Genomic DNA, 57,671 nt, shown 5'->3' on the forward strand with positions numbered 1-57,671 from the left:
ATGCAAAAAGGTAAACGCTCAAATATATTATCATCAACTTATCAAAGAAGTATTACTAAAAAAGGTTTCTTAAGTTTTACTATAGGTACCAATTTAAACAGTAAACGTAAAAATAATTTTGCCTATATACCATTTAACTTAAATTTAGATTCCAATAAAAGCATTTCAGTGACCGATTTATATCAAAATACATATCATACCAAGCAACTTGGTATTTCCTCGCCGATTACTTCAAATATGGGATGGGGATATAATGCTAACCTGATCAAAGCTAAAGCTACAAATTACAATGTACAAGTTAACCGTAACGGTAAAAATAATGATATTGGAGTTTATCTGCAGAAAAATGATACCGAAATAATGAAACAGTTTAATATCAAAGGAGGAATTTTCTCTATTGATAAAAGCTATTATGAGACAAGACCGATTAACGGGGGTCTTGCTTTAATTAAAGTAAATAGTTTAAAGAATGTTGGGGTTTATAATAATAATCTATTAGCTAGCGGGTGATACCGATGATAAAGGTAAAATGCTTGTACCTAACTTAACACCGTATGTTCCTTCCGAAATAAGACTAGACGATGAAAATCTACTTCTTAATACAGAGTTTGAAGAAATTGCTTTGAAAGTTGCTCCAAGAACAAAATCAGCGGTATTATTAGACTTTAATATTAAAATAATTAAAAGCATTGAAATGATAGTATTTGATAGTAATAAACATTTTATTCTATTTGATAGTACGTGAGTATTGAAGGTTTAGATGAAGAAATATTTGTAGGCTATGACGGTAAGATATATATTAAAGATCTTGAATTATTAAACGGTTCTATTTGTGACGAGAATGAGGAGAATAATAAATGCTGTCATTTTAGCGTACCGGTTAATAGAGATTTAAATGACCCTGTAATTGATTTAGGCAAAGCAATATGCAAATGAAGACTTTATTGTTACTCCTGTGTGGACTAAAAACGCTCCGTTGTCATACCGTGGCTTGACCACCACGGTATGACAAATTCTTTTTAAGCAATGTCAAGAAATCAATAATAATATTATTAATCAACATGATTATATCAGGAAATGCTATGGCGTTACTTGCAACATGTAATCCTTCAGTTCCAACCGTAAATTTCGGTAGTTTTAATGTCGGTGCCGTTAGCACAAATTCCGTTACTGCTTCAGTTACTTGTAGTACTTTATTATCACTACTTGTTAGTTATACCATAACTTTTAGTACAGGAGCTGCTAATATTTATAACCCAAGAAATATGATTAATGGGGTACGTAAGCTGAATTATAATTTGTATAAAGATGCCGGTTTTACTCAAATCCTCGGTCACGGTACTAGTAGTACTGTAACATTTACCGATAGCTATACACTAGGTCTTGAACCGGTCACAAAAAACTATACCGTATATGCACGCCTGCCGTCACAACCTCTTGCTGCTGCCGGCACGTTTCAAGACACTATTACCGTAACCCAGCCATGGCTATATAATAAAAAATCTTTAAAATCAAAATTCTTCAGCCTAGGTTCTAACTTTGTTGCTTACATGGATTGACTCCTAGGGTGCTAGACATTGCTGTCCGGTATTATGAAGCTGTATTTTTATTATAATATCAAAAACAATTTAAGTTTTATATTACTATAACTACATTTAGTATTTTTAGTTACTTAATATTTTTAACTTAAATAAAGGTCGAATTTATGAAAAATGAAGCACAACACAATCAACCAACTCCAAAACATGGTCGAATAATATTCCCGCTTTACACAATGGGAAAAGTTTGTGTAGATAAGAAGCTAATAGATGAAGAGTGGAAACTTAACGAATTTGCAACAGGGAAAGGGAGTGATGAGCGTTTTGGAAATGATGTTGCAGGGGAACCGCTACCACTAGATGGGCATATTCTTAATGATGGGCGTACAGATTACAGATTGGGTCAATGCTACTAATCAAGAAATAAGAGCGGAATTAAAAGATCCAACGTTTAACTGGATAAACTATATCATTAGAAAGCGAGAAAAAACTTACAATAGAATGGAATTATACTGCGTCACATAAAACTTGCGGTTATATAGTGCAAATGACAAAAGCAGAGTTTACCTTTGAAAATAGACTAAAAACACTATGATTTAGAAGAAATTTATAGTGAACTTTCTGATAAATTTCCTTACTGGGATCATACATTAGCTCCTTCTAAAATGATTGAAGTAACTTTTCCAGATAGAGAGCCAGGATATTATGTTGCAGAAGTTGATTGGATAGTAGCCGACACACCACGTTTGTTGCATCGTTTATTGTTGAGGTTACACCGATAGGTCTCTTAATACGAATGATGGAGAATGTCTTTAACGTTATTCCCGTATAGATAAGGTCTTGTTGCATGGATCGGGTTTCTTTCTGTTACGCTGTGACTTGATCGTGAGATGACAGAGATGGAATCGATCCTTAAACTTATGTCTACGCGAAAATGCAACTGAGAACCGCGCAACGTTGCCTTACTTCCGCAGGATAAGACTGTTTGTGCCTTAAGAAAGCATAATATTTGTACAAACTATTCTATATAGTAATCAATAGTGATTTGTGTCAAGTCAAAAATCTAAAAAAAAATAAATATTTATATTGAATAAATTATTATTCTCGTGTCTACTTAAGTGAAGATTCTATACACTGAATATGGTGTCATTTTTTCAAAATAAGCATTATAAATAACGCCTACAACCCCATTAGTACCTATAATGAACACGCTTAAAAAAAATAAATTTCAAATCACTATAAACAACAACCATAACAATTTACTTACTCCTTTCGGTAAAGCTATTCTGCGAGATCGATATCTTATGAAAGGTGAGGATTTTCAAGATTTATTTGCAAGAGTTTCTAGTTATTATGCCGAAAATAAACAGCATGCTCAGAAGTTATATGAATATATGAGTAAAATGTGGTTTATGCCAGCAACACCAATCTTAAGTAACGGCGGAACGGATAGGGGACTTCCTATTTCATGCTTCTTGAATGAGACCGATGATAGCTTAGACGATATAGTAAATTTATGGACAGAAAATGTTTGGCTTGCTGCACGCGGTGGCGGGATTGGCAGTTATTGGGGTAATGTTCGTGCTATTAATGAAGGGATTCGTGATAAAGGTCATTCATCCGGTATTATACCGTTTATTAAAGTAATGGATTCTATGACTCTTGCTATTTCGCAAGGTTCTATTAGACGAGGTTCATCGGCTGTATATTTGCCTATTAATCACCCTGAAATTGAAGAATTTATCGATATAAGACGTCCGACAGGTGGGGATGTTAACCGTAAAGCTCTTAATATTCATCACGGTATAGCTATAACCGATGAATTTATGAAAGCAGTTGAAAACAATACGGATTTTGACCTTGTTAGTCCTGCTACCAAAAAAGTCGTAAATAAAGTTAGAGCAAGAGATTTATGGGTTAAGTTATTAACTACTAGAATAGAAACAGGTGAGCCTTACTTGTTATTTATCGATAGTGTTAATAAATCTATCCCTGAGCATCAAAAAAAATTAGGGCTTCAAGTTAAAATGTCTAATCTTTGTAGCGAAATTACATTGCCGACGGGAATTGACCATCTAGGAAAGTCAAGAACTGCTGTTTGCTGCCTTTCCTCTTTAAATTTAGAGTATTACGAAGAGTGGAAAGACGATAAAGAATTTATCCATTCTATTATGTTGTTCCTTGATAATGTTTTAGAAGACTTTATTAATAAAGCACCGGATACTATGGCAAGAGCTAAATATTCGGCTTTACGTGAGCGAAGCGTTGGACTTGGCGTAATGGGCTTCCACTCATTTTTGCAAATGAAAAAAGTACCGATAGAATCGGTTATGGCAAAAGTTTGGAATAAAAAAATATTTGAATATATATCTGCTGAAACTGATAAAGCCTCAATAGAAATCGGTAAAGAAAAAGGAGCATGTCCTGATGCTCTAGATGCAGGCAGTAATGAACGATTTAGTAATAAAACCGCAATAGCACCTACCGCCTCAATTTCGGTAATAGCAGGTAATGCCTCACCAGGAATAGAGCCGTTTGCCGCTAATAGCTTTGTACAAAAGACTTTAACCGGTTCTTTTAACGTGCGTAACAAACATTTAGAAAAGTTATTAGAGGAGAAAGGATTTAATAATGATCAAGTTTGGTCTTCGATTGCAACACATGAAGGATCAGTACAACATTTAACATTTTTATCCGAAGAAGAAAAACAGGTTTTCAAAACCGCTTACGAAATTGATCAGAATTGGCTAATTGAACTGGCAAGCGATCGTACTCCTTACATTACGCAAGCACAATCTTTAAACATCTTTTTACCGGGGAATGTTAGTAAGAAATATTTAAATAATATTCATTTTAAAGCCTGGACAAAAGGGGTAAAAAGTTTATATTACTGTAGATCTACATCAATACAGCGAGCCGATAAGGTCTCGCATGACGTATTAAAGGCCGATTTTAAAGATTTAGAGGAACAAAACGATAAGTTATCAGAAGCCGGTAACTACGAAGAATGCTTAGCTTGTCAGTAAGTATAATATAACTATTCAAAGATATTTTTAGACCCAACAAATGATGTAGCATTTAAAAAATTGTTTAAGGATAAAACAAGGTGACTAGGCTTTCTCAATAATATTATGAGGTTACCTGAAGAGTTAAGGATTATCGACCTTGAATATATTTCAAACGAACAAGTGCCGGATTTATGGCAGAATAAAAGGAGTATAGTAGACGAAAAAGTTCGAGATAACTCCGGCAATATTTATATTGTTGAGATGCAAAACGGCTATGCCAATGCTTTTTTAGCAAGAGTACAAATTTTACAGTTGTATAGCATTTTCTTCGCAATTAAAAAGAGGAAAAGAATATGCTGGTCTAGCTCCTGTAGTAATGGTAGTAATTACTTCTGGATTTCAGGCATTGCCCGAGGAAAAAGAATGTATTAGCTATCATCAAACTATTAATGTCGGCAACGGTAAGCATCAACTGAAATGCTTGTCTTACGTATTTGTTGAATTAGACAAATTTACCAAAGAAGCAGATGAGTTAGAAAGTTTAGAAGATGATTGGTTATATATGATGGCTAAATTCGATAGAGCAAAAGAACCCCCGCAACATACAAAAGATGAAAATAGTACTATCAGTTTATAAAACTATTGGATAATTTAACTGGAGTGAAGCAGAATATGATAATTATATTAAAGCGATGCTGGATACTCAAACGGAAGAGTTAAATCAAAAAAGTAAATATAATGAGGGGAAAGCTGAGGGTATTGCAATTGGAGACACTAGAAGAAATACAGAAATAGCAAAAGAAATGTTAGCGGATAATGAGCCGATAGAGAAAATAATTAAGTATACTAAGCTTTCAAAAGAAGAAATAGAAAAATTAAAAGAAAAAAATTATGTCACTACTTGATGCAAATCCAATTTATAAACCGTTTTCATATCCATGGGCATATGAAGCTTGGCACACTCAACAAAAAATTCATTGGCTACCGGAAGAAGTACCGCTTGCCGACGATGTTAAAGATTGGAAATATAACTTAACTCCAGGGGAAAAACATCTATTAACGCAAATATTTCGTTTTTTTACACAGGCAGATATTGAAGTAAATAATTGCTATATGAAGCATTATTCACGAGTATTTAAACCGACTGAAATATTAATGATGTTATCGGCATTTTCTAATATGGAAACGGTACATATCGCGGCATATTCACATTTACTTGATACGGTAGGTATGCCGGAAGTAGAATATTCAGCATTTCTTAAATATAAGGAAATGAAAGACAAGTATGATTATATGCAGCAATTCGGAGTGGATGCCAAAGAAGATATAGCAACTACACTCGCAGTATTTGGAGCTTTTACTGAAGGATTACAGCTATTTGCTTCTTTTGCGATCATGCTTAATTTCCCTCGTTTTAATAAAATGAAAGGTATGGGACAGATTATTGCTTGGTCAGTGCGTGATGAAACACTTCATACTAACTCAATTATTACTCTGTTTAAGACTTTTGTAAGAGAAAACCCTGAAGTTTGGACAGAAACTTTACGTAAACGTATTTATGCAGCTTGTACGACTATTGTGCATTTTGAAGATGCCTTTATTGAACTTGCTTTTGAAGTTGGCGGTATTGAGGGATTAACGGCATATGAAGTAAGACAATATATTCGTTATATTGCTGACCGTCGTTTAATGCAGCTAGGACTCAAAGATGTATATTTGGTAAATCATAACCCCCTTCCTTGGCTTGATGAAATGCTAAACGGAGTCGAACATACGAACTTTTTTGAAAATAGAGCAACTGAATATTCAAAAGCAGCGACTACCGGTTCATGGGAAGAAGTATTCACTGAGATGGACGCCAAAAGCGGAGGCTAAATAATATACTTAGATAGCACTTGAAAAATTGGCAGCTATGTCTTTGTAAGTCCTAGGATGCTGAACGTTTTGTGTCGAAGTATACACATTAACAACAACAATAACAAAAAATTAAAAAATACCTAATCTTTATTTTTAAAAATTTTTTAAAATAGATTTAGAATACTTAAACATTTCGAGTAATTTTATGGCTGTTATAAATAATAAAAACTATCAAAAAGTTGTAGAAAAAGTTTTATCTTCTTCTAAACTTAATAAAGTACTAAAGAGTGTAATTCAGGACTTATCATCTTCAAAGAGTATAAGCTTAAGAACGATATTACTCGGAGCAAGATTTATTTTAACTAATCCTGTAAATACTTATAATCTTGTTAAGCTTGCTAACTCTTCTAAGATATATCTTGATCCGGAATTTCAAAAATCACTTCTTAAACAATCTCCAATATGGGAATTTTTAAAAAAACATTCGGATGATTTGCCTAAAATAGGTCAAATCTTAGCAAATGCGGGCTTTAGAGAATTTCAAGATAAAAGTGCTTTAGATGCAAAGGGACTCGAAATACTAAAAGAATGTTTTAAAAATGAACAAGTACTTAAAAAACTTCAAGAAATTGCAGTTGAAGTAAAGCAAGAGCTACCAAACTGGAATAAAGTGACTTCTAGAACTTTAGATATGCTGGTTACCGATAAAAACTTCCAAAAATTCTTTAACGAAAAGAGTGAAGATATTACGAAATACATACGTACAGGAGCAACTGAAATACTTCCAAGCGATTATATAAAAACTTTTGATGATATATTACAAAAACCCGAAAAGAAAAATTTATTAAAAATATTTAATGAACATCCTGGGTTTAAACAAGAGCTGGCTAAAAATATAAACAATCCTAATACTCTAAAAAGATTTAATAAGTTATCTCCTGAAAAACAAATAATTATTGAAAATTTCTTAGAAGAAGCAAAAGAACAAGCTAAACCTTTCTTAAAAGAACATTTTGAAACCTACAAAATTGATCTTAAAATTTTAGATATTATTCCTACTTTATTAAATAAAATGCCTGAGACAAAAGAGATTTTTGATACTCTTAATGCTCCAAATCAAGGTGTAATGATATCTCTTGAGAAATCCTTAGAAATGGTAGCTGGTGATGATAAATTAAAAAGTTTTTTTGCTAATAATAAAACAATCTTACCAAATATTGCTTTAGGTATTATTGAAAATACTCCTAGCGTACAAAGCATAACAAAAGAATATAATTTTGATAAACAAATGCTTAGTATTGTAGGCGAAGTTATGTCAAAACCGGAAATTGCTTATGAGATTATTGCAGACTTAAATAAAGGTGATTATATGAGTTTAACCGGTAATATAATCTCCGCCCTTAATGATCCTTCATTTAAATTAAAAGATATATTAGTAGAGCAAAATAAAGGAGGTCTATTTGATAATTTAATTACAGGAGTTTTAGAACAAGATGCAAAAAATAGCCAAACTATAAAACAACAACTTATAAATTATGGTCTGGAAGCGAGTGATGTTACAAAGCTAACGAGCATCATGCCTATATTACTTGATAAATCTGAATCATTAAAAAAGGTTTTTCGAGATTTTATTAAAGGTGATTATACGGGAATGGCAAAAGAGTTAATAGCTTTAACTAAAGATAATCCTGAAATTAAAAAATATTTAAACAATAATAGAGAAATATTTGCAAGTATTTTAGATAAAACTTTAGTAGAAATACCAGGTATAAATAACCTTGATAAGAAAGAATTATATAATGTACTTCCATCAATGTTAAACCATCCTAATGAATTAGTTAAAATTATAGAAGAGGTTGAAAAAAGTAATTATCGTGGGGCTGCTAATGCTATGTATAATCTAGCTCAAAAAACAAATTATTTGGAAGGGCAATTGCCGAATATTATAAAAGCAGGTTTTAGCTATGCTACTGAAAAAGTAAAAGATGTATTTAGTCCATCACAAGATTTTAAAGATAAAACTATAGATGAAATTACTCTTAGAAATAATTTACATAAAATCCAAAATGGAAAATTCAGTTTAGAGGGAGCTATATTAGTAGGTAATTTATCTAATATCGACTTCTCAGGCGTATCATTAAAAAATGCAGATTTAACTAAAGTCACTTCTTTAAAAGATTGTAATTTTAAAAATATTAATTTAGCAGAAGCTAAATTACCTGATAATTTAATGCTACTTACTGATACTTACAATCTTGATAAGGCTATCCCTCCTTTAGTACCTAAACTAATTAAAGAACAACAAGCAAAATTAATTGATAAGGCAATTGATAAAGTATTTTTACAAATACAAGCTGAAGGAAAAAGAAATGTACTTAGTAAAAAAAAATTTGCTCAACAAGTAAAAAGATTATATGAAGAAAATCAAACGATTAAAGACTATATTATAGAAAAACTAAATTCACTACCTATGAATATGGTTACTAACCTAGCTACTCCTAGAACAAATCAATATAAACATATTACAAATCATGTACATTCTCCATTACAAATATTGAACCCTTTATATGAAAATATTACAAATAAACAAAATATTAAGAGTAATTTATTGGCAAATATTTTAAGCGAGAAAATATCACAAAAACTTTTTGATAAAGGTGATAATAGAGGTGAAGATTTTTACATGATGAATCAGATGCTAAAAACTATCGTTTCTGAATATTCTAAAGAAAATCCTGATAATATAAATAATTTTTTAGAGCCAAAAAATCTAGAAAAGTTAGCAAGTAATATTGCCTCTACTTTATATTCTAAATCTAAATATACTGGGGTAGGCACTATCACCGGTGGAATTTATTTACCAAAAGAAATCTTCAATGAACAGTTAAAAGATAACTTTAAAAATGAGTTCAAAAATATTAATAAATTAAATGTTTTAAAAGAAGCAAAAAATATAGTTTCAGATTTAGATAGTAAAGTGCATATAGTAGATAATCACGATAAATCACATGCTTACGCATCATTACCTACAAAAAGTAAACAAATACAAAGATAACTCCATAAATCTTAGATCAAATTGATTTAATTACCATATTATGTAATATAAATTAAAATATTTAAGTAGTGCTTAATTTATTTCTTTTAATCAATTTTAAGATAATTTAATGTTTCTGTAATTAAATATATTTCATTATTTTTATGGCAGTTACAAATTCCATTAAAGATATTAAATTAAAGAATTTTAATAAAACTATTAAAAGGACATTATCTTCTCCTGATGCAGAAAGGCATTGACAAGCTTTATTTATGACCTTGCATCTCCAAAGAAAAAAATATTACCAGTTAGTATAGGAGCATTATTAAAAGGCGCGAAGTTTGCCTTCACTAATCCCGTAAATAGTTATAATCTTGTTAAACTTACAAGCTCCTCTGATATATATCGTAATTCAAAATTTCAAAAATCTGTTCTTGAAAAATCCAAATATAGGATTTTCTAAAAAAGCATGCTGATGATTTACCAAAAATAGGACAAATCTTAGCAAAAGCAGGTTTTAGAGAATTTCAAGAAGGTAGTTTTCTAGATCACAAGGGTCTTACAACATTACAAGAATGTTTTAAAAATGATGCTGTACTTAAAAGCCTTCAAGACATTGCACTTGAGATAAAGCAAGAAGTACCGGACTATAATAAAGTAACTTCTAAAACATTAGGAATGTTATCCACGGATAAAAAATTGCTTAAAATTTTTTAATGAAAAAGGCAACGATATTGCGCATTACATAACTGCAATACTTCCAGGCAACTATATAAAAGCTTTTGATGATATATTACAAAAACCTCAAAGTAATGACACATATGCAAAAGTTATAAAAATATTTAATGAACATCCTGAGTTTAAAAAAGAGCTGGTTGAAAATATAAACAATCCTAATGCTCTAAAAAGGTTTAATAAATTATCTCCTGAAAAATAAATAATTATAGAAGGTTTCTTAATAGCAACTAAAGAACAAGCTAAACCTTTCTTAAAAGAATATTTTAAAAGCTATAAAGTTGATGTAGATACTATTCCTACTTTATTAAATAAAAAGCCTGAAACAACAGAGATTTTTGATACTCTGAATGCAAATCAAGGAGTAATGGTGGCTCGTGAGAAATCTTTAGAAATGGTAGTGGGTGAAGTTATGTCAAAACCGGAAATTGCACATGCTATTATTACAGATATAAATAAAGGCGATGATATGACAGTAACAAGCCGTGTAATTACTGCTTTTAACGAACCTTCATTTAAGTTAAAATATATTAGTAGAGCACAGTAAAGAGGGGTTATTCGATAATTTAATTAAAGGCATTTTAGAGCAAGATGAAAAAAAATAGCCAAACTATAAAACAGCAGCTTGAAAATTATGGACTAGAAACAAAAGATACTACAAAACTGATGAATGTAATGCCTATATTACTTGATAATCCTGAATAATTAAAAAAGGTTTTTGATGGATTTATTAAAATACGGGAATAGCTAAAGAATTGGTAATGTTAACTAAAGATAATCCTGAGATCAAAAAATATTTAAACGATAATAAGGAAATATTTACAGGTATTTTAGATAAAACTTTAAAAGATGTACCAGGTATAAATAAGCTCGATAAGAAAGAATTATATAGTATACTAACACCTATGCTCAATCAACCGGATAAGCTGATTCAAATCTTAGAAAATATTGAAAATAAAAAATATATTAATGTTGCTACTAGTACAGGTAGTTTAGTTTGGAAAGAAGGGCAAGCACTGAATATTATTAAACAAATACTAAATGTTGTTAAAGCGGGAGTTGGTTATTGTAATCAAAAATCTGATAAGAAACCAGAATTAGAAAATAAAGTTCCGGCTGATGTATTAAAAGAAGCACAAAGTATCGTCTCAAATTTAAATAGTAAGATTAATATTGTAGGACTAAGACAAATACACTTTCCATTACTCCTATTTCCAATAATAAAAAGAAAGAAGAAATACGTAGATAAGCTATATAGTTTTAAAAGGGTTTTTTAAAGTTTGAGTAAATTCTTCTTGGTTAGCATATTCCAATGTGATTTTATCTTGTATCTGATTTTTAAACCAAGTAACTTGTCTTTTAGCATACTGACGGGTTCGTATTTGAGCTGCATTTAAAGCCTCATCTAAAGTGAGATGGCCGTTTAAATAAGCTAAAATTTCTTTTACCCCTACAGCTTTCAAATGCGTATAATCTTTAGGAGCAAATTGCTTTTTTATTAAAGCTATTTCGTCAATTGCCCCTTCTTTAAATATCTTATTTAAACGCTCATCACATGTTTTATATAAAAACTTTCGCTCAGGATTTAAGAAAATAATTTTGAAATTAAAATCAGATAAGATTTGTTCTTTTGGCAAAGTTTGAAAAGAAAAGATAGACTTACCGGTTTGCATGAATACTTCATAAGCTCTAATTAAACGCTGAGTATCATTTTGGTTTATTTTAGAAGCAGCAAGCGGGTCAAGCTTCTCTAATTTACCCCATAATTCTATATTGCCTATTTTAACATATAAGTTTCTTACCTGTGCTCGTAAATCTTCTGATATATCAGGAATATTATTATAGCCAAAAACTAAAGAATTAATATATAAACCCGTTCCACCTATTAATATAGGTAGCTTACCCCTGTCGGTTATTTCTTTTATTTTTTCTGTCGCAAGTTTTAGATATTTTATTACCGAGAAATCTTCTGTCATTGATAAGAAGTTATATAAGTGATACAAGATTTCAGTTTTGTAGCTTTTCGGAGGGGAGGCGGTAATAATAGGAATTTCCTTATAAACCTGCATTGAGTCGATATTAATGATTTCGCCGTTATAAGCTTTAGCCAGTTCATGACCTAAATAAGACTTCCCGCTAGCAGTCGGTCCGCATAATATAATTATACTCTTCTGCTTTGAAGAATTGTTTCTGCAAAACTTCGGATCACCTATTAAATATAGGCTGTGCGTACTTGCTCCTCGTTTTACATTCCCATTCTCCAAATCATTTGAGTATATTTCTTTCTTTGTCACTTGTTTAACTAATAAATACGAACTTATATCGTTATTGCGAGAAGGCATTGTCTACAAAATCGTCATTGCAAGCCAGCATTTATGCTGGCGTGGCAAGCTCAGGAGTTTTTTTATATTATCTTATAAGATTGCCGCGTCGTTGCTAACGCAACTCCTCGCAATGACAGAAAAACCTATCCATGTAACAACGTCTCGCAGGAATGACCTCATACCCTTAAACGGTTTCATCAGTATTAATAGTATTTCCTCAAGTCTCAGTATTAGCACCATCTGCTGGTCCACTAAATATTATTGTACCAAGTTTGTTGTCATAACTAATAGTTGGACCACTAAATAAGCCCGCATCACTGTAGTCAATGGTCAGACTATTTAAACCGTTAGATGCGGCTATGTTACTGTTAAGAGGATTATCAGTAGGCTCAAGGTCTTTATGTTTTATTACTAATGGTGCCTCAATGTTAATATTTAATGTATTTGCACCTATTGGCGTTATTGTAACTAATTTAGTATCAACAAATGAGTGATTGATATCTGAGATTTTTCATATTATTTTTCTTTATATTAATTTAATGTAAGAAAAATATATAAAATAATATTTTAGAAAGCAATAATGTTTTAATAATTAATTAATAACCCGTATTTTTCAAGATATTTATTAATTATAGTGATTATTTCCTCTAAACCATTCTTACTATCTGATTCAGCCCTTGCAACTATAATAGATTCGGTATTAGAGCTACGCAAGAGCCACCAACCATGTGCAGTATTTACCCGTACACCGTCTATATCATTAAACTCTATTTTCTCTTCTAATGATTTTGCTTTAATCTCTTTAATAATTTGTAATTTTAACTCTGAAGGAACAAAAATTTTAATTTCCGGTGTACTATAGCTTTTCGGTACATCCTCTATTATCTCATCTAGAGTTTTACTTGATCTACTAAGTAAATCTAAAAATCTAAGAGCTGCATAAATTGCATCGTCAAAACCAAAATATTTATCGGCAAAGAATATATGCCCGCTCATTTCGCCAGCGAGTAAAGCCTTTGTCTCAAGCATTTTGCTTTTAATAAAAGGATGACCTGTTCGCCATATTATAGGATGTCCTCCATATGATTTTATTTTAGCGACTATAAATTGGCTGACTTTTACATCAACTATTATAGTTGCGTTTGGATTTTCCTTTAAAATATCCTCAGCAAAAATGCATAAAATTTGATCACCGAATAATATTTTACCGCTTGAGCTTATAATGCCGATTCTATCACCGTCACCGTCAAAAGCTATACCAAGGTCACAATTTTGTTCTTTAACCACTTTTATTAGCTCCTGCAAATTAGCAGGATTTGTAGGATCAGGATGATGACTTGGAAAATTCCCGTCAATCTTACTATGTATGATTATATTCTTGTTTGAGAGATGCTTTTTAAGTTCTTCAACAATATCGCCGGTTGCTCCATTTCCACAATCCCAAGCTACTTTTAATTTTGGATTAATGTTTATTCCATCTAAAATACGTTTTAGGTATTTAGATTGTATATTATGGATTCCTGCTTTCGCAGAAATGACATAAGGGGATGCTGGTGTGGTATTGGAGTAGTTATCCAAAATCTTAGTCAATAACTCCTGTATCTGATCACCGAAAAAAGGTTTACCCTTTTGTAGTATTTTAAAGCCGTTATCGTCACGAGGATTGTGTGACCCCGTGACCATAATACTACCGGCGGGCGTAAAGTGTTTATCGGCAAAATATAAAACTGGTGTTGGAACTACGCCAATATTTATGATTTCAGCCCCTGCATTAGTTAATCCTAGTTCTAAAGCTTTACAAAGGTTAGGGGAGCTAAGCCGACCGTCTAAACCGACACAGATTTTATCGTTATCTTTCATTATAGTCATCTCGGCAAAACCAAAGCCGATTTTATAAGCTACTTCTTCCGTTAAATCTTTAAGGCTATTGCCTCTTATATCATAAGCCCTAAAAATTTCTTTGTTAATTTGCATAGAAAACTGTTTTGAATATTATTACATTGTCATTCCTACAAAAGAGCCTTGTTGCATGGCTCAGAAAACCTACTCGATGTTATCCCCGCCTACGCGGGAATGACATAAAACAATCCATGCAACAACACCTGCAAGTCGCTCACAATGACGAATTTGCATAGTCTAGAAACTAAAGTTCTCACCTAAATACACTTCCTTAACTTTCTTGCTATTTGCTATTTCCTTAGCACTTCCTTCTAATAATACTTTACCTTCAAAAATAACATAAGCACGGTCGACTATATCTAGAGTATCACGTACGTTATGGTCGGTAATTAATATACCTATATTAAATTCACGTAAATAAGTAATTAGATTTTTGATATCGGAAATAGCAAGCGGGTCAATACCGGCAAGCGGTTCATCAAGCATGATAAATTTAGGCTCTATTGCAAGTGCACGTGCAATCTCAAGCCTACGCCTTTCACCGCCTGATAAGCTAGCAGCGGATAAATCTTTTAAATGAACTATCGAAAACTTCTCTAACAAATTATGGGTTTTTTGTTCAATTACTTCTTTATCATTGTCAGATATCTCAACTACAGCCTTAATATTATCTTCAACCGACAATTCCCGAAATATCGAAGGTTCTTGAAGAAGATAGCCGAGTCCAAGCCTTGCTCGTAAATAAATAGGCAAGTTGGTAATATTTATATCATTTAAAAGTAATTGCCCTGAGTCCAGTTTCATTAAACCGATAATAATGTTAAAGCAAGTTGTTTTACCGGCTCCATTCGGACCGAATAAACCAACTATCTCTCCTTGTTTTATATTCAGAGATATATCAGTTAATATATTCCTTTTTTTGTAGGATTTTGATATATTTTTAACGTGTAAGCTGTCCATCTTTTTTATTTGTTAAGATTTTGTTGTGTGGATTAATTTTCAACGTCATTGCGAAAAAATTACGTAAGTAATTGACGAAGCAATCCAGTTAAAAATATTAATCTTTAGCATTTTTTAAATTATTTTCTGGATTGTCACACTTCTTACAATCGCTTGCAATGACGTACCAACGGTAAATAGCTCTATTTTTTAATAATATCTACATAGTAGATTAGTTTATTAGTTTTTAACACATTATCGTCACGCTGTAATATTACATTACCAAGTAGAATAAGTTGTTTATTATCGCAAAAATATTTAGCACTATCTGCAAGTAATAATTCATTATTTATTTTTCTTTCTACAGTCAATTTAGTAGGGACAACTATATGATCAATAGTTTGCTTTTTATCTATTGTTTTATAAAAAATATATAATTCTTTCGTTCTAAGTATCGCATTATCGAAGTAAACAATAACATTTCCAAGATATGCTGCTTTTTGTTTGGTTCTATCAATAATTAAACTATCAGATGTGATATGTAAATTTGAAATATTTTTATCATTAGCATATATTATGGTACTAATTATAAGAAGTAACACAAGTTTAATAATAGACATCTTTCCAAACTTCGCTTCTAGAGATAATTTAGACGTCGAATCGATACTCGTATCCTCAAGTACTTCTTTGTACGCCGCGGTGCTGCGTTCCATGTCTCCTTTAAATTCCTCTCTATAAGCTGGTTTGCAAGATTTCTAATCCGATAAATCGATGATTGTAGAGACATTGCCTTTAAAAATTATAATATTATTTTCATCTTTTGTATTAAAACTATCCGAAGTAATTGAAGAGTTTTTGTAAAGTAACTTAGCAGGGGAATGACCGGTTATATTCTTATTTACTAAATCAATCCTTGCATCATTAGTGTTAAATATGATCTCATCAAAAAAAAGTTTTACATCGTTTTTTAAATCTAATATGTTTGATTCTTCATCTAAAAAGCCTTCTTTCGCATTGATAATAAGAGTTTGGTCTTGATTTACGTTATAAATAACATTTATTATATCTAGTTTATATTTGTTATTCGACTCCTTTATAGCTCGTTCAGTTTTAATCTTATACGCATTTAAATTTTTATTTACTCCTTCAAAAATTGAATCTTTCAATATAATATTATACTTTAAATCAAAATTTTTATTATCTTTTAAACTTTTTTTTGTAACGTTAATATCGTTTTCTTCATGAATATAACCACTTTTAATTAATATATATCCTATATACAAAATTCCAACTGTTATTAAAAGATATACAGATTTCCAAATTTTTTTCGCCGTTTATAAGAAGAGGGCATAGATTTTAGCTAACCCCTATGCGTAGTAAATCATGAATATGAATAATGCCTATAATAATATTATCATCAACAATCGGTATATTAGTGATATTCTTGGCTTTCATTAAATTTAAAGCCTCTTTTGCAAATATTTCCGATGAGATATGAATAGGGTTTTTGGTCATAATGCTTGATGCTGTTTTTAAGTAGATTTGATCGTTAATATGACGACGTAAATCCCCATCGGTTATAATTCCCACCAAATTTTGGTTTTTATCTGTTACAAGTGTACAACCTAAACGTTTTTTATTCATAATAATTATAGTTTCGGCAAAGGAAGTATCTTCATATACTAAAGGTATTTCATCACCGCTACGCATTAGGTTTTTAATTTTTGTTAAATTAGCGCCGATTGTACCTCCCGGATGATAAATTTTAAAATCATCTTTAGTAAAGCCTCGTTTTTCATGTATAACAGTCATTAAAGCATCACCGAGTGATAGCATGATTAAAGATGATATAGTAGGAGCTCCAATTACAGAAGCTTCTGGGTATTCAGGTACTATTAATAAAAAATCGCTTCTTTTAGCTAAAGTAGAATTCTTATTCATTGTCATTGCAGCAATTTTTATGGAAGAGTTCTTGCAATATTCAATTATATTAAATAGTTCTTTAGTTTCGCCGGAATTAGATAACATAATTACTAGATCATTTCTCGTCACCATACCTAAATCGCCGTGACTTGCTTCTGCCGGATGTAAATAAAAAGCAGGCATACCGGTTGAAGAAAAGCTAGCAGCTATTTTTCTTGCAATATAACCGCTTTTGCCTATGCCGGTTAAGATTATCCGTCCTTTGAAAGATAGTAAAAATTCTATAATTCTGTTAAAGTCTTCAGGGATATTTTCGGATAATTTTTCTAAAGCACTTGCTTCACTAGAAATAACCCTCTTTGCGATGATTCGGTAATTATTTGTGTTGGTCATTTATTTACTCATTGTCATACCGTGGCTTGTCCACGGTATCCAGCAAATTATTAGTATTATGAGCTATTTTTGTGGATACCCGAACCGTCATTACGAGCAGCCGTAGGCTGCACGGCAATCTCATGAAATAATAACAAACTCCTGAGATTGCTTCGTCAATTACTTCGTAATTTCCTCGCAATGACGATTAAGCTTCATATCAATTAAAATACTTACGTTCTGTAATTACTTCAGCAGTTTCAGCATTATTATCTTTATTCCAAGCTCGTTTTTTACTAGAATCACGTCGCTGCTCAGGTTCTAAATTGTCCTTAGTATTATTAACATTAGTTTTTGGCTTTGTATTATTTGAAGATTTATCTTTATCGGCATTTTTAATAGTTAATTTTGCTTTGCCTTTATTATCAAAGCCTATTAGCTTAACTTTTACTATATCACCTTGTTTTAAAACACTGCTAACCGTTTCTATTCTTTCTTCTGACACTTCACTAATATGAACAAAGCCGTCTTTATTACCTAAATAATTAATAAAAGCCCCGGAATCTAAGACTTTCATTACCGTACCGTTAAATATTTCACCGATTTCAGGTTCAACGGCAATAGCTTTAATTTTATCTAAGGCCACTTTTAGCTTATCTCTATCTGAAGCATAAACAGACACCGTACCGTCATCGCTTATATCTATTTTAGCACCGCTAGTTTCACAAATTTCCTTTATTACTTTACCGCCCGGTCCTATAATATCTCTAATTTTATCCTTATCTATTTTTATAGTAGTAGTAGAAGGAGCATTTTTACTTAGTTCGTTATTTGGTTTACTGATCACTTTATTCATTTGCTCCAGTATATGCAAACGACCGAGTCGTGCTTGCTCTAAAGCTACTTTCATTATTTTAAAATCTACTCCAGATATTTTGATATCCATTTGTAATGCAGTAATCCCTTCGCTAGTTCCTGCAACCTTAAAGTCCATATCACCGAAATAATCTTCATCGCCGAGAATATCCGATAATACGGCAAATTTTTTACCTTCCTTAACAAGTCCCATAGCAATACCCGCAACCGGTGCTTTTATCGGTACGCCGGCATACATTAAAGCAAGAGAACTACCGCAAACAGTTGCCATTGAAGAAGAACCGTTAGACTCCGTAGTTTCAGCAACTACTCTAATGGAATAAGGAAATTGTACTTTATTAGGTAATATTGGATTAATAGCACGCCATGCGAGTTTACCGTGTCCGACTTCACGACGACTAGGTGCTTTCATCGGCATTGCTTCATTTACAGAGTAGGGCGGAAAGATATAATTGAGCATAAAACGCTCTTTATACTCACCCTCTAAACTGTCAACTATCTGCTCATCTAAACTAGTACCGAATGTAGCACTAACTAAGCTTTGCGTTTCACCTCTAGTAAATAAAGCTGAACCATGTGCGGAAGGTAGTAAACCTATTTCGCAAGCAATTTGTCTTATATCCGTGGTACTTCTTCCATCGATACGTCTATTTTTTTCTAAAATCTCGTTACGTAATATATCTGATTTAATAGCTTTTAAAGCTGATTCGATTTGATAATTACTATATTTTTTATTTTCTATGTTGCTTACAAAGTGTGTAAGAACTTTTTCAGGTATTAAATCTAAATTAGTGCTACGTTCTTGTTTAGATTTAATTGCAAAAGCTTGTTCAATTTCTTTTACAAATAACTTCTCAATTTCTTTCTTTAATGAAGCGGGATATAAAGCTTGCATTTCAAGTTTTGGTTTTTTAGCTTCTTCTGCTAGTTCTTTAATTATCTTTATTACCGGCTGAAAGCTTTCAAATCCAAATTTTACGGCTTCTAACATTTGTTCTTCAGAGAGTAAATGAGCTTCCGATTCAACCATCATTACTGAATCTGATGTTCCTGCAACTACTAAATCAAGCTGACTTGTTTTTAATAATGCAAGTGTCGGATTTAAAACAAATTCACCATTGATTAAACCTACTTTACTTGCCGCAACTATTTCTAGATAAGGAGCAGGGGATAGGCTAAGTGCAGCCGATGCACCGATAATTGCAAGTATATCTACCGGAGCTTCAGGATCATATGAAAGAACACTGCAAGTTACATACGTTTCATTCATAAAAGCCGGATGAAATAATGGTCTAATCGGTCTATCTATTAAACGAGATACTAAAACTTCTCTATCTGATGCTTTTCCCTCATGTTTAAAAAATCCCCCTGGTATCTTACCGGCAGCATATGCCATTTCTCTATAATTAATTGTTAAAGGAAAAAAACCTATGTCCTCTTTTGCTTTGTTAGCTACTACTGCCGTACATAATAAAACGGAATTACCCATTTTTACCGTAACTGCCCCGTCAGCTTGCCTTGCTATTTTACCTGTACTAAGCTCAAGAACTTGTCCGTTCCATGTAACACTCTTAGTTATTTCGTTAAACATCTATTTATCTCATTTCATAATTTATATTTTATTGTATTTTACCACGTCATTGCGAGGAAAATTACGAAGTAATTCGACGAAGCAATCTCAGGATATTTGACAAGATTGCCACACAACCTACGACTGCTCGCAATGACGATTATCCAACTATTTAATCTTTCTAATTCCTAGCTTACTTATTAAATCTAAATATTTGCTAACATTATTCTTTTTAATATAGTTAAGTAATCTGCGGCGGCGCCCGACTAAAATTAATAATCCGCGTCTTGAAGTATGATCTTTATGGTTAGATTTAAAATGCTCGGTTAAATTATTGATTCTTTCAGTTAAGATAGCACATTGCACTGCACTTGAACCGGTATCATTTTCCGTTATAGCATATTCTTTAATTAATTGTTGTTTACGTTCTGTAGTAATCGACATCGATAATTTCTCCTTAAATATATAGACTTCCAGTTTTAAAAGAAGTCTTGTGTTAAATTAAATACTCGTAAAGAATTAAAGCAACTCTTGTTTAAGCTACCTATTGCAAGCAAAGTGCCTTTATAGCGAACCCATAAAAGATCAACAGACATCTTGCCAAACTCTACTTCTAGAGGTAATTTGTATGTCAATCCGGTACTCGCATCCTCACGTACTAAAGTGTACGCTGTGGTGCTGCGTTCCGTGTTTCCTTTAAATTCCTCTCTATAAGCAAATTTGGCAAGATGTCTAAAGTCTTTTTCATAATTAAATAAACATTTCTGTCCATATTTAATTTGCTGTGCTTGGCTGTCAGTTGCATCAAGAACCAGGATGTCGTCCAGTATTGCTTCTATCTTTATACTTTTTTCCTCTAGGGAATTTTTGGTAATTTCGTCAGGCGATTTAATTCGGATAGCATTTTCTTCTTTAAATATTCCAACCTGAGTACGGCGTAATTCTATCACAAATCCTAAACTTTGCAAGGACAATGCCAAATCTTCTGCTAAAGTCCTTATATAAGTACCTTTTGAACATTCCGTATAGTATGTAGCGGTAGCATTTTTCTCATCAAAATTTAAACATTTTAGATCATAAATAGTTATATTTCGTGGCTTTAATTCTACTTTTTTTCCCTCTCTAGCCAATTTATAAGCTCTTACACCGTTAACTTTAAGAGCTGAAAAAGCCGGCGGTATTTGTGTTACGTTACCGATAAATTTAGAACATACGGCATAAGCTTCTTCTTGAGAAGGGATACAATCTTTTTTTGCTATTACTTTACCGGCATAATCGCCGCTATTGGTTTGCGTTCCGAATTTTACGGTAAAAATATAGGTTTTTCTAGCATCAATTAGCAGATGTATTAGCTTTGTCGCTTCACCTACGGCAAGCGGTAATATTCCTTCCGCTTCTACGTCTAAAGTACCGGCATGTCCTATCTTGGTTTTACCGAGTATTTTTTTTACTATGCTAACAAGTTGAGCAGAACTTATACCTCTTGGTTTATAAATATTTAACCAATAATTACTCATTTTAATTTGATTTTAACTTGACTTAAATTTAGAAAATCTTTAATATATAACTCTAGCCAATAGCAAGATAGGTTAGACCAAATAATGACGATTAACCCCAGTAATATAGAAAATTCTTCCTCTAAAATCAATAACTGTTTTTCCAAACTTACCGATTATATCTGGCCTATAAAACGCCACGAAGTTTCTAAATTTTTATTCATCACTTTATTAATGTTCTGTATTTTATTTATCCAAAATCTAATCAGAGCTTTAAAAGATAGTATTGTTACTACTATGATCGGTGCCGAGATTATCTCGTTTTTGAAGTTTTGGGGAGTGATGCCGTCAGCTTTTTTAATGACTGCTATATATGTAAAGCTTGTTAATAAGATGAAAGCAGAAAATATATTTTATCTTATTATATCAATATTTTTAACATTCTTTGCTCTTTTTGCTTACGTTATTTTTCCAAATCATGAAATGCTGCATTTCAGTCCTATAACCGTTCAAAATTTAACGGCAAGTTTACCTAATTTAAAATGGTTTATATTGCTTTTATCAAAATGGAGTTTTTCGTTATTTTATATAATAGCTGAATTATGGCCAAACGTAGTTTTCGCATTACTTTTTTGGCAGTTTGTTAATAATATTACTACAGTAGAAGAATCTAAAAGATTTTATCCGTTATTCGGTTTACTTAGTCAAACAGGTATTTATTTAGCAGGGCAGTTTTTAGAAAATCTAAGTAATATTAATGATTACGTAACTAATAAATTTGCATTGCAATCGTCTTTTCATACACTTTCTATACAAATTATACTAACTATAGTATTAATTTTAGGAATAATAGCTATTAAAACTTTTTGGTTGCTTAATCATAAAGTACTAGACAAAGAGCATATGGCATTACTCAGGTTTAAAGCAAAGAAAAAATCTATGACTATTGCCGAAAGTTTTCAGATGCTTCTATCGTCAAGACATATTAGATTAATTGCAACTTTGCTTATCTGCTATGGCATTGCCATTAATTTAGTAGAAGGTCCTTGGAAAGCAGCAGCTACTAAAATTTATAAAACTCCAACCGAATATGCAGCTTTTATAGGAAGTTATTTGAGCTATACCGGAGTATTTACTATTTTATTTGTAGTACTTGGTTCAAATATAGTTAGAAGACTTGGCTGGTTTACGGCGGCTGTTATCACCCCTTTAATAGTTTTTATTACCGGTATATTATTTTTTTCCGTTAATAATTTTGAAAGATTTGCCGGCTTAATAATAGCAAATTTTATTCTAACCGATCCTGCTTTAATTGCTATAACAATAGGTGCTATTCAAAATGTGCTTAGTAAATCAAGCAAATATACCTTATTTGATTCAACAAAAGAAATGGCCTATGTTCCTTTAGATCCGGAAATAAAAATAAAAGGCAAAGCTGCTGCCGACGTGATAGGTACAAAACTCGGTAAATCTGGTAGTGCATTTTTACAATCATTGGTATTTATAATATTACCTTCCGCTAGTTATCAATCTATTTCCATCTGTTTAATGATTATATTTATAATTACTTGCTTAACCTGGCTTTGGGCAACTAAAGCACTCAATAAAGAATATAAAAATTCTATTAAATTTTCTCAATAATATTAGTTTTTTCTTGATATTACTAAAATCTCTATATACTATCTTTGACAGTATAACACAAACTGTGAAAAAAGGATATGTTATGTCATTCCCGCGAAAGCGGGAATCCAGAAAAAAGCGAAATAAATCGAGCTTTTAATTTAAAAATCTAGTGTGCTTAGACTTTTTAGTGACTGGATTCCCGCTTTCGCGGGAATGACATAGAGGGTAAAAATCAATGTAACAACATCGGCTTGACTACTCATCACTTACAGTTTATGCTAATTAATTTTTGGTTAAATGAGAGGTTTTATGAGTAAAGACGGTAACCTAAATACAAGTGAATTTGATCCTTTAGCAAATAAGGAATATACAGAAGAACAAAAGCAAACATTAGAACAAGAGCAAAAAGAATTTTTATCTCAAACTACAACCCCAGAACTAGAAGCTGACGATGGTTTTATCGTTACTTCTGCATCTTCTGCTCAATCTACCCCTTCAACTAGTGCTTTATCGGGCAATATCTCTCCTGACAGTCAGACATCAGACCCAATAACCAAGGCTGTAAGAGAAACAATTATACAACCGCAAAAAGATAATTTAATAGAACAAATATTAAAAGACCTGGCAGCCCTTACAGACCATGATTTAGCTGAACAAAAAAGAAAAGAAATAGAAGAAGAAAAAGATAAAGATAAAACATTAAGTACTTTTTTCGGTAATCCTGCTAATAGAGAATTTATTGATAAGGCTTTAGAAAATCCTGAGCTTAAAAAGAAATTAGAATCAATAGAAATAGCCGGCTATAAAAATGTTCATAATACATTTAGTGCCGCTAGTGGATACCCTGGTGGATTTAAACCGGTACAGTGGGAAAATCACGTAAGTGCAAGCGATCTTAGAGCAACAGTAGTTAAAAATGATGCAGGTGATGAACTCTGTACCTTAAATGAAACAACTGTTAAAACTAAGCCTTTTACTTTAGCTAAACAAGACGGTACTCAGGTTCAGATCAGCTCATATAGGGAAATAGATTTTCCTATAAAACTTGATAAAGCCGATGGGTCAATGCATTTATCGATGGTAGCATTAAAAGCTGATGGCACAAAGCCCTCCAAAGATAAAGCCGTATATTTCACTGCCCACTACGAAGAAGGACCAAACGGTAAACCTCAACTTAAAGAAATAAGCTCACCAAAACCTTTAAAATTTGCCGGAACCGGAGATGACGCAATAGCTTATATAGAGCATGGTGGAGAAATTTATACACTTGCGGTAACACGCGGTAAATATAAAGAAATGATGAAGGAGGTAGAACTAAACCAAGGGCAGAGCGTTGATTTATCGCAAGCTGAAGATATTATAATAGGACAGGGACAAAGTAAGGAACAACCGCTAATAACTCCACAGCAAACAACAAGTTCATCGGTTGAACCACCTCAGTATAAACAACAAGTACCGCCAATTACTCCTACTAACCAACCACTGCAACCTGAGACTTCACAAATGCCACAGTCGCAACAAGTAAATCCAAACCTTCTTAATGCAGCTACGGCTTTATCAGGCAGCATGCAAGATTTATTAAATTATGTAAATGCAGGTTTAACAAAAGAAATTGATTTAATTAAAGAAGCAGCCACGGCAATTCTTAATGATAAGAAAAGTGATATTGCTGAAAAGCAGGCTAATATCATTGCTTTAGCTGAAAATACGGTCAATAATAAAAACCTCACACCAGATGCAAAAGTAGCTGGAGTCAATGCAGTATTAGAAACCATAAAAAATGATCAGAATACCCCAGACCTAGAAAAATCAAAAATGCTTGAAGCTACAGTAGCTATCGCTTTAAATTCAGAGAATCTTGAGCCGAAGCAAAAACAGCAGATATTAGAAAAGGCAGTAGATGTCGGTTTAAGTCTTAAAGATGATGCAAGTAGAGCTGCAGCAATTGACGGTATTACGGATGCTGTAATAAAAAGTAACCTTTCTACTGAAGATAAAGGGACAATGTTTATAGCAGTAGGTGATAAGGTTAATGTCTCTGAATTAAGCAATGCGGAAAAACAAAAATTATTAGGTTCTGTATTAAAGAAAGGTGTAGAAGCCCAAGTTCTCAGTCCGGCACAACAACAATTGATGCAGCAGAATTTAGATAAGATTACGGCGGAACAAACTAAAAAAGATACAATAAAAAAAGTAAATGATATTTTGTTTGATCCTCTAAGTAATACTGAATTAAAAACAACAAACATACAAGCCATTATATCTAATGTTTTAGATGGTCCGGCTACAGCAGAAGTCAAAGGCGAAATAATTCAAGAAATTACTAACACAGTTGCAGGAAGCTCGCTTGAAGCTCACGACAAAGCAGCGATTATTAAAGGGATAAGCGAGACTATAGCTACTCATAGTGATACCTCTTTATCCTTACCTAATAAAGCACTTATTATGGCATCAGCGGAAAAAGGTATTGCAGAAAGTCAGGCCAATTTACCTGATAGAGAGCTAATGACTAAAGGGTTAGTAGACGGTATTTATGAAGGCAAAGGAGGTCCTGAAATAACTAAGGCAGTTTCTAGCGGGATCGATAATAGTAATATTAATGACTCTGAGAAAGAGGCACTTAAAAAAGCTAAAGATGCAGCGAGTGAGGCAGCTTTAGATAGAGAAACTCAAAATTTAACTGAAGGGTTAAAAGGACAGAATATAGAAGAACATAAGCCTCACGATGATATATATAACAAAGTTCGGGAAGTAATTAACGCTGTTAATCCTGTTATAGAAGCATTAGAAAAATCTAAAGAACCGGTAGTGTCGGCAGAAGAAAGAATTGTACAAGAAACTTCTAGTATATTAAATAATATATCTAAGCTTGCAGTTGAGAAAGTCAATAATTTTCGTGCTATGCTTTCTCCAAATGGTAACCTTAAAACTCTTGAAGAAAAAAAAGAGGAATCAATAAAAAAAGTAGATGAGCTGGTAAAGGCATTTGGTACTAAATCTTCTACTGAAGAACAGCAAAGTTTCATTAAAGCTAATTTAATTGATGATAAAACTTTATCTAAAGAGATACGTTTACAAACTATAGATAAGTTATTACAAGAACAAAAACGAGCAGAAGCAATTGAAAACCCTAGTGTTAAAACGGAAGATGTAAGGGTAGTATCAGGAAAGTCTAAATTAAAACCTATAAGTAAAGATAAGCCGGATATTGAAAAAGCTAAAATGGTAGTAGGAAGAGATAGAGTTAATATCAAAGGGAATATAAAAATTATGAGAGCATTAATGAATGCAAGAGATAGCATTCAGTCGGAAAATTTAAATAAATCAACACCTATTAAAAGAGAGTCGTCCCCTCCACAACGCTGATCAAGATTTGTATTCTGTATATATCAAGGCAAGCAATGGTATTCCCGCTTCTGCGGGGATAACATAAATGATATCACAACATAATCAGGATGGTAGCTTGCCTTTATGCATTAGTTTTTCTTTCCAGCTAAACATTTTACTAAATTATTAATGGCTTGTTGTTCTTCCGTGCTATTAATTTTCATAAAATTTCTTGAAACTTCAATGCACATACGTTGATGTTGAGTATGTACGGGCTGCGGTTTATTAGCTTCTTCTAAACCTTCAAAGAAATAATCAATATTTCTATCTAAAGCTTCTGCGATTAGTACTAGCCTTCCTACAGAAATTCTATTAATTGCTTTTTCGTATTTTTGTAATTGTTGATGCGTAACATCAATTACTTCAGCCAGTTGTTGACGAGACAACCCCTTAGCGAGTCTTAAAGAATAAATTTTCTTGCCGATAAAACTATCGATTTTTTGTATAATATCGTTTTTTCTACCCATTATCCTCTCCTTGGTTACTAATTATATCTATATTTAAAAATTTTCTTTGAACAAAAATGATATTATCCTATATTATTATAAAACATGTGGTTATTAATAATTTAATACCATTAAACTTATCCAAGTATAAGTAGAAATAATACCATAAATTAATATTACAAGCAACTATAAAATAACATTTTTTAAGTTTTTTGTAATCATTTGGTAAATAATTATTAAAGAATAAAATTATTCCTTATCAAATAAAAATATCATAAAAACTTTAAAATTATTTTTAAAATATGAATACCTTATGTTTTAAAAACTTACTTACTGAAGCATAAATTAACAATTTATAAAAAATAAAATTTTGGTGTGTTATAGAAAAATATAAAATTAATGCAAGGAAAAATTTCATTTCTATATTAATATTTCAAATCAAGGATAAAGTATAGTTTCATTTTAATTATAAATTAATTATTTACAGCGAACTTATTTAAGATTAAATATAAAATTAATAATAACAACTTAGCTTTTATAATGAGAAAAATTTTTAATTGTCTTTACGTAGCCTTATTTAGAACAATAGAAGATGATGGCGTTGAACATTCGGGATATATGTCATTCATGATACTTTTATCTATTTTCCCTTTCCTAGTATTCTTATTAGCTTTAACAAGCTTTTTAGGAGCTTCAGAACTTGGTCAAAATTTTATACAAATTTTTCTAGAGAGTCTTCCGGAACAAGCAACGGAATCAATAGAAAAAAGAATACGCGAATTACTAAGTGCTCCTCCTCAAAGTTTAATGAATCTTGCCATAGTAGGCAGTATTTGGACTGCTTCTTCTTTTGTAGAATGTTTAAGGACTATTTTAAATCGTGTATATCAAATAAAATCTCCACCCCCTTATATAAGAAGAAGATTACTTAGTATTATACAGTTTCTTATAATTAGTGCCTTGATTACCTTTACTATGTTTCTTTTAGTGGTGATTCCAATATTATTTACAAAAATTCCGATAATATTAGAGACCATTGAAAAATATAAGATCATTTTAAATTTTATAAGATATTCTTTAATTTTAATTTTATTATTTTTAGGTGCCTCATCTTTGTATTATATATTACCTAATGTAAAACTAAATTTTATTGATGTATTTCCAGGGGCTTTATTAACTGTGATATTATGGATAATAAGCGGCTATTTGCTTTCAACTTATATAGTCTACTATAATCAATTAAATCTAATGTATGGTTCACTTGGTAGTATAATAGTTACATTAATATTCTTCTATATTATAAATATGATATTTATCTATGGTGCGGAATTTAATTATCTAATGAAAAATTATGAAAATATAGAGTGAAGTGCAGCTTAAAGCACTTCATCAGTATTTAGTTTTACAAAAATAAAATAATTAATTGAAACAATTTTCAGCAGTTTTATATTTAATATTTAATATCAATCTTTATTTTAGTTGTAAAAAACAATTATTGTTTAGTTTTTAGGTTTTGTGAACAAAATACAAATTATTTAAAAAAATCCGGTTTAAATAACATAAAGCTCTCCTGAGATGATGTCGGTAATGGAGTTAAATTATATTGTGGATCGAAAGCATTCCCGTAAATTTTTTCTATTGTTTGGAGCGAACTTGGAGATTTTAAAGCCAACAATATTGACTTTAAAATAGTAAAAATTGCTATATATGGATCGGTTTCGGGGGAAGATAAGCGATGTTCTAAACGTTTGGGAAAAGCATTTGGAGTTCGTACAGCTACGCTTCTATTATTCCCACCGTACGATATATGCGTAGGAGCCATAAATTTTTTATTTATCCGTGAATAATCTAGAGTAGTAGGCATAAAAGCGAGTAGGGTGTCTAACATATAGTGACATAGCCCTTGTGCTGCTAAAATTATATAATAATCATTGAACTCGGAATTAAAATTAATATGAAAATGCATACTATTACCATAATCATCCAAAAACGGCTTAGGCGAAAAATCTATATAACCGTTTAACTGCTGTGCCATTTTTTTTAAAATAGTTTTAACATCTAATATATTTTTTATATATTGTATTAAGTTTACAGAAGGGGGGAGATCTATTTCAAATTGGTTATTGCCTTTTTCTTTTTTTATTTTAGCAATTTTAAATCTAGCTAAGTATTTTCTTGAAAGTATTTCAAATTTAGCTATATCAATATTGTGACTTAAATAAAACTCTATTTCTACGCCGATAATAGGAATTAGGTTATAGTCTTGATGAAATTGTGCTATTATTTTTTCTAGCTGTTTATTTTTTTGTAAACGACCGGATAAAGTATTAATAAAACTATTATAATTAATATGGGATATTTTCATGGAAGGATTAATAAACGGATCAGTTTATTATAAAATTTTTGATAAAACATTCAATAATTCTAGTCATAGATATATAAAAAAAAATAACTCTATAAATGAAACAGAAATAGTTGAAAACAAAAAATCTATTACTACTTATTTTAAAGCACAAGATATTTTAATTTTAAACCAAGTACATGGCAATCAAATTGTTAATGCTGATGAGTCCATAATTGCCGTACCTGAAGCAGATGGCAGCATTACAACTAAGAAAAATTTAGTATTAGCGGTACAATCGGCAGATTGTGTACCGGTATTACTTGCAAGCGGCGACGGTAAAATAATCGGAGCGGCACATGCAGGTTGGAAAGGAAGTATAAATAATATTATTAGTAATATAGTTACTAAAATAACAGAAAAAGGAGCAAAGAATTTAATAGCAGTGATAGGTCCTGCTATAGCTCAAAGTTCATATGAAGTTGATGATGAATATTATAAAGCTTTCTTAAGTAAGGATATTAACAATAAACAGTTTTTTATAAACTCTATAAAAGAAAAGCATTATATGTTTGATTTACCGGCTTTTGTAGAGTTAAAACTTAAAGAAGCAGGCGTCAAAGATATAAAAAATATTGCTGAAGATACTTACACAAATCCATTAAAATATCCAAGTAAAAGACGCTCATATCATTTGCAAGAACCTTATAATCAGAATATATTATCAGCTATCGTAATGAAATAATGGCATTGCTAAATAAATATTGATGGTTTGAAAAAGCTACACCATTGCAAGGAGGCGTTGTTGCATGGACACTGAGTCATAATTGTGAGCAGCCGTAGGCTTGCGTGGCAATCTGGATTGCTTCGTCAATTACTTTATAATTTCCTTGTAATGATAGGAAAACCGGTCTACGCAACAATGTTCGCTCGCAATAACGATATCTATCTTTATTTAGCAATGCAAAAATAACTCTTCATTTATCGGAGTATATTAATGAATCAAGATAAACCTTACTATCAAATAGTTTATGCACCAAACGATATTTTTAAAAAACAAGCAGAATATATAGACATTGTTGATGATAATATTCGTACTATTGTCGATAAAATGCTTCAGAATTTACATATAGAAAGGGCAGTGGGCTTGGGTGCTAATATGGTAGGAATATTAAAGCGTATAGTGGTAGTTGACCTACATGAAAATAATAAATCATCGCCTATAGTTTTTATTAATCCGGACATAACTTATTTTTCAGAAGAAAAACAAACTTTTATTGAGAGTTCTTTATCGTTTCCAGGCATTGAAGCATCTATTACACGATCAAAAGCAATCAAGGTAAAATATCTTGATTATAACGGTAATAAGCAAGAACTAGCAGCAGAAGGCTTTTTAGCAACTGTAATTCAGCATGCAATAGATTATTTAAACGGCAAAACTTTCTTAGATTATTTATCAAAACTTAAGCGTGATACACTACTTAAAAAGATGCTAAAACATGTAAAACTCCATCCTCCACATATTCACGGTAGCGGTTGTAGGCATTAGACATTTTCTCAAACTTCGCTTCTAGAGGTAATTTATACATCAAGCCTAGATTCGTATCCTCACGTACTAGTGTATACGCTGTGGGTTACCAATAGCCACACTTGATAAATCCTTAAAACAAGCAAGTAAAGCCGCTGGGGTCGTAGTATTGTGATCACATCTTCACAAGTCGTAGCCAAGCTACCCAGTCACGTTTGCCTAAATCTTCTTCAAACGATAATAAGTCTTTTACCGTCTGCTTACATATTTCTACGGAAGGGATTATAAGTTCTTATTCTTTTGTAGAATTTAGTAGGCATTGCGTTTTACAAACTTGTTCTAAATGGTAAGTATAAAACATAGCTTCATGCATAGTTTTGCCGCAGGTAATAGCACCGTGATTACGAAGTAACATCACATAATTCTGTTTAAGGTCAGTAACAAGGAGCATTATAATTATGATATGATATTCTGTCGTAAAAATGTAATACCCATTGACTGATCGGTAAAAGCCCGCATTTTAAAGCAGAAACGGCAATAGCTGCAGGAGTATGATAATGAAAAATGGCAGAAATATCAGGGCGTGTTTTATAAATACTACCATGAATAAAGTAACCGGTGTTATTATATTGCTATTCTTCTCCTTCTAAAATTTGTCCGTCTAAACTAACTTTTAAAAGATTCTCTGTAGTTACTTCTTCAAATCTTAGTCCAAAAGGATAAATATAGTAAAAATCGGCATTTTTAGGTCTTGCGGATAGATGCATATAAGTATGATCATCCAGCGATAAATACGCCATTATTCGGTAAGCGGCAGCTAAATTATATTTTATATACATAATTGTTAAAATCTATATTGGTTTTATGTTATTCTTGCGTGATGTTGTTGCGTGAATCAGCTTTCCCGTCTGAGCTACGGAAATTGCATAGCAATTGATGAAGCAATCTCAGAAGTCTGTTATCATTTTATGAGATTGCCACGCAAGTACTACAACTGCTTGCAATGATGGGGTAATATCTACACAACAAGGCCACACAGGAATGACATAGGAGCTGTGCAACAAATCCTCAACGCTATTTAAAAGGAGCGTATACCGCTTCTTCCTTTGTTTCTATAATCGCTTCTTTAGGAGCTTTTATGCATTCTTGTAAGGATTTCTTACCTAAATACGGTACTAGATTATAATTTAATATATAGCATTGTAAATTATCTTTCTTACCGCTAAAGTTAAATTCAATTTTATTGCCTTGCTCTAATAGCTTTTTAACTTCTGTTGTTTGCTGGATAAAATTCTTTTGTTCTAAGTTTAAGTGTTTGATTCTTAGTATATTTTTTACTACGGAAAACGTAGAAACAGCAAGCAGCAGAAGGAATATAAATAACTCTTTATTACTTTGCTTGTGTAAGAAAATACTATTTTTAACATACGAAGCTGCAATCATTCCGATAGCTATAACATAACATCCAAGATATCTAAGTAACGATGCCCCTCTAATTGCCTCTTCATAACTAAAGTTAAAGAAATATAAATATAACCGCCACAAAGCAAAAATTATAAAACACGCAAACGTACTTATCAGGAAAAATTTATATTCTTTCAGCAAATCCGGTTTATATTTACGAATTCCGTACCATGCAGCTATACAAATAGTATATACAACTAAACTTCCTTCTTTTAATAAGAATAACAAGAGAAATTTACCGTAATTTAGTAATAATGATCTATGCTGTTCATTAAAATTTTCAGCAATATATACTAAATTGCTAAAACTATGTTCGCATCTGTCAAAAAAATCATGGGTGTTTTTAAAATAACTCATCCAAATAAAATTACACAAAATAGGTAAAGTAAGTAAAATCAGATACGTAATATAATCACTTGATCTTTTAGGCTTTTTATAAAAAATTGTATAATGAGCTATAAGAATTATCGAAGCAAAACTAGCAAGCCATGTTCCAATTTCTCGGAAAGAGGCAAGTAATATCGTAATAGGTAAAATAAGCAATAATGCTTTTTTCTTGTCTTCCGCAAGGATATAAATTACAAAAATAGCTCCGAACATTAAGCCAATAGTACTATCGTTATATATTGAACGAATTCCGGTCGTATATAATACTACGCCGCAAAGTAAAAGTGAAAACAACATTCCGGTTTGCCACAATTTCTTATTTGCGGCTAAAGGAGCTAGAAATGCTAAATGTAATAAGAAATGAGCAAATAATACGTTACCGTCCGAATAACCTGAAAGTAGCAGCATAAAATAATGATAAACAGCAGCTCCTCTTGGATAATGGGCATGAGTAGTAATAATGGAAGTTAACGAAGACTGATTTTCAAAAACACCGAAATATAACAATTCTTTAGTAAATATTCCCCAATGTGAGAAATCATCATAAGCATGCAGCGATGCATCTCTGGTATAAAGAAAAAACAAAAGAATCAATAAAGTAAATACAATGATTTCAATTATATTTTTTCTAGATTCCTGCTTCCACAGAAATGACATGAAGGAGGTATTATTGCGTAGATCAAGAAATGCGTGCGGTGTCATACCGTGGCTTGACCACGGTATCCAAAAATATAACTTAAAAATACTAAACATTTTTAACTGGATCCCGCGATCAAGTCGCGGGATGACAGGAGCGGAGCCACCCCCCACAACAACGCCTATGAAATGCAAGAATGACATTAAAGCTAAAAATATACCGATGAAATAATATATATATGTTGCAGCCGGTAATAGCTTTAACATAGCAAAACAATATAAAATTGGTACTAATATGCTGATTATTACGGGAATAGCGAAAGTCAATCTTGTTTTGAAATATTTGGCAAAAAAAGATGAAAACCCAAAAATGCTTAATATCGGTATTATGATCATATTAATTTGTAAATAATTTTTTGATCATTGCGTGGACCGGTAAAACCCACTGTGTCACCCCGCGGCTTAACCACGGGGTCCAAAAAACAATAAAAAATACTAATAATTTTAGTATTTTTAACTGGATCCCGTGGTCAAGCAACGGGATGACAGAGGTGAAATTGATTCACACAACAAGGCCACGCGGAAATGATATAGAACGAAAATGTCCGGTACTATAGGTATCCAATACCCGATCGTAACAACGCCTTTATCACCCGTGTTTAATTTTAGCTTGTGCTGCGGCGATTCTTGCTATAGGGATACGGTATGGAGAACAAGAAACATAGTTTAAATTCATTCTATGAAAAAATTCTATAGAGGCAGGGTTCCCTGCATGTTCTCCGCAAGCTCCGAGTTTCAAATTAGCATTACTGCTTTTTCCGCGTTTTATAGCAATTTCAATTAATTCTCCTACTCCTTCTTCATCGAGAGTAGTAAATGGATCGGATTCAAAAATCTTTTCTTCTAAATAATATGGAAGAAAAGAGGCAATATCATCTCTAGAAATTCCATATGTAGTCTGAGTTAAATCATTAGTACCAAAACTAAAATAGTCAACTTCCTTAGCTATTTTCTTACTGCCGAGTGCTGCCCTGGGTAGTTCTATCATAGTACCAAGCGTAAAGGAAAACTTATATCTATAACGTTGCTCTAATTCCTCTATTACCGAATAAATATCCATTTTAAGCTTTTTTATTTCACCTACATTGCTAATTAAAGGGATCATTAATTCTAAGTTACATTTTATATGTTCTTTTTTATGTAGCTCAAAAATAGCTGTAAAAATTGCTTCAATTTGCATTTGGTAAATTTCCGGCGAACATATACCAAGTCTACATCCACGGTGACCGAGCATAGGATTTACTTCATGCATAGCATGAAGACGTTGATTAATTATTGATAAAGGTAGATTTAAGCTATTGGCCAAATTCTTTTTATCTTCTTCGGTGGTAGGTAAAAACTCATGTAACGGCGGATCAAGTAATCTAATATTTACCGGTTTATCTTTCATTACTCTGAATAAAGCTTTAAAATCCTCAGTTTGCAGAGGTAATAATTTCTGCACGGCAAGCTTTCTCCGTTCTATATCAGGAGCAATAATTATGTCTCTTACTAAAGGAATTTTATTTTTATCAAAAAACATATGTTCGCTACGACACAAACCTATACCTTGAGCTCCAAACTTTATAGATACTAAAGCATCGTTAACTGTTTCAGCATTTGCACGAACTTTTAAGCTACTAATCTCGTCTGCCCAATCTAAAATTAATTTTGATTCCTCACTGAAAGTAGGTTGAATTAACGGCATTTCACCTAAGAAGATTTTACCGCTACCTCCGTCAATCGTTATAATATCACCTTGTTTAATAACTATGTCGCCTGCTGTTAATATTTGCTTTTTCTCATCTATAGATAAATTACTTGTACCGCAAACACAAGGCTTCCCCATACCTCTTGCCACAACTGCAGCATGTGAAGTCATTCCCCCTCTAATAGTTAAAATACCTGAAGAAACATGCATTCCGTTAATATCCTCAGGACTAGTATCATGGCGTACTAAAATTACTTTATGATGATGAGATAATTTTTCGGCATCATAAGGTGAGAATACTGCAATACCTGTTGCAGCCCCAGGAGAAGCAGGTAGCCCCTCAGCAATAGAAGTAAGCCCCTTACTGTAATCAATTCTTGTATGTAATAATTGATTTAATGATTCCGGATCGATTCGCATTAAGGCTTGTTCTTTAGAAATAAGCTTTTCTTCTACCATTTGTACGGCAATATTAATAGCAGCGATGGCTGTTCTTTTTGCAGTACGTGTTTGCAAAATATATAGCTTATTATTTTCTATAGTGAATTCTATATCCTGCATATCTAAGTAATGTTCTTCAAGCTTTTGTGCAATTTGTGATAACTCCTTAAACACTTCCGGCATCATTGCTTGCATAGAATTTGAATCATTTGCAATAATAGGCATAGGTGTTCTAGTTCCCGATACTATGTCTTCACCTTGAGCATTTATTAAAAACTCTCCAAAGAGCTTTTTTTCTCCTGTAGAAGGTGATCTAGTAAAAGCAACTCCCGTAGCTGAAGTTTTACCTAAATTACCAAAAACCATTGCTTGGATATTAATAGCCGTACCGAAATCCTCCGAAATATTATTGATTTTTCTATATATAACCGCTCTATTACTCATCCAAGAATGTAGCACCGCTTTAATTGCCGATTCTAACTGTTCATAAGGATCATTAATTAGTTGCTTAGTATACTTAATATGCAACCGTTTGAAATCATCAATAATTTTTTCTAATAATTCTACGGTAATATCGCTATCTTTATGAATATCGGCTTGTATCTTGTGCTTTTCGTAAATTTGTGCAAATAGATCACTAGGTATAGATAATACCGTTGAACCGTACATTTCTAAAAATCTTTTGTAACTATCAAGAGCAAATCGTTTATCACCGCAGGAATCCGCAAGAGCATTACACACTTCGTTATTCATTCCAAGATTAAGGATAGTATCCATCATTCCAGGCATTGAAATCGTAGAGCCCGAACGCACCGATAACAATAAAGGATTGTTTGTACTGCCGAAAATTTTACCGGTCATTATTTCAAGTTCAGTGATAGCTTTTTTTAAGTCGCTTTGAAAGTTTTTAGGAAAGTTATTATTGTGGGTATAAAAGTAATTACATAGCTCTGTAGTTATTGTAAAACCATCAGGAATAGGTAATTTTAGGTTGGACATTTCGGCAAGACCAGCACCTTTGTTACCAAGTATATTTTTCATGCTAGCGTTTCCATCACTACCATTACTGCCAAAATAATAAATTAACTTTTTCATATCATATATCAAAATTTGCTAACAATTTATGGGTTTAGGAGTATTAAATACATATTTATACAGTATGAAAAAAATAGTAGCAACGTTAAATTAAGAATATCTTTAATAAAATAGTTGAAATTTTAAATTTGTTATTATACTTGTTAATTTAATTATATCCTGTGTACAAAAGTCAAATTTTCAAAAAAAAATCTTATTAATTTTTGCTAAAAAATATCTCAAAATAGCAAATCAATTAGAAACCTTCACAGAACCTAATAAGTTAATTAAACTTATTCTAAATGTTATTGACTAATTTAAGAAAATTGACCATAATTCTAAATGGTCGTGCAGTTGCGTGATGATATAGCAAAGCTATAGATCACGAGGAAAGTCCGGACTCTATAGAGGTATGGTGCCGGTTAACCTCCGGCAGAGTATTATTACTTTAGGGACAGTACCACAGAAAATACACCGCCAAGTATGAATACGAAGATCAACTTCAAAAAGCGCTAGGAGTTCACAAGACGAGGAACGGAGCGTATACTTAATACGTGAGTACCGTAGTACTTGTGAAATGACGCAGCCAATTTTTGCAGTTGATCGAGTATTTTTGGTAAGGGTGAAAAGGTACGGTAAGAGCGTACCGGTAAGTTGGTAACAAATTATGCATGGTAAACCCCACCAAGAGCAAGATCAAATAGGCGTTACAGAACTTATCAAGTTCCCGGGTTATCTCTAACCGGCTTGTAATGCGGGTAGATCGCTTGAGGTAAACGGTAACGTTTATCCTAGATAAATAACTGCAATGAATTTATATTCATACAGAATCCGGCTTATAGACCTTATTGTCATCCCGCGACTTGATCGCGGGAGCCTAGAAAACAGCTTAATAAATATTGATAGATCCTGCGATCAAATCGCGGAATGACTAGGACTGTAAAATAATTTAATGAAAAAGTTATATCATAATCCTATTTGTCCTCTTTCAAGACAAGCCCGTGTCTTCTTAAAAGAATTAGATATAGAATTTACTACGATTAAAGAAGATTATTGGCAATTCAATAAAGATTTCTTAAAAATAAATCCTGCCGGAACTTTACCTATTTTAGCAGAATCATACGGCTTATTTGTGGTAGGTATTTATCCTTTTGTTGAATATCTTAATAGCAAATATCCGAATTTTAATTTTTTAGATGAAGATATTGATATTTGTTGCGAAATTAGACGATTATTCTTTTGGTTTAACGATAAATTTTATCGTGAAGTTACTAAGATTATTATCGATGAAAAAGTTATAAGATCAATTGCTAAAATGAGCAGCCCACGAACCGAGTTTTTACGTGTTGCAAAAAATAATTTAAATTATCACTTAGAATATATAACTTCTTTACTAGAAAAAAGAAGTTATCTGGTATCGGATTCACTAACTATGGCCGATATTGCCGCAAGTTGTCACTTATCGGTACTCGATTACTTCGGTGAGATTTATTGGGATAAATGGACGCTTATCAAACATTGGTATTCACTAATTAAATCAAGACCGGCTTTTAGGTTATTACTACAAGATAGAATCCCTGGCTTTACCCCTCCAAACTATTATACAGATTTAGATTTTTGAATAGACTTCTTTGGAAACTCTACTTCTAGAGGTAATTTGTGCGTCAATTCGCTGCTCGCATCCTCTCACGTACTTCTATGTACGCTGCGGTGCTGTACTGCGTGTTTCCTACAAATTCCTCTCTATAAGCGCGTTTTCGAAGAAGTCTAATATATAATTTAATAATTTGATTCTTTCCGTATCATGAGCTTTTAGTATTTTATGAATATTATTAAGAGATTGATTTTTTATGAGTGCAGGCTCATATTCAAGATGCACTCCACTTAAAATAGCTGTTCCGTCGCCGTAAGTACATCTTATTATTGCAGCCTGAGAATCCTCATAACTTGCTATTATTTCAGTATCTTTGGTATTTTCTGCATCAATAAAATATCCACCGCCATTATAAAAAGCATAACAATCCTTAATATTTAAATTAAGTGTTGGATTTATTTTTAGATAAGCAGCTCTTGCTCCTTTATGTGAGTTGTAATAATAAGGAGCAAGCAATGGTCCTCTAACCGTTCCATTGAAAATCTTTAATTCTCTTTTACTTATAACCTCTATATTTGTTCCTTTAGCGAATTCTACATAGTTACCGCTGTAGTAACTGCCTGCACATATCCCAAGAAAATTACCACCGTTTTTAATATAATTCTTTATATTAGCATTTCCTTTGCCTTGCAATTTTTGTACATAGTATAAATCTCTTCCACCGAGTAAAATAAGTAATAAGGTGTTTTGAACCCACTTTTCGTCTATAATTTCTTGTGCAGTAATATAATCTACGTTATACTTTGGAGCATAAAGTCTTAAGGTATGCACGCAATGCTTAATACTTTCTTTTGAAACTCCTAGATCATTATAAATTTTTATTTTCATTTTTATATTCTTGACAAGGACATTATATAATTCTATTTAGTGTAATTACTTAAAAATAAATCATGCGGTAATTTTATGCAACTTAATTCAATCTCACTACCGTTAACCACAAGGCAAGCAATAGAAATAGTTTTAGGAGTGGCATTACTTACTATTTGTTCACAAATAGTAATACCTATAAAGCCTATATTTATTTCATTGCAAACCGTTGCAGTGATATTCATCGGACTTACATATAATAAGACTACCGCACCTTTAACAATATTATCTTTCATAACTCTTGGAGCAATGGGAATCCCTGTGTTCGGAGAATTTTCAAGCGGTTTACGAATATTATTCGGTCCTACCGGAGGATATCTAGCAGGTTTTGTAATTGCCGTATATGTTATGGCTAGCTTAAAAGATAAAATTTTTACTTCTAATCAATGGTTAAATCAGATATCTTTATGTTTGATCGGTAATATAATTATTATGAGTTTAGGCTGGATGTGGCTCTCTACACTCTTAGGAGCAAGCGGTGCATTTTACGGCGGCGTATTACCTTTTATAATACCGGGAATAATTAAATCAGTATTATTAATTGGACTTATCAATGCAGTAAAACCAAAAACCCGATGAACTTCAGTATTGCCTAAAAAAAGTTGATCTAAAGTTTCGATGTCATTCCCGCGAAAGCGGGAATGACATCGAGTAGGTTTTTCGAACCATGCAAAAACACCACATTTGTAGGAATGGCATCAATCTTTAAGTTGACCACAAATATGGTATAACTCTATCATTCATGAAAAAAAATCAATAACAATGCTAATACCGCATTTTCCGGTGCCGACCTGGAAAAATAACATTAAATATGATCTTGAAAATATAACAAGACTTTTAAGAGCCTTAGGTAACTCTCATTTAAGACTTCCTCCCGTCATACATATAGCAGGTACAAACGGTAAAGGTTCAAGTAGTGCTATGCTTAAAAGCATCTTTACGCTTGCCGGTTACAAGGTACATTGCTATACATCTCCTCATTTATTAGAATTTAATGAACGAATTGTAGTAGCAGGTGAGAAAATCTCGGATAATGAATTATGGCAGGTGTGTGAGCAGGTGAGGGTAGCAAGCGAAAAATTTAATATTGAACCTAGCTTCTTTGAAGGTACTACGGCAGCAGCGTTTCTAGCATTTGAGAAAACAAAAGCCGATATATTAATTTTAGAGACGGGACTAGGCGGTCGGTTAGACGCAACAAATATAGTAGAACAACCTTTAATTACTTTAATTACACCTATTTCATATGATCATATGCATATGCTGGGTAATACATTACCCCTAATAGCAGTTGAGAAAGCTGGTATTATGAAGTCTTGCGTTCCTTGCGTTATAAGTATGCAAGTTTTAGAAGTTTATGAAACATTATTTGCCAAGGCTGAAGAGTTAGAAGTACCGAGTTTCTGTTATGAATATGATTTCGGTATTAAAAAGACGGACAACGGATTTATTTATTCATCACGAAATTTTACCTATGAGTTTCCGACTCCTTCGCTACTTGGTGATCATCAATTAATAAATGCTGCAAGCGTTATTGCCTTAATAAGCCTTATTAACAAACAATTTAATATTAATAATGAGGTTATTGCTAAAGGATTACAAAATACTATTTGGCCTGCTAGAATCGAAAAAATAGAACCGAAAAAATATTCTAAATTAATAGGTGATAATGTTCAAATTTGGATAGACGTAGCTCACAATAATAGCGGAGCTCAAGTTTTGGCAAATTGGATGCGTGATAATTTAAAATCATCGATATATTTAATACTCGGTATGACTAAAAATAGGAATATTGAGGAATTTTGCTCTTACTTTAAGGGTTTGACAATTAAAGGTTATGGCGTTAAAGTTTTATCCGAACCACTAAGCCATAGTGCAGAAACAATAAATTTGGAAGGCAGAAAGAGTGGTATTGATTTTAGCGAAAGCGACTCACTCGAAGAAGCGATTAGTGATATAAAGAAGATAAACGGCGATAATAAAGCAAATATTATAATAACCGGATCGCTTTATTTAGCTTCCGATTTTTATAAGTTACTATGATGTCATGCCTGCGTGGATACTAAATCGTCATTGCAAGCAACTGCAAGGAGCGTGGCAATCTCATAAAGTAGGACTCCTGAGATTGCTTCGTCAAAATTTTCAATTTTTCCTCGCAATGACGTATTGATTCTTGCTATAAATATATAAAAACCAACATAGGAGAAAATAACATGACCTATTGCAACAAATCTAATCAAACCTCATATCCTTTTATCTTACCTGATTTACCTTATGAGAAAGAAAGTTTTAAACCACATTTTACTCTCGAGACTCTTGATTATCATCATGGTAAGCATCATAATACTTATGTACAAAATCTAAACAATTTACTCAAAGATAAAGAAGAATTACAAAAAAAAGATTTAGAAGAAATAATAGAATGGTCATCACAAAACTCAAATGCGGCTATTTTTAATAACGCAGCCCAAATATGGAATCATACCTTTTTTTGGCATTCAATAAAGCCGCAGGGCGGAGGTAAGCCAAGCGGTAAAATATTAGAACAAATTAATAAAGATTTCAGTAGTTTTGAAGAGTTTTGCGAACAGTTTAAGCAAGAGGCAGTAGGGCAGTTCGGTAGCGGCTGGGCATGGCTTGTATATCACGATAATAGGTTACAAATTATAAAAACCGCTAATGCCGGTACACCTATAGCAAACGGTATGAAGCCGCTTCTTGCATGTGATGTATGGGAACATGCTTATTATATTGATTATCGTAACAAACGACCTGATTATGTTGACATATTTATTAAGCATATGATTAACTGGAAGTTTGTAGAAGATAATTTAATAAAATAAAACTATGGCTGATATAAAGGTAAGAAAACATCCTATTATTAATAATCTGAAGCAAGAGTCAAAAACTCCTGTAGTTAATGAGCAATCTGATATATTAGAGGAGTTAAAAGACCTAAAAAAATTCAACAATCTTCTAGCAATCAAACAAAAACATTGCAGGAGTTAGAGCAAGCACAGAAAGCTCCTATCGAATATATAGCTTTTAGTGGAGGAGGAGCTAAGGGAGCACAATATATTCCGGAGCTTATGAGGCAGCAAAAAAAGCTGGTATTTTAGATAATGTCAAGGCGGTAGCAGGTTCTTCCGCTGGTGCTATAACTGCCACAGTGGTAGCTCTTGGGACACCCGCCTGAGCGATTTGAAGAAATTTCTAAAAATACAAATCTGCAAACTTTACTTGGAAAAAAAGGATTTTCTGCGGATATAGTACAGTTAAATAAAGACGGTAAACCTTTATATGCTCTATTAGAACTTGTTATTAAAGAAAATATAGGAAATTTTTTACAGAGATCAGATATAGTAAATGTTAAATATTATAAAGCTCTTGATGAATTAAGAGAAAGATACAACCAAAAAGACGGTAAAATATATTTTAAGGATATAGCGTTACTGCGAAAATACGATCCAGTGCAGTATAAAGATTTAGTAATTATGGCAACTCAGCAAGAGACAAGTGAACTAACTATTTTCAATAGCTTTGATACGCCAAATGTTGAAATTGCTTTAGCTTGCTGTGCTTCTGCTTCTATACCGCTTGTTTTTAAGCCGGTAGAAATTGACAGTAAAAAATATATAGACGGCGAATATAGAGATAATATACCAACAAAATATTTTACTGGAATTTGATACAAAAGCAGTAACTGATAATATGGAGGAGATTCCCTTAGCTAAAAAACAAGGTAGAACTCTAGCTATGGCTTTTGGTACGGGTATGATGGAAGCTGATGCAAATATTGCTATATATAGTGCAAAAAAATTTGATAGCCCAAGTGATATCGTAAAGTTTTTAGCTGATATATTTATTTAAGACGCTTGCAAAAGTAGGAGGAAAATTTAAATATACTGAAACTCTAAGAGCAACTAATGAACAGTTACGTGAAAATACTTTAAACACTGTTGTTTTAGATACTACCGGAATAGATACTTTGGATTTCAAAGATGCACCAAAATATTCTAATTATTTGCATATTAAAGGATATTGTCAAACTAGAGAACATTTGAATAATCATGACCTTGGCAAAGAAGCAGATAAAATATTTGACCATCAAAAAGTTCTACTAAATGTTTATGAAGTTTATGATAATAAAAATCTACATAAAACATTTGGCACTAAATTGTTAGAAATGTTTATTCAGTCAAAAGAAAATAATACTTCTAAATGGCAAGAAGGAGTTATTGAAAATCATGATGGTAAAGCAAAGATGTTATTATCATTTTGTAAAACCGGAGCATTAAACGAAAAAGAATTAAATGAAAAGCTTAAAGAATATGTAATTATTGCTGCAACTAATCGTAATAATACACTAAAAGCCGATACAAACTCATTGAACGCTTTATTGTATACCTTAAATGATACTACTGCTTCAAGTAAAATAAAAGATAGTTTCATTGAGGTACTTGGAATAGATAAAAATAAAGATGTAAGATTTGATAAAACTAAAACCTTTGATGAAAATATTGCTAAGTTTAAATTTACTAAACAAGATTTAGAAAGCTTTATAACTAAGAGTAAAAGCGAAGCACCAAAAATGCAAAGCAAACATAGTGTAGCTACAAGTCATGTCAGTAGGGGGCAAGTTAGGTGTTTTTATGTCATTCCCACGAAAGCTGGAATGACATCGAGCGGGTTTTTCGAGCCATGCAACAAAGCTCGCCTTTCCTCGCAATGACGGCTACTAAAAAAAATGAATATCGGTAAATTTAAACTAATTGTTTTTGACAAGCTAGACAGTACAAACTCTGAGGCTATGAAAATGGCTCAGAATGCTAAAGTTGATTCAAACTATGCAGTACTTGCCAAATCTCAAACTAATGGACGTGGTAGAAGCGGCAAAAACTGGCAGTCTAGGTCAGGTAACTTACATGTAAGTTTACTAATAAAGCCTGATAAAGAGCTAGAATTATTGCCGCAATTATCTTTTGTTATGGCACTTAGCGTTTATGATAGTATAACCTCTTTATGTCACTCCCATAGTTCTATATGTCATTCCCGCTTTCGCGGGAATGACATAAGGAACGAAAATAACATTATACAACTAAAATGGCCCAATGATGTATTAATTAACAGTCGGAAAATTGCCGGTATACTTCTTGAATCTGTTAAAGTAGAAAATAATTATTACCTTATTATCGGTATCGGCATTAATATTACCTATCACCCTGATAATATCGACCAGCCTACTACTAGCTTAATAAGCGAAAATCTACCACCTATAGAACCGCAAGCTTTACTTGAGATATTAATAGAAAATTTTGAAGAATATTATCAAATTTGGCATAATAACGGTTTTCCTTTTATTAGAAAAAAATGGTTAGAACATGCTTACAAGTTATATGAAAATATTAGCGTTAAATATCAAAATGATATAGTAACCGGTCTTTTTAAAGATATCGATAATACCGGCAGAATAATATTGCAACTACCTTCCAAAAAAATAATCTCTTTTTCCACTGCCGAACTTTTTTTTAATAAAAATATTACTAAATTTAAATTGTAGATTTAATTTTTGTTAACTTCTACTTAAGCTCCAATTTAACAAGGTAATAAATATATGCCCCAAGAGAATAACAACCCAAGTTATCTGTCTCAAGCGTTTTTAACAAATGCATATGAGCAATTAAACGAATTTAAAAAACTTTCTTCTAATAACATTCGTACATTAATGCAAGATCTTATAAAATTGAAAAAGCTTTTAAATGTACACTATTTACGGGTAATAACAACGCATGTGAAGGTTTAGTAGAATTATAGGACGAAGTAATAAAAAATGCCTAATTATGAACTTCAAAATATAAATATAACACAATTTAGAGATATTATGGTCTTAGTCGGAAGAGAACTTAAGCATGAACAATGTATAAATACCTCCTTATTGTCAGTAAATATTAATGAAAAATTTCTCAAACCAAGTGTTGTTACTCACGTAAAAACTATTGAAATATGTCAACAGCAAAATAGTGAAGATCCTTTCGTAATTAACGAGTCAGAAATATTTAATCAAAAATGCAAGGTTAAGCAGTACAGAATTTGAGCAATTTAATAGCTTTTTTAAAGCAAGATGTGGAAGTAATTTTGCTTTGAGATTTAGGAATTATGCAGATTATAGAGGAATTAACGAAGTTATTGCTAAAGGGGATGGTAATTTAAATAAATTTCAGCTAAGGAAGATATATAGCGATCCTATTGCTCCTTACGAACGAGTTATCACTAAACCGGTTAATATAATAGCGTAATTCTATATATTAATAATGTAAGCACTATGGGCATTGTAGATTACAACGATGGTATAGTGACCTTACCAAGTCCCTTAGGTCAAGATGTAATTTTAACTGCTGATTTTACTTTTGACGTAGCAGTTAGATTTAGTATAGATAGTTTTGAATATTCTTATTGTAATGACGGTTCTATAGCGTTATCCAACATAGAGTTAGTGTAGGTGATTATATGAGTATTGCGATTGAAGAGGTAGTTACAAAGCTTACGAATTTTGTTTATTGTTTTCAAATTAAGCGAGCGAGCGGTGAGGAATTAAACTTAACAAATAGCGATCATGCTATAAAAAGTGAAGAGAGAGTTTTTTTACCGAATGCCAGTTTAGATTTAAAAGAAGCAGAATTTAATGATTCCGCACAAAACCATATAATCATTGAAGGTATTTTTGAGGAAAACGGCATTACGACAACAATCGATTTAAATAATGCTATTGTTAAAATAATAATATATACTGACAAAGTTTTTGAGCATTTCGTTACATATTATTGCACTTTATATACAAAATACGATTTAAACTTTTAAATACATTTAAAACCCGAAACGGTAAAATATAATCAGACTATAATTAATCGATATAGCAAAACATGTAGAGCAGTTTTCGGAGATAGTCAATGTAAAATAGATAAAGCTTTATATAGTGGCATATATAAGGTTAAAGAAATGCTCAAGGACAGTTTAAGAATACTAGATTTAGATAAAGAAAACGGCTATTATAACGGCGGTCAAATTATATTCAGCGAAAATCATTTTAACAGTAAAGTTCTAAGCAATTTCGGTGATTTGATTATATTAGAGGATATTATACCGGATTATGTTAAAGATGCCGAGGAAATAAAAATTACTGCCGGATGTGATAAAAATTTTATAACCTGTTGCAATAAATTTAATAATGCTATAAATTTTAGGGGTGAACCGCTAATACCAAAAATAGATTTTATAAATTTAGTATAATCAATGAAACAAAGTTTTATAAAACTAGTATATGCAGAGCTAAAGAATATAATAAATATGAAAAGCTCCAAACAACAGCAAAAAAAAGAAACGCAATTAATTGATTATTTTAAAATAGTTGAAAGTAATATATTATATACATTTCAAAAAATAAAAAAGGAATATGAAAGAGACTAAACGTTTTTTTAACAAAAATAATAGATTAAATAAAGGTTATGCTAAGACTTTTAGTGTAAACGAACCTGATAATAATTTTTACCGTAAAAAATTTGAACATATATTACCGCCAATTGATTTAATCAGTGAGTATGAGAGTATTTATCCCGGTACTTTACAGGAATTAATGCATATGGCACAACAAGAGCAAGCTCATAAGCATGCTATAGACCTAAAAAACTTGAAAATACAGGCAAGAGTCGCTAAATTAACACGAATCTGTTTATTAATATTTGGAATTTGCCTTGTAGTTTCAATTTTTTTTAAAACTGTCTAAATAAAATTAAAGATAAAATATTTTATTTACTTGTAATTTTAAATAAAATAAGTTAAATGCAATATATATTTATTTATAAACATAATACGGAGAAATTTTATTTCTAAAAATAATTTTCCTAAGGCTAATAGAGAAATCAGAGCTAGAGAAGTTCGTTTAGTAGGCGAAAACGGCGAAATGCACGGCGTCGTAAATATTAGAGAAGCATTAGATATGGCGGAAAGAGCTGGTCTTGACTTAGTCGAGATATCACCGAATGCTGTACCCCCTGTCTGTAAAATTCTAGATTTTGGTAAGTTTAAGTACGAAAGCAAAAAACGTTTGCATGAAGCACGCAAAAAACAAAAAATCGTCGTACTTAAAGAAATGAAATTTAAACCTAATATTAGTATAGGTGATTTTGAAACTAAATTAAGAAAAATAAAAGAATTTTTAAAAGACGGAGATAAAGTAAAAATTTCTTTATGGTTTAAGGGACGAGAGATTCTTCATAAAGAGGTCGGTCAAGAACTATTTAAACGTATAGAAGTAGGGCTCGAAGGACTCGTTAAAATCGATCAGCATGCTAAAATGGAAGGTAAACAGATGATAATGATCGTTAGCCCTGATATTAAGGTACAATAGCTATTCAAATCGTCATTGCGCGCGAACGTAGAGAGTGTGGCAATCTCAGGAATTTTACTGTTTCATGAGGTTGCCGCGTCGAGGCTTTGCTTCTCCTCGCAATGACGTGTAATAACAACAATAAAAAGTCAAATCTAAATAAGTTATGCCGATTAAAATTTTAATGCCTGCTTTATCTCCAACTATGACGGAAGGAAATCTAGCTAGGTGGTTAAAAAAAGAAGGGGACAAAGTGAATCCTGGAGAAGTAATTGCTGAAATTGAAACCGATAAAGCAACGATGGAAGTAGAAGCAGTAGACGAAGGTATACTTGCTAAAATAGTTATCCCACAAAATAGTCAAAATGTACCTGTTAACTCTTTAATTGCCGTGTTAAGTGAAGAGGGAGAAGAAAAAACGGACATTGATGCGTTTATTGCAAAAAATAATAATGTATCACCGTCACCGAAAACAGATGCTAATCTTCCGAAACCCCACGAGAATATAGCTAATGTAGAAGAACAGGTAACAGTTATAAAACATGATGCTAGTAAAATATTCGCCTCACCGCTTGCAAAAAGACTTGCAAAAATGGGAAATATTAGATTTGAGAGCGTGAAAGGTAGCGGTCCGCACGGTAGAATAGTCAAACAAGATATCTTATCATATACTCCTAGCACTGCTCATAATAACATAGTTAGCAGAAATCCTGAAGAATATCGTTTAGTACCAAATAATAATATCCGCAAGATTATAGCCAAGCGTCTACTTGAATCTAAACAAACAGTTCCACATTTTTATTTATCTATAGAATGTAATGTCGATAAATTGTTAGATATAAGAGAAGACATTAATAAATCTTGTTCTGAAGATAAATCAACAAGGATATCGGTTAATGATTTTATTATTTTAGCAGTAGCCAAAGCTTTACAAGAAGTGCCAAATGCCAATGCTAGCTGGGGAGAAGATGCCATGAGATATTACAATAATGTCGATATTTCAGTAGCGGTGGCGATTGAGAACGGGCTTGTTACACCAATAGTTAAAAATGCCAATCAAAAAAACATTCTAGAACTATCTCGTGAAATGAAAGCATTAATAAAGAAAGCAAAAGATAATAAATTAACCCCTGAAGAATTTCAGGGCGGAGGGTTTACCATTTCTAACCTCGGTATGTATGGTATTAAGAATTTCAATGCTATAATTAACCCACCGCAAAGTTGTATAATGAGCGTCGGAGCTAGTGCAAAACGTGCTATAGTCAAGAATGATCAAATAACTATAGCAACAATTATGGACGTAACTCTTTCTGCCGATCACCGAGTATTAGACGGAGCAGTCGGTGCTGAGTTCTTGGCAGCATTTAAAAAGTTTATAGAGAGTCCCGCTTTGATGTTGATATAAGTCGTTATTACGAGCAGCCATAGGCTGAATGGTAATCTCGTCAAATATCCTGAGATTGCTTCGTCGAAACTTTCAGTTGCTTCTCGCAATAACGTTGAAATCTCACCCATAAACAAATCACAATAAAATAACATGCGTTTTTCAGATAATTTAGCAAAAATTTTAGATAAATACGAAAATTTAGGCAACAAACTATCTTCCGGCATTATGGGAGACGAGTTTGTTAAGGCATCTAAAGAATATGCAGAACTTGAAGATGTTGTAGCAAAAATTAAAGAATATAATAAGGCTAAATCTGAGCTTAAAGAAGCAAATAATTTTAAGCTAGAAGTGGGACTTGATAATGCCACTTTAGAAATGATTGAAGACGAAATATACACTCTTGAAAATTCGTTACCAAAACTTGAAAGAGCCGTAAAAATTGCTTTATTACCAAAAGATGATGCGGATAGTAAAAGTGCTATTATTGAAGTTAGAGCAGGAAGCGGTGGAGAAGAAGCTGCACTTTTTGCTGCCGTACTTTTTAATATGTATCAAAGATACGCTGAGTTAAAAGGATGGCGTTTTGAGATATTAGCAATTTCCGATACGGGAATAGGCGGTTATAAAGAAGCATCGGCGTCAATAAAAGGCAAAGATGTATTCTCTAAGCTCAAATTTGAGTCAGGCGTTCATAGAGTACAGAGAGTACCGGAAACGGAATCACAAGGACGTATTCATACTTCGGCAGCAACGGTTGCAGTACTTCCTGAGGCTGAAGAGGTTGATATTAAAATTGAAGATAAAGACTTAAGAATCGATACTTATAGAGCTTCAGGGGCTGGTGGACAGCACGTTAATACTACCGATTCTGCCGTACGTATAACTCATATCCCTACCGGTATTACCGTAGCCTTGCAAGATGAGAAGTCACAGCATAAAAATAAAGCAAAGGCGTTAAAAATTCTACGTGCTAGAATTTATGAAGAAGAACGACGTAAAAAGGGACAAGAAAGAGCCGATAGCAGAAGAGGGCAGATAGGTTCGGGAGATCGTTCGGAGCGGATACGTACTTATAATTTCCCACAGGGAAGAGTATCCGACCATAGAATAAACTTAACACTTTATAAGATAGACGAAGTAGTTAAAAACGGACAATTAGATGAGTTTGTTGAAGCTTTAATTGCGGATGATGAAGCTAAAAAACTTTTAGAGATATAACTGTATATTGTCATTGTGAGTATCCTAGCAAGTAAATCACTAATTTTGAAACTACGACATAACTCGGTGACTATATCTTCGTTAATCATTTTCTGCTGCCAGATTTTACCGTTTATAGATGCTTGTGGTTTCATTTGTTTATTAGACTGTATTTTTACTGTATATTGTCATTGTGAGTAGGCATTGTTGCGGAGGACGAATTTTTCTCGAGCACCCCACGTGGCTTGACAGAGGTGAAATTGATCCACGCAACAATGCCTACTCACAATGACAATATACAGTAAAAATACAGTCTAATAAACAAATGAAACCACAAGCATCTATAAACGGTAAAATCTGGCAGCAGAAAATGATTAACGAAGATATAGTCACCGAGTTATGTCGTAGTTTCAAAATTAGTGATTTACTTGCTAGGATAGTATCATTAAGAGTAAATAATCTAGAGGAAGTAGAAAATTTCTTGAGACCGAAAATCAAAAATTTATTACCTGATCCTTTTCATCTACTTGATATGGAAAAGGCTGTAGATAGAACCGTTACAGCTATTTTCAATAACCAAAAAATATGTATCTTTGCCGATTATGATGTAGACGGTGCTACTTCAGCCGCTTTACTTAAAAATATTTTTAGAGATTTAAATATACTATGTGATATTTATGTTCCTGATCGTATAGCTGAAGGATACGGTCCAACTCCTTTTGCTATGCAAAAAATTAAAGATAACGGCACAGAATTATTAATTACGGTTGATTGCGGTGCTATGGCACATGAAGCCCTAAAATACGCAAAAGACGTTAACCTTGATGTTATAGTAATCGATCATCATATAGCTACGGAAATATTACCGGATGCAGTAGCTATAGTAAATCCAAATCGTATTGATGAAAAAAGCGAATATAAACATTTGGCAGCCGTAGGAGTTGCTTTCTTATTTGCAACTGCAATATTATCGCATTTAAAGAAGCAAAATTATTTCACGCAAACAATGCTTCAGCCTAATCTAATGCAGTATCTAGATTTAGTGGCTCTTGGTACTGTTTGCGATATGATGAAATTAACAGGCTTAAATCGTGCATTTGTTGCAAGCGGATTGAAAGTAATGCAACAAAGGCAAAATATAGGGATTAAAACATTATATGATATGGCAGGACTTAATGAAATACCAAAATGTTATCATTTAGGGTTTATTCTAGGTCCGCGTATCAATGCGGGCGGTAGAGTAGGAAAGTCAAGTTTAGGGGCTAATCTCCTATCTACTAGTTGTTCTAATGAAGCAAATAAATTAGCTAAAGAACTTGAAAAACATAATAATGAACGTAAAGTAATTGAGTTATTAATGATAGAAGAAGCGATGGAAATTGCTTTGACACAACAAGATAGTAGTTTATTATTTATCGTAAAAGAAGGATGGCATCCAGGCGTTATAGGAATCGTTGCCGGCAAATTAAAAGAAAAATTTGATAAGCCGGTGGCAGTTATAGCTTTAAATGATGGGATTGGTAAAGCTTCATGCCGTTCTATTTTAGGTATTGATTTTGGTGCTGAAATTATCAATGCTAAAAGCAAAGATTTGCTAATAGCAGGCGGAGGTCATGCTATGGCGGCAGGTTTTACCGTAACGGCTGAAAAATTACAAGAATTGCAGAATTTTTTTAATAATGCTTTTAGAATTAGTATAAATAAACTAGAAAATTATAAGCATGCGGAATATGATATTGATTTAACGGTTAATAGTGTGAATTTCCCTTTAATGGAGGAATTAAACACTTTAGAGCCTTTCGGTCAAGGAAATCATGAGCCTATATTTAAATTTGATGATTTATTTGTATTAAAAGCGGATATCGTTGGAAGTAAGCATATTAAATGTATGCTTGTTCCAAATAAGCGAGGTTTTGGTAATAAAGCCTTATCTGCTATTGCTTTTAATTCGGTAGGAACTGCATTTGAAGATGTTTTATTAAGCCCTAAAGCAAAAAATATTGCCGTAATAGGAACGTTAAAAACTAATAATTGGCAAGATAATTATACTATTCAATTAATTATAAAAGATATACTTCTAAAAGAGTAGATAGACAAGTATATATAATAACAACTTAAAAAATAATAATTTATGCGAAATTTAAAGAAAACAAAAAATACTACAATTTCTAAAGACTTAGCAGAAGTACAAGAGCATTATCAAGATTATCCTTATCCTTTCAGAGACCCAAATCAAGAAAAAGAATATTTACTTGCAACATGCGGTGAGTTCTTAGGAGAATTAAACCATTTTCTATATCAAGGAAAAGAAAATTTTAATAATCATTTTAGGTGCTTAATAGCAGGCGGCGGCACCGGTGATTCGACTATTTATCTTGCCGAGCAGTTAAAAGATAAAAATGCCGAAATAATATATCTAGATTTCAGCAAGCCTAGCATGGAAGTAGCACAAAAACGTGCAGAAGTACGAGGTCTTAAAAATATTAAATGGATTAATGATTCAATATTAAATATACCTAATCTAAAACTTGGAAAATTCGATTATATAAATTGTACCGGCGTGCTTCATCATTTAGCAAATCCTGATGAAGGTTTAAAAAATCTAAAAGATTCTTTAAAGCCGACCGGCGGTATGGGTTTAATGGTATATGCTAAATACGGACGTACCGGTGTTTATCAAATTCAGGATTTAATGAAAATGATAAATAAAGATACTAAGAGCCGTGTCGAAGAAGTAATGAACGGGAAACTAATTCTAGATAATTTGCCTGCTACTAACTGGTATAAAAGAGGTTGGGAATTATTTTCAGATTACCAAAATTTCGGTGACGTCGGAGTTTATGATATGTTCCTGAACAAACAGGATAGAGCCTATTCCGTTCCTGAGTTATATGAATTCGTAGAAAAAGCAAGCTTAAATTTTGTTGATTATCTTGATCCTTTAGAGAAAATTTTATTAAGACCGGAAAATTATATAAAAGATTTTTCACTTCTACAAAAAGTTAAAAAGATGGATAAAGTAACTAGAGAAGCAATTTCCGAAATACTTACCGGTAATATTATTAAACATTCATTTTACGTATCAAATCACAAAGATAGTGTAGCCTCTCTTGATGACCTTGATAATATACCGTACTTCCATAATATTGCCAATTTTGCTAAACAAATTTATGAGCATTTGGAATCTAATCCTTCAGCAGTAAATAATGCTATTAATTTTACTATTAATAATGGGATATTAAATAATGTTAATATCTCAATGTCGATATTTAGAAGCACTAAATATATTTTTAAATATATGGTAGAAGAGAAAAGTTTAAGAGAAATATTTGATGCGGTACGCAACGAATTAAACCAAGAAATAAGCAATGAGGCCTTATTAAATGAATTTAAAAACGTATGCATGCCATTACTTAATACAAATGTGTTATTGTTAAAATCAAAGGATTGCTAGAGTTACGTGGATTGATTGATCCGTCATTGCGAGAAGAGGTTACCAGGATCGTCATGAGCTACGCAGCCGTAAGCTGTGCGGCAATCTCATGAAATAATAATAAACTACCAAGATTGCTTCGTAATTTTCTCGCAATGACCATTTACCGATTATCTGCTCGCAATGACGATTTGGGTTGACAATGTGCTATTAACGTTGTTAGTATGCTTTTACATACATAGCCAGCTCTTATAAGCTAACAAGATAAATAATTCTTTAAACCGCAAGAATAAATAAAACTTTCTAAAAATCTAATTTGATTCCTAACTTAAATAAGTATATTACTTACCTTTAAACTTGATTGCTAACTCAACTTTTCAATTATAATCTATTAATAATAAAATAATGAACACAACTAATAAAGAATCCACAGCAGAACTTAACAATACCGAATCCAATAACAATTATAATAATTTTGCAGAAAACGGTAATATTATTAATTTAAAACAATTAAAACGTAAATTACCGGAGGAACTACAAGCTCAAGCAGAAGAATTAAAAATTGAAAATATTAATTCATTACTTAAACAAGAATTAGTTTTTGCAATTTTGAAAAAATCCGTAGAGCAGGGAGTTTTAATAGTGGGAGAGGGGGTACTTGAAGTACTACCTGACGGATTTGGTTTTTTACGTTCGCCGGAAGTAAACTACTTAGCAGGCCCTGATGATATTTATATTTCTCCTAGTCAGATTCGTCGCTTTGGTCTGCGTACCGGTGATACTGTAGAAGGTCAGATCAGAGCTCCAAAAGCCGGAGAACGTTATTTTGCTTTACTGAAAGTCAATAGAGTAAATTTTGAAGACCCTGCTAAAGCTTATCATCGTGTTCATTTTGATAATTTAACTCCCTTATATCCTGATGAAAAATTAGGATTAGAACTTGAAAATAATAGTAAAGATAGTAAGGATTTTAGTACACGGGTTATTGAACTTGTTGCCCCTATGGGTAAAGGACAACGTGCATTAATAGTAGCACCGCCTCGTACAGGTAAAACCGTATTATTACAAAATATAGCACATGCAATTACAACCAATAATCCGGAAGTATTTTTAATAGTACTGTTAATAGACGAAAGACCTGAAGAAGTAACCGATATGCAACGTTCCGTGCGTGGGGAGGTTGTTAGCTCTACTTTCGATGAACCGGCAAGTAGGCACGTGCAGCTTGCAGAAATGGTTATCAAAAAAGCAAAGCGTTTAGTAGAACATAAAAAAGACGTGGTAATTTTAGTAGATGCGATAACACGTTTAGCTCGTGCTTATAATACCGTAGTGCCATCATCAGGTAAAGTATTAACGGGCGGTGTTGATGCTAATGCTCTTCAGAGACCTAAAAGATTTTTCGGAGCAGCAAGAAATATTGAAAACGGCGGTTCGCTTACTATAATCGGTACGGCTTTAATTGAAACCGGTTCTCGTATGGATGAGGTAATTTTTGAGGAGTTTAAAGGTACAGGTAATTCCGAGATAGTTCTAGATCGTAAGATTGCCGATAAGCGTATTTATCCGGCTATTGATATAACTAGATCAGGAACTAGAAAAGAAGATTTATTAGTAGATAAAATAATATTAAATAAAATGTGGGTTCTTCGTCGTATTATCGATCCGATGGGTAGCAGTGAAGCAATAGAATTTTTACTCAAAAAACTTGAAAATACTAAAACTAACGGTGAGTTTTTTGAGATGATGAAGAGTCCTGAACGTCCTAAGAACGGTCTATAGTCAATTAATACCTATATTGTGCTTCGTTGTGCGTCGGCTCGCCTATTATATTATAGGCTGCGCTCCTCACGCCTGTCACAGTATAGGTCTGCATTGACTATAGTATTCTAAAAAAGTATATAAGATCATGAGTATAACACCTGATTATTTAATTGAAAGAAGACAAATAAAATCTCGTTTGTTAATTTGGAAGCTAGCAGCTATTATTTTAATTGCGATCGTATTCTTACTAGTCGGTAAAGATTTTGCTCCAAAAGAGGTGTTACCTATTAATAGTAATGAAGACTATATAGCTTCCGTATTAATAGACGAAATAATTCTTGAAGACGAAAAGCGTGACAAAAAGCTCAAAAAAATAATCGATGATTCTCATATTAAAGCGTTAATAGTTAACGTAAATTCTCCCGGCGGTACGGTAGTTGGCGCTGAAAAAATTTATAATATTCTGCGTAAAATATCCGCAAAAAAGCCGGTAGTGATCGTTATGGGAACAATGGCTGCAAGCGGCGGTTATTTAATCTCTCTTGGAGGTGATTATATTATCAGTCATAACGGAACTATTACGGGTTCAATCGGTGTAATACTACAAACAGCCGAGGTAACGGAGCTTGCTCAAAAATTGGGGATTAAGTTTAATAATTTCAAATCGGGTGAATTAAAAGCTGTCCCAAATCCTACCGAAAAACTGACGGAAGCAGTACGGGTAGCCATTATGGAAAATATAGAAGATACTTATAATTTCTTCCTTGAACTTGTTTCAGAGAGGCGTAATCTTCCTATAGAAGAAGTAAAAAAGCTCGCAGACGGACGAGTATATTCAGGTCGTCAGGCTTTAAAGTTAAAGCTTGTAGATGCTATAGGCTCGGAAGATACTGCATTAAAATGGTTACAGGAAGTTCAGAAAATTAATGTTAATCTACTAGTTAAAGATTACCAATTAAAACCAAAACCAAAATTAATAGACATAATACTTGAAGATTTTGATAGTATAGCACCTAGTTTTTTTAAAAATAGTTTTAACGGAATCAAAGCGATTTTTTAATAATGATTACTAAGAATTATTTAATAGATAAAATACATGATAAGCTGAATTATCTTTCTAAAGAAGATGTTAAAGATTCAGTAGATTTAATTTTAGATTATTTAAACGAATCTCTTAAAAAACAAAAGCGTATCGAAATCAGAAATTTCGGTAATTTCTCTATCCGCAAACGCAAATTTCCTGACAGCGAAAAATTCTATAATACGGTTTATTACAGAATGCCTAAAAATTTATTTAAGGAGTAAATAATAATATTCCATGGCTCTTCATATTGAAGATTTAGAACTCTTCAAAAAAATATTATCGATAGATGGGAAGCTGATTATTCAAGCACTTAATATAGACTCTTTTATATATCACGATATTATAGGTAATGGGCAATATGATTTTTTTTTGAAGCATTATATTAATTACTTAAATGATAGTACACCAACAATCATGCCTTTAGTATCTGAATAAGAAAGAATATTATCCTATTGTTGAAGAATTATGTAATGAATCTTTAAAGGAAAAAACATCATCAATAATGATATATTTAGAAAAAGAATCTGATAATCACCCTCACCTAGATGGGAATATGAAGAAACTTTAGAATATTCTTTAAACACTAGAAAAAATTATGATAAGCTTAAATCTGAACCCGAAATAGAAAGAAGCGAAGATGAACCTAATTTAAATTATGCAGAATTAGAGTTAAAATATTATGGAGAATCTTTAGACTATTACTGAAAGGTTATAGGGTAGGGTAATAAAATTTTCCTCTCACTTGACATTATAATAATAGGCAGCTATCTTAAGTGTAAAATTAAAACAGGGTATTTATGATAAGGTATTTAATAATTTTATTTGCTTCTATAGCTTTAATTGGCTGTACCGGTCAAAAAACTACAAAACCCAAAGAAGTAGTAGAGCTTGACGGTGATCCAAGCTATGCAATTATGCAAACAATCGATAGTACTAACAGAAATATCGCTAGCACTACTTCATCTCTTCCGAGTACTCCAGCTAGATAGAAATGCTTGCTATTATTTCTTCTGCTAAAACTCTAAATTTCGAGAAGTTAGCTCCCAAGACGGAGCTGACGACTTCAATGTCCCTTACGTTAACTAATCAACTACTTTCTACACTCCAAAGCTATTCTGAGAATCAATTATCGAAAATAATGAATATAAGTGCAAAACTTGCACATATAAATAAAGAAAGATTTAAGGATTTTGATAATCAAGAGAGTAAAGCGGCTATTTTTGCTTATGCAGGAGATGTTTTTAATAATATACA

General features: G+C 32.3%; 49 protein-coding genes, 1 other RNA gene and 11 pseudogenes (2 of these 61 running past the window's edge). 43 read left to right on the forward strand and 18 right to left on the reverse strand.

The genetic code is table 11. From position 1 onward, the window contains the following. From RJP_RS09050 to RJP_RS10460, 12 genes and pseudogenes are all read left to right on the forward strand, one after another. On the forward strand, window positions 1-510 hold the 3' portion of the coding sequence (locus RJP_RS09050) for a fimbria/pilus outer membrane usher protein (RefSeq protein WP_186822685.1). It extends 492 nt beyond the left edge of the window; only the last 510 of its 1,002 coding nucleotides appear in the window; its start codon lies off the left edge, out of view; the stop codon is at window positions 508-510. A 19-nt stretch (window positions 511-529) separates the two neighbouring features. Beyond that, window positions 530-745: a hypothetical protein gene (locus RJP_RS03410; RefSeq protein WP_037215315.1), complete on the forward strand. Its 216-nt coding sequence runs from the start codon at window positions 530-532 to the stop codon at window positions 743-745. Beyond that, the gene (locus tag RJP_RS03415; protein WP_024704551.1) at window positions 742-936 is read left to right on the forward strand and encodes a hypothetical protein; all 195 of its coding nucleotides are present in this window, start codon (window positions 742-744) and stop codon (window positions 934-936) included. Before RJP_RS03410 ends, RJP_RS03415 begins: the two co-directional genes overlap by 4 nt. A gap of 125 nt (window positions 937-1,061) precedes the next feature. Beyond that, window positions 1,062-1,559 carry a Csu type fimbrial protein gene (locus tag RJP_RS03420; protein ID WP_172413261.1) on the forward strand — a complete coding sequence of 166 codons (498 nt, stop codon included), beginning with the start codon at window positions 1,062-1,064 and terminating at the stop codon, window positions 1,557-1,559. Between the two features lie 146 nt (window positions 1,560-1,705). Beyond that, window positions 1,706-2,063: pseudogene (locus RJP_RS11555) on the forward strand (chitin-binding protein). 677 nt (window positions 2,064-2,740) lie between these two features. Then, window positions 2,741-4,564: a ribonucleoside-diphosphate reductase subunit alpha gene (locus tag RJP_RS03430; RefSeq protein WP_014120807.1), complete on the forward strand. Its 1,824-nt coding sequence runs from the start codon at window positions 2,741-2,743 to the stop codon at window positions 4,562-4,564. A gap of 105 nt (window positions 4,565-4,669) precedes the next feature. After that, entirely contained in the window at window positions 4,670-4,978 is a 309-nt protein-coding gene (locus RJP_RS09785; RefSeq protein WP_172413262.1) for a PD-(D/E)XK nuclease family transposase, read from the forward strand. Next, window positions 4,863-5,183 carry a PD-(D/E)XK nuclease family transposase gene (locus tag RJP_RS09790; RefSeq protein ID WP_172413272.1) on the forward strand — a complete coding sequence of 107 codons (321 nt, stop codon included), beginning with the start codon at window positions 4,863-4,865 and terminating at the stop codon, window positions 5,181-5,183. The genes RJP_RS09785 and RJP_RS09790 overlap by 116 nt, the downstream gene beginning before the upstream one ends. Window positions 5,184-5,238: 55 nt before the next feature. Continuing rightward, window positions 5,239-5,451, forward strand: coding sequence for a hypothetical protein (locus tag RJP_RS09795; protein ID WP_172413263.1), 213 nt, complete (start codon window positions 5,239-5,241; stop codon window positions 5,449-5,451). Further along, window positions 5,438-6,421 (forward strand): ribonucleotide-diphosphate reductase subunit beta, encoded by a 984-nt coding sequence (locus tag RJP_RS03445; protein WP_014120808.1) that lies wholly within the window; start codon window positions 5,438-5,440, stop codon window positions 6,419-6,421. The genes RJP_RS09795 and RJP_RS03445 overlap by 14 nt, the downstream gene beginning before the upstream one ends. A 187-nt stretch (window positions 6,422-6,608) precedes the next feature. Continuing rightward, window positions 6,609-9,458, forward strand: a complete 2,850-nt coding sequence (locus RJP_RS03450) for a pentapeptide repeat-containing protein (RefSeq protein WP_014120809.1) — start codon at window positions 6,609-6,611, stop codon at window positions 9,456-9,458. 143 nt (window positions 9,459-9,601) lie between these two features. Further along, window positions 9,602-11,251: pseudogene (locus RJP_RS10460) on the forward strand (pentapeptide repeat-containing protein); the annotation flags it as partial. A 171-nt stretch (window positions 11,252-11,422) separates the two neighbouring features. Here the strand turns inward: RJP_RS10460 and miaA are convergent. The 10 genes and pseudogenes from miaA to truB form a co-directional block, all read right to left on the reverse strand. Continuing rightward, on the reverse strand, window positions 11,423-12,514 hold the full coding sequence (gene miaA / locus RJP_RS03465; RefSeq protein WP_014120810.1) for a tRNA (adenosine(37)-N6)-dimethylallyltransferase MiaA: 1,092 nt from the start codon (window positions 12,512-12,514) through the stop codon (window positions 11,423-11,425). A gap of 199 nt (window positions 12,515-12,713) precedes the next feature. Continuing rightward, window positions 12,714-13,004, reverse strand: coding sequence for a hypothetical protein (locus RJP_RS11325; RefSeq protein WP_096368103.1), 291 nt, complete (start codon window positions 13,002-13,004; stop codon window positions 12,714-12,716). A 77-nt stretch (window positions 13,005-13,081) separates the two neighbouring features. Beyond that, window positions 13,082-14,470, reverse strand: a complete 1,389-nt coding sequence (locus RJP_RS03470; RefSeq protein ID WP_014120811.1) for a phosphomannomutase/phosphoglucomutase — start codon at window positions 14,468-14,470, stop codon at window positions 13,082-13,084. 162 nt (window positions 14,471-14,632) lie between these two features. Further along, entirely contained in the window at window positions 14,633-15,355 is a 723-nt protein-coding gene (lptB, locus tag RJP_RS03475) for an LPS export ABC transporter ATP-binding protein (RefSeq protein ID WP_014120812.1), read from the reverse strand. A gap of 182 nt (window positions 15,356-15,537) precedes the next feature. Then, window positions 15,538-15,954 carry an LptA/OstA family protein gene (locus tag RJP_RS03480; protein ID WP_410524374.1) on the reverse strand — a complete coding sequence of 139 codons (417 nt, stop codon included), beginning with the start codon at window positions 15,952-15,954 and terminating at the stop codon, window positions 15,538-15,540. Between the two features lie 135 nt (window positions 15,955-16,089). After that, window positions 16,090-16,685 (reverse strand): annotated as a pseudogene (gene lptC, locus RJP_RS03485) (LPS export ABC transporter periplasmic protein LptC). 5 nt (window positions 16,686-16,690) lie between these two features. Further along, on the reverse strand, window positions 16,691-17,650 hold the full coding sequence (locus RJP_RS03490; protein WP_014120815.1) for a KpsF/GutQ family sugar-phosphate isomerase: 960 nt from the start codon (window positions 17,648-17,650) through the stop codon (window positions 16,691-16,693). Between the two features lie 199 nt (window positions 17,651-17,849). Then, window positions 17,850-20,096 carry a polyribonucleotide nucleotidyltransferase gene (pnp, locus tag RJP_RS03495; protein ID WP_014120816.1) on the reverse strand — a complete coding sequence of 749 codons (2,247 nt, stop codon included), beginning with the start codon at window positions 20,094-20,096 and terminating at the stop codon, window positions 17,850-17,852. A 147-nt stretch (window positions 20,097-20,243) separates the two neighbouring features. Then, window positions 20,244-20,519, reverse strand: a complete 276-nt coding sequence (rpsO, locus tag RJP_RS03500; protein ID WP_004995678.1) for a 30S ribosomal protein S15 — start codon at window positions 20,517-20,519, stop codon at window positions 20,244-20,246. 35 nt (window positions 20,520-20,554) lie between these two features. Continuing rightward, window positions 20,555-21,592, reverse strand: a complete 1,038-nt coding sequence (gene truB / locus RJP_RS03505; RefSeq protein ID WP_014120817.1) for a tRNA pseudouridine(55) synthase TruB — start codon at window positions 21,590-21,592, stop codon at window positions 20,555-20,557. A gap of 84 nt (window positions 21,593-21,676) precedes the next feature. On the opposite strand from truB, the gene tlc4 reads away from it, so the two are divergent. Further along, window positions 21,677-23,212 carry an NTP/NDP exchange transporter Tlc4 gene (gene tlc4, locus RJP_RS03510; protein ID WP_014120818.1) on the forward strand — a complete coding sequence of 512 codons (1,536 nt, stop codon included), beginning with the start codon at window positions 21,677-21,679 and terminating at the stop codon, window positions 23,210-23,212. A gap of 291 nt (window positions 23,213-23,503) precedes the next feature. Then, a complete protein-coding gene (locus RJP_RS03515) occupies window positions 23,504-26,560 on the forward strand; it encodes a Sca4 family spreading effector (protein WP_081497972.1) in 3,057 nt (1,018 codons plus the stop codon). Window positions 26,561-26,670: 110 nt separating this feature from the next. Here the strand turns inward: RJP_RS03515 and RJP_RS03520 are convergent, their stop codons facing one another. Then, the gene (locus tag RJP_RS03520) at window positions 26,671-27,048 is read right to left on the reverse strand and encodes a helix-turn-helix domain-containing protein (RefSeq protein ID WP_014014350.1); all 378 of its coding nucleotides are present in this window, start codon (window positions 27,046-27,048) and stop codon (window positions 26,671-26,673) included. Between the two features lie 519 nt (window positions 27,049-27,567). Here RJP_RS03520 and RJP_RS03525 point away from each other — a divergent pair. Continuing rightward, the gene (locus RJP_RS03525) at window positions 27,568-28,395 is read left to right on the forward strand and encodes a YihY/virulence factor BrkB family protein (protein WP_014014351.1); all 828 of its coding nucleotides are present in this window, start codon (window positions 27,568-27,570) and stop codon (window positions 28,393-28,395) included. 163 nt (window positions 28,396-28,558) lie between these two features. Here RJP_RS03525 and RJP_RS03530 read toward each other — a convergent pair whose 3' ends face one another. Further along, the gene (locus tag RJP_RS03530) at window positions 28,559-29,392 is read right to left on the reverse strand and encodes a type I glutamate--ammonia ligase (protein ID WP_014120820.1); all 834 of its coding nucleotides are present in this window, start codon (window positions 29,390-29,392) and stop codon (window positions 28,559-28,561) included. Between RJP_RS03530 and pgeF the strand changes: the two genes are divergently transcribed. Continuing rightward, entirely contained in the window at window positions 29,391-30,113 is a 723-nt protein-coding gene (pgeF, locus tag RJP_RS03535; protein ID WP_014014353.1) for a peptidoglycan editing factor PgeF, read from the forward strand. The two genes, RJP_RS03530 and pgeF, sit on opposite strands and share 2 nt — an antisense overlap. 252 nt (window positions 30,114-30,365) lie before the next feature. Continuing rightward, a complete protein-coding gene (def, locus tag RJP_RS03540; RefSeq protein ID WP_014120821.1) occupies window positions 30,366-30,917 on the forward strand; it encodes a peptide deformylase in 552 nt (183 codons plus the stop codon). Here the strand turns inward: def and RJP_RS10465 are convergent. Then, window positions 30,916-30,999 (reverse strand): annotated as a pseudogene (locus tag RJP_RS10465) (palindromic element RPE1 domain-containing protein); the annotation flags it as partial. The gene def and the pseudogene RJP_RS10465 sit on opposite strands and share 2 nt — an antisense overlap. On the opposite strand from RJP_RS10465, the pseudogene RJP_RS11330 reads away from it, so the two are divergent. Further along, window positions 30,991-31,071, forward strand: a pseudogene (locus RJP_RS11330) (type II toxin-antitoxin system VapC family toxin); the annotation flags it as partial. The pseudogenes RJP_RS10465 and RJP_RS11330 overlap by 9 nt on opposite strands. Here RJP_RS11330 and RJP_RS03545 read toward each other — a convergent pair. The 3 genes and pseudogenes from RJP_RS03545 to ppdK form a co-directional block, all read right to left on the reverse strand. After that, window positions 31,072-31,735 (reverse strand): annotated as a pseudogene (locus RJP_RS03545) (class II aldolase/adducin family protein). A 235-nt stretch (window positions 31,736-31,970) separates the two neighbouring features. Beyond that, window positions 31,971-33,779 (reverse strand): hypothetical protein, encoded by a 1,809-nt coding sequence (locus RJP_RS03550; RefSeq protein WP_014120822.1) that lies wholly within the window; start codon window positions 33,777-33,779, stop codon window positions 31,971-31,973. 253 nt (window positions 33,780-34,032) lie between these two features. Beyond that, on the reverse strand, window positions 34,033-36,669 hold the full coding sequence (ppdK, locus tag RJP_RS03555) for a pyruvate, phosphate dikinase (protein WP_024704556.1): 2,637 nt from the start codon (window positions 36,667-36,669) through the stop codon (window positions 34,033-34,035). A 317-nt stretch (window positions 36,670-36,986) separates the two neighbouring features. On the opposite strand from ppdK, the gene rnpB reads away from it, so the two are divergent. Together rnpB and RJP_RS03560 are read left to right on the forward strand one after the other, a co-directional pair. Next, window positions 36,987-37,503: RNase P RNA component class A (gene rnpB, locus RJP_RS07120), an RNA gene on the forward strand. A 97-nt stretch (window positions 37,504-37,600) separates the two neighbouring features. After that, on the forward strand, window positions 37,601-38,269 hold the full coding sequence (locus tag RJP_RS03560) for a glutathione S-transferase family protein (RefSeq protein ID WP_014120824.1): 669 nt from the start codon (window positions 37,601-37,603) through the stop codon (window positions 38,267-38,269). Here the strand turns inward: RJP_RS03560 and RJP_RS11340 are convergent. Both RJP_RS11340 and RJP_RS03565 read right to left on the reverse strand, forming a co-directional pair. After that, window positions 38,257-38,435 (reverse strand): annotated as a pseudogene (locus tag RJP_RS11340) (palindromic element RPE1 domain-containing protein); the annotation flags it as partial. The gene RJP_RS03560 and the pseudogene RJP_RS11340 sit on opposite strands and share 13 nt — an antisense overlap. After that, on the reverse strand, window positions 38,378-39,130 hold the full coding sequence (locus RJP_RS03565; RefSeq protein ID WP_014014360.1) for a BPL-N domain-containing protein: 753 nt from the start codon (window positions 39,128-39,130) through the stop codon (window positions 38,378-38,380). The gene RJP_RS03565 and the pseudogene RJP_RS11340, both read right to left, overlap by 58 nt. 75 nt (window positions 39,131-39,205) lie before the next feature. On the opposite strand from RJP_RS03565, the gene RJP_RS03570 reads away from it, so the two are divergent. From RJP_RS03570 to RJP_RS03675, 23 genes and pseudogenes are all read left to right on the forward strand, one after another. Continuing rightward, window positions 39,206-39,748 carry a biotin transporter BioY gene (locus tag RJP_RS03570; protein ID WP_014120825.1) on the forward strand — a complete coding sequence of 181 codons (543 nt, stop codon included), beginning with the start codon at window positions 39,206-39,208 and terminating at the stop codon, window positions 39,746-39,748. A gap of 183 nt (window positions 39,749-39,931) precedes the next feature. After that, window positions 39,932-41,212, forward strand: a complete 1,281-nt coding sequence (locus RJP_RS03575; protein ID WP_014120826.1) for a folylpolyglutamate synthase/dihydrofolate synthase family protein — start codon at window positions 39,932-39,934, stop codon at window positions 41,210-41,212. A gap of 170 nt (window positions 41,213-41,382) precedes the next feature. After that, a complete protein-coding gene (locus tag RJP_RS03585; protein WP_014120827.1) occupies window positions 41,383-42,012 on the forward strand; it encodes a superoxide dismutase in 630 nt (209 codons plus the stop codon). A gap of 4 nt (window positions 42,013-42,016) precedes the next feature. Next, window positions 42,017-43,805 (forward strand): annotated as a pseudogene (locus tag RJP_RS11345) (patatin-like phospholipase family protein); the annotation flags it as partial. Between the two features lie 111 nt (window positions 43,806-43,916). Then, window positions 43,917-44,729 (forward strand): biotin--[acetyl-CoA-carboxylase] ligase, encoded by an 813-nt coding sequence (locus tag RJP_RS03600; RefSeq protein ID WP_014120828.1) that lies wholly within the window; start codon window positions 43,917-43,919, stop codon window positions 44,727-44,729. 54 nt (window positions 44,730-44,783) lie between these two features. Continuing rightward, window positions 44,784-44,972, forward strand: coding sequence for a hypothetical protein (locus RJP_RS07865; RefSeq protein ID WP_014014366.1), 189 nt, complete (start codon window positions 44,784-44,786; stop codon window positions 44,970-44,972). 27 nt (window positions 44,973-44,999) lie between these two features. Next, the gene (locus RJP_RS03605; RefSeq protein ID WP_024704558.1) at window positions 45,000-45,263 is read left to right on the forward strand and encodes a hypothetical protein; all 264 of its coding nucleotides are present in this window, start codon (window positions 45,000-45,002) and stop codon (window positions 45,261-45,263) included. Next, window positions 45,229-45,668 (forward strand): annotated as a pseudogene (locus RJP_RS11350) (phage distal tail protein, Rcc01695 family). Before RJP_RS03605 ends, RJP_RS11350 begins: the two are co-directional and overlap by 35 nt. An 8-nt stretch (window positions 45,669-45,676) precedes the next feature. Next, window positions 45,677-45,904, forward strand: a pseudogene (locus tag RJP_RS07870) (baseplate hub domain-containing protein); the annotation flags it as partial. A 45-nt stretch (window positions 45,905-45,949) separates the two neighbouring features. Then, a pseudogene (locus RJP_RS07875) lies at window positions 45,950-46,456 on the forward strand (phage BR0599 family protein). Between the two features lie 3 nt (window positions 46,457-46,459). Continuing rightward, the gene (locus RJP_RS09590) at window positions 46,460-46,633 is read left to right on the forward strand and encodes a hypothetical protein (RefSeq protein ID WP_008580225.1); all 174 of its coding nucleotides are present in this window, start codon (window positions 46,460-46,462) and stop codon (window positions 46,631-46,633) included. Then, on the forward strand, window positions 46,620-46,949 hold the full coding sequence (locus RJP_RS03620; RefSeq protein ID WP_014014370.1) for a DUF2335 domain-containing protein: 330 nt from the start codon (window positions 46,620-46,622) through the stop codon (window positions 46,947-46,949). The genes RJP_RS09590 and RJP_RS03620 overlap by 14 nt, the downstream gene beginning before the upstream one ends. A gap of 135 nt (window positions 46,950-47,084) precedes the next feature. Beyond that, on the forward strand, window positions 47,085-47,573 hold the full coding sequence (gene infC, locus RJP_RS03625; RefSeq protein WP_231839136.1) for a translation initiation factor IF-3: 489 nt from the start codon (window positions 47,085-47,087) through the stop codon (window positions 47,571-47,573). A gap of 145 nt (window positions 47,574-47,718) precedes the next feature. Further along, entirely contained in the window at window positions 47,719-48,957 is a 1,239-nt protein-coding gene (locus tag RJP_RS03630; RefSeq protein ID WP_014120829.1) for a pyruvate dehydrogenase complex dihydrolipoamide acetyltransferase, read from the forward strand. Window positions 48,958-49,089: 132 nt separating this feature from the next. After that, window positions 49,090-50,157, forward strand: a complete 1,068-nt coding sequence (prfA, locus tag RJP_RS03635) for a peptide chain release factor 1 (RefSeq protein ID WP_014120830.1) — start codon at window positions 49,090-49,092, stop codon at window positions 50,155-50,157. 304 nt (window positions 50,158-50,461) lie between these two features. Further along, on the forward strand, window positions 50,462-52,225 hold the full coding sequence (gene recJ / locus RJP_RS03640) for a single-stranded-DNA-specific exonuclease RecJ (RefSeq protein ID WP_014120831.1): 1,764 nt from the start codon (window positions 50,462-50,464) through the stop codon (window positions 52,223-52,225). Window positions 52,226-52,267: 42 nt separating this feature from the next. Beyond that, window positions 52,268-53,590, forward strand: a complete 1,323-nt coding sequence (locus tag RJP_RS03645) for a class I SAM-dependent methyltransferase (protein WP_014120832.1) — start codon at window positions 52,268-52,270, stop codon at window positions 53,588-53,590. Between the two features lie 384 nt (window positions 53,591-53,974). Next, complete coding sequence (gene rho / locus RJP_RS03650) at window positions 53,975-55,351, forward strand: transcription termination factor Rho (protein ID WP_014014376.1); 1,377 nt, start codon at window positions 53,975-53,977, stop codon at window positions 55,349-55,351. Window positions 55,352-55,478: 127 nt separating this feature from the next. Further along, window positions 55,479-56,393 carry a signal peptide peptidase SppA gene (gene sppA, locus RJP_RS03655; protein ID WP_014120833.1) on the forward strand — a complete coding sequence of 305 codons (915 nt, stop codon included), beginning with the start codon at window positions 55,479-55,481 and terminating at the stop codon, window positions 56,391-56,393. Window positions 56,394-56,395: 2 nt separating this feature from the next. After that, entirely contained in the window at window positions 56,396-56,638 is a 243-nt protein-coding gene (locus RJP_RS03660) for an HU family DNA-binding protein (protein WP_014014378.1), read from the forward strand. Window positions 56,639-56,651: 13 nt separating this feature from the next. Continuing rightward, entirely contained in the window at window positions 56,652-56,852 is a 201-nt protein-coding gene (locus RJP_RS03665) for a hypothetical protein (protein WP_014120834.1), read from the forward strand. A 362-nt stretch (window positions 56,853-57,214) separates the two neighbouring features. Beyond that, on the forward strand, window positions 57,215-57,406 hold the full coding sequence (locus tag RJP_RS03670; protein ID WP_014014380.1) for a hypothetical protein: 192 nt from the start codon (window positions 57,215-57,217) through the stop codon (window positions 57,404-57,406). Window positions 57,407-57,408: 2 nt separating this feature from the next. Further along, window positions 57,409-57,671 carry the 5' portion of a YaaA family protein gene (locus tag RJP_RS03675; RefSeq protein ID WP_014120835.1) on the forward strand. 484 nt of this gene lie beyond the right edge of the window, so 263 of the gene's 747 nt are visible here — the first part of the coding sequence; the start codon lies at window positions 57,409-57,411; the stop codon falls past the right edge of the window.

The organism is Rickettsia japonica YH (assembly GCF_000283595.1).
Classification (GTDB): Bacteria; Pseudomonadota; Alphaproteobacteria; order Rickettsiales; family Rickettsiaceae; genus Rickettsia; species Rickettsia rickettsii.

Coding starts and splice junctions, on each gene's coding strand:
- RJP_RS03410 (WP_037215315.1), top strand. CDS start 530: ATGCTTGTACCTAACTTAACACCGTATGTTCCTTCCGAAATAAGACTA.
- RJP_RS03420 (WP_172413261.1), top strand. CDS start 1,062: ATGATTATATCAGGAAATGCTATGGCGTTACTTGCAACATGTAATCCT.
- RJP_RS03430 (WP_014120807.1), top strand. CDS start 2,741: ATGAACACGCTTAAAAAAAATAAATTTCAAATCACTATAAACAACAAC.
- RJP_RS09785 (WP_172413262.1), top strand. CDS start 4,670: ATGAGGTTACCTGAAGAGTTAAGGATTATCGACCTTGAATATATTTCA.
- RJP_RS09795 (WP_172413263.1), top strand. CDS start 5,239: ATGCTGGATACTCAAACGGAAGAGTTAAATCAAAAAAGTAAATATAAT.
- RJP_RS03445 (WP_014120808.1), top strand. CDS start 5,438: ATGTCACTACTTGATGCAAATCCAATTTATAAACCGTTTTCATATCCA.
- RJP_RS03450 (WP_014120809.1), top strand. CDS start 6,609: ATGGCTGTTATAAATAATAAAAACTATCAAAAAGTTGTAGAAAAAGTT.
- miaA (WP_014120810.1), bottom strand. CDS start 12,514: ATGCCTTCTCGCAATAACGATATAAGTTCGTATTTATTAGTTAAACAA.
- RJP_RS03470 (WP_014120811.1), bottom strand. CDS start 14,470: ATGCAAATTAACAAAGAAATTTTTAGGGCTTATGATATAAGAGGCAAT.
- lptB (WP_014120812.1), bottom strand. CDS start 15,355: ATGGACAGCTTACACGTTAAAAATATATCAAAATCCTACAAAAAAAGG.
- RJP_RS03480 (WP_410524374.1), bottom strand. CDS start 15,954: ATGTCTATTATTAAACTTGTGTTACTTCTTATAATTAGTACCATAATA.
- RJP_RS03490 (WP_014120815.1), bottom strand. CDS start 17,650: ATGACCAACACAAATAATTACCGAATCATCGCAAAGAGGGTTATTTCT.
- pnp (WP_014120816.1), bottom strand. CDS start 20,096: ATGTTTAACGAAATAACTAAGAGTGTTACATGGAACGGACAAGTTCTT.
- rpsO (WP_004995678.1), bottom strand. CDS start 20,519: ATGTCGATTACTACAGAACGTAAACAACAATTAATTAAAGAATATGCT.
- truB (WP_014120817.1), bottom strand. CDS start 21,592: ATGAGTAATTATTGGTTAAATATTTATAAACCAAGAGGTATAAGTTCT.
- tlc4 (WP_014120818.1), top strand. CDS start 21,677: ATGACGATTAACCCCAGTAATATAGAAAATTCTTCCTCTAAAATCAAT.
- RJP_RS03515 (WP_081497972.1), top strand. CDS start 23,504: ATGAGTAAAGACGGTAACCTAAATACAAGTGAATTTGATCCTTTAGCA.
- RJP_RS03520 (WP_014014350.1), bottom strand. CDS start 27,048: ATGGGTAGAAAAAACGATATTATACAAAAAATCGATAGTTTTATCGGC.
- RJP_RS03525 (WP_014014351.1), top strand. CDS start 27,568: ATGAGAAAAATTTTTAATTGTCTTTACGTAGCCTTATTTAGAACAATA.
- pgeF (WP_014014353.1), top strand. CDS start 29,391: ATGGAAGGATTAATAAACGGATCAGTTTATTATAAAATTTTTGATAAA.
- RJP_RS03530 (WP_014120820.1), bottom strand. CDS start 29,392: ATGAAAATATCCCATATTAATTATAATAGTTTTATTAATACTTTATCC.
- def (WP_014120821.1), top strand. CDS start 30,366: ATGAATCAAGATAAACCTTACTATCAAATAGTTTATGCACCAAACGAT.
- RJP_RS03550 (WP_014120822.1), bottom strand. CDS start 33,779: ATGATCATAATACCGATATTAAGCATTTTTGGGTTTTCATCTTTTTTT.
- ppdK (WP_024704556.1), bottom strand. CDS start 36,669: ATGAAAAAGTTAATTTATTATTTTGGCAGTAATGGTAGTGATGGAAAC.
- RJP_RS03560 (WP_014120824.1), top strand. CDS start 37,601: ATGAAAAAGTTATATCATAATCCTATTTGTCCTCTTTCAAGACAAGCC.
- RJP_RS03565 (WP_014014360.1), bottom strand. CDS start 39,130: ATGAAAATAAAAATTTATAATGATCTAGGAGTTTCAAAAGAAAGTATT.
- RJP_RS03570 (WP_014120825.1), top strand. CDS start 39,206: ATGCAACTTAATTCAATCTCACTACCGTTAACCACAAGGCAAGCAATA.
- RJP_RS03575 (WP_014120826.1), top strand. CDS start 39,932: ATGCTAATACCGCATTTTCCGGTGCCGACCTGGAAAAATAACATTAAA.
- RJP_RS03585 (WP_014120827.1), top strand. CDS start 41,383: ATGACCTATTGCAACAAATCTAATCAAACCTCATATCCTTTTATCTTA.
- RJP_RS03600 (WP_014120828.1), top strand. CDS start 43,917: ATGAATATCGGTAAATTTAAACTAATTGTTTTTGACAAGCTAGACAGT.
- RJP_RS07865 (WP_014014366.1), top strand. CDS start 44,784: ATGCCCCAAGAGAATAACAACCCAAGTTATCTGTCTCAAGCGTTTTTA.
- RJP_RS03605 (WP_024704558.1), top strand. CDS start 45,000: ATGCCTAATTATGAACTTCAAAATATAAATATAACACAATTTAGAGAT.
- RJP_RS09590 (WP_008580225.1), top strand. CDS start 46,460: ATGAAACAAAGTTTTATAAAACTAGTATATGCAGAGCTAAAGAATATA.
- RJP_RS03620 (WP_014014370.1), top strand. CDS start 46,620: ATGAAAGAGACTAAACGTTTTTTTAACAAAAATAATAGATTAAATAAA.
- RJP_RS03630 (WP_014120829.1), top strand. CDS start 47,719: ATGCCGATTAAAATTTTAATGCCTGCTTTATCTCCAACTATGACGGAA.
- prfA (WP_014120830.1), top strand. CDS start 49,090: ATGCGTTTTTCAGATAATTTAGCAAAAATTTTAGATAAATACGAAAAT.
- recJ (WP_014120831.1), top strand. CDS start 50,462: ATGAAACCACAAGCATCTATAAACGGTAAAATCTGGCAGCAGAAAATG.
- RJP_RS03645 (WP_014120832.1), top strand. CDS start 52,268: ATGCGAAATTTAAAGAAAACAAAAAATACTACAATTTCTAAAGACTTA.
- rho (WP_014014376.1), top strand. CDS start 53,975: ATGAACACAACTAATAAAGAATCCACAGCAGAACTTAACAATACCGAA.
- sppA (WP_014120833.1), top strand. CDS start 55,479: ATGAGTATAACACCTGATTATTTAATTGAAAGAAGACAAATAAAATCT.
- RJP_RS03660 (WP_014014378.1), top strand. CDS start 56,396: ATGATTACTAAGAATTATTTAATAGATAAAATACATGATAAGCTGAAT.
- RJP_RS03665 (WP_014120834.1), top strand. CDS start 56,652: ATGGCTCTTCATATTGAAGATTTAGAACTCTTCAAAAAAATATTATCG.
- RJP_RS03670 (WP_014014380.1), top strand. CDS start 57,215: ATGATAAGGTATTTAATAATTTTATTTGCTTCTATAGCTTTAATTGGC.